The sequence below is a fragment of the Polaromonas sp. P1_F9 genome, from assembly GCF_056405615.1.
This window is the reverse complement of the sequence record NZ_JBFUBT010000005.1, coordinates 113,553-169,372: the sequence shown is the minus strand read 5'-3', so window position 1 is coordinate 169,372 and position 55,820 is coordinate 113,553. Positions and strand designations below refer to the sequence as shown.

The window sequence follows — 55,820 nt, the reverse complement described above, 5'->3', positions numbered from 1 at the left end:
CCGCGTGGCCGTGGCCACATCCGCCGCGTTGGCGATGCCCACCGTGCACATCACTTTCCCGGTCGCCGGCTCGACCACGTCGCGCTTCCCGCCGCCCAGCGGCGCTTGCGCCAGCGCGGAAAAATCCAGAAATGCCATCGCGTCGGATACACCCATTTGCTTTTGTCCTTACGGTTGTTTGATCAGCTCGCCACATCGGCGCGTCGTGCTCCTGTATCGCAATGCATGTACCAGCGCCGCGTGCCGGGGCCCGCTTGCTGCGCTGCACCCAAAGCTTTTTCACTGGAAAAACGGGGACATACCCTAGGTATGTTTGCTGCGGTGCAGCACATGGAAACCACCCATGCTTTCTTGATCAAATAGTTATAAAGTTGAATCAAATTTCACCAATTGATCAAATCGAGGAGCAAGGCCATGCGCGTTTCCGATCGCATTTCCCTGGCCGAGGTGGCCCGGGCCACCGGGGTCGCGCTGGGCAGCTTCGACAGCGCGTCGGTGGCCAAGGCCATGGGCGGGTTTGCCAGCACGTACATAGGCGGCGACACGCACCCGACAATTGCGGACATCAGCGAATGCTTGTTCTTTTCGCCGGGCGACGGGCGCATCTGGCTGCAGGATCAGCGCATGGTGTTGCTGCACACTGAGGCGCTGGGTTCCATGCGCCGCGAAATGATCGACAGCCTGGGCATCGAAAAAGCCCGCGGCCTGTTTACCCGCGCCGGTTACGTCAGCGGCGCCCGCGACGCCCAGCTGGTGCGCAAGCACTGGCCCGACGCCGACCCGCCAGCTGCCGCCATGGCCGGCACGCGCCTGCACGCGCTCGAGGGCGTGGTGAAGGTCGAGCTGGTCAGCGTGACCTACGACCCGGACACCAGCGGCTACGAGGGTGAGTTCATCTGGCACAACTCCAGCGAGGACGATGAACACATCGCCGCCTACGGCATCGGCGGCTCCCCGGCCTGCTGGATGCAGGTGGGTTACGCCACGGGCTACGTCAGCACGCTGTTCGGCCGCCTCATCGTTTTCCGGGAAACCATGTGCCGGTCCATGGGCCAGGCGCAATGCCGGGTGGTCGGCAAGTCCGCCGACAAGTGGGACAACATCGAAGAGGACATGCGCTACCTGAACGCCCGGGAGTTTGTCGACACCGCGGCATACGCGCGCGCCGAAGCGGGCCCGGCCGACCTTGCGCCCAGCGACGTGCCGGCCGGCGACGCGATGGTGGGAGCCTCATCCGCCTTCAACGCGGCCTGCCATCAATTGAGCCGGGTGGCACGCACGACCGCTACCGTGTTGTTCACCGGCGAGTCGGGCGTGGGCAAGGAGAAGTTCGCCAGCATGCTGCACAGGATCAGCCCGCGCAAGGACCAGCCTTTCATTGCCGTGAACTGCGCGGCCATCCCGGAAACCCTGATCGAGTCCGAGCTGTTCGGCGTGGAGCGCGGTGCCTACACCGGGGCCAGCCATTCGCGGCCGGGCCGCTTTGAGCGGGCCAGCGGCGGCACCCTGTTCCTGGACGAAATCGGCATGCTGAGTTTTGTGGCACAAGGCAAGCTGCTGCGTGCCCTGCAGGAGGGCGAGGTCGAGCGCGTGGGCGGCACGCGCGGCATTGCGGTCGACGTGCGCGTGGTGGCTGCCACCAATGAGGACTTGCGCCAGGCCGTGCGCGAAGGCCGCTTTCGCGAAGACCTGTTTTTCCGGCTCAATGTGTTCCCCATCCACCTGCCGCCGCTGCGTGAACGGCGCGACGACATTCCCCTGCTGATGAACCATTTCCTGAACCACTACCGGCGCAAGCACGGCTGCAACACCGGCGGCTTCACGCAGGCCTCGGTGCGCACGCTGCTGAACTACGACTTTCCCGGCAACATCCGCGAACTGCAAAACCTGATCGAGCGCGCGGTGATCATGGCCGATGCCGACGGCTTGATCGACGTGCATCACTTATTCACCGGCGGCGAGACCTTGAGCACCGAGGTCATGACCTTGCGGATGCAGGGCAGTTCAGGCACCTTGAATTTCGACGAGGCGCCGGCCGGCGCGCATCCCGTGCCGGCGGGCACCACCGCTTCGCCGCAGACCCTGGAGCAAACCGAGCGCGACATGCTGGAACGCGCCATCTCCGCCTCCCAGGGGAATCTCTCGGCAGCGGCGCGGCGGCTCAACACCACGCGGGCGAAGCTGGCTTACCGCGCCAGAAAACACAGCCTGATTTGAACCGCGTGCGGCGCCGTGGGTCAAGCTGCCGGCGCCAGCGCCCCCAGGTAAGCCCTGACCTTCTCGTCGCGCGCCAGCGTGTCGAAGTCCGGCGCCTCACTGATCGCGCCTTTCTGCACAAAGATGAAACGCTCGCAACATTGCCGCAGGATGTCGACGTGATAAGGCTCGTTGGGATGCAGGCATAAAAACACCAGCCGGCCGTTGGTTTTGAGCTTGGCGAAGAAATCCAGCATGAAGCCGATGTAGCCGTCCTGTGTGTTGAACTGCGGCTCGTCGAACAAATGCACCAGCGGCGAATCGCTTTGCGCGTGCGCCAGCATGAAGTCGGGCTTGGTCTTCTGGAATGACCGCACCTGGTAGGACTGGTGGTAGTGGATCGCCAGCCGGTCACGCTCGCGCGTTCGCACCTGGTGGATGTCCTGGCCGTTGACGAGCACACGGCCCGCGCTGGGCAGGTTGCTGCCGGTGATCAACTCGAACAGCGTGGTCTTGCCGGATCCGTTGGGACCCATGACGCCGACCACGCAAGGCTTGTGCACCTCGAAATCGGCGTTCAATGAAAAGGTCGTGGTCTTGCGGAAGACGCCGCGCTGGTATTGCTTGGCGACATTTTCAACGCGTAAAAGTGGATGGCTCATGCTGGCTCAGACTCCCAAAAGCTGCCGGCACAAGGCGGCGTCGTTGCGCAGGTCGGCCGCGGGGCCCTCGTGGACGATGACGCCCTGGTTCATCACATAGGCGCGGTCGGCCACCTGCAGCGCACTTTGCACGTTCTGCTCGACCACCAGCACCGCGATGCCTTCGGCCTTGAGCCGGCTGATGGTTTTCATCACGTCCTGCACCACCTTGGGTGCCAGGCCCTGGCTGGGTTCGTCGAACAGCACCAGGCCGGGCGAGCCCAGCAAGGCGCGTGAGATCGCCACCATCTGCATCTCGCCGCCCGAGAGGTTCTCGCATTCGCGGTGCATCAGGTATTCGAGTGCGCTGAAAATCTCAAAGCACTCTTTCTCGTGCCAGGACCTGAAGCGTGTGGCCTTGCGCGCGATGGCGAGGTTGCGCGCCACCGTCAGCGTCGGGAAGATGCGCCTGTCGTCAGGCACCCAGCCCATGCCTGCCTTGGCGATCTCGTGCGTGGGCATGCGCGTGATGTCGCGCGCATCAAACGCGATGCTTCCCTTGCGCGGCGGCGTCAGGCCCAGGATGGAGCGCAGCAGCGTGGTTTTGCCCGCGCCGTTGGGGCCCAGCAGCGCCACCACTTCGCCGGCGCCGACTTTGAGCGACACGTCGAACAGCACCTGCGTCTCGCCGTAAAAAGTGTCTATGCGCTCCACGGCCAGCATGTTCGCCGGCTGTGAAACGGTCTGGACGGCGGATTCCAGCACCGCGCTCATGCCAGCGCTCCCAGGTTGGAGCGGCGCACCCATTCGCTTTGCCGCAGCTGGTCGGGCGTACCCTGGCTGATGACCTGGCCCCAGTGGATGACCGAGATCTGGTCGGCGAGCTTGAAGAGAAAGTTCATGTCGTGTTCAATGATCACAATCGTGAGCTGGCGCTTGAGTTCTTTCACCAGCTCCATCAGGCGTGCAGTGCCTTCGGCGCCCAGGCCGGCGGTGGGTTCATCGAGAAACAGCATGCGCGGCTGGGCCGCGAGTGCCACACCGATCTCCAGCGCACGGCGCTCACCGTATGAAAGGCTGCTGGCCAGCACGTGCTCCTTGCCCTTGAGGCCCACGCGCTCCAGCACGGCTGCGGCCAGCTGCTGTGCCGTACTGTCGGCGCCCAGATCACGCCAGGGGTTGAAGCCTTGCCGGCGTACATGCGGCGTGGCCACCAGCACGTTGTCCAGCGCGGTGTAGCTGTCAAAGAGATTCATGATCTGGAAGGAGCGTGACACACCCTTGCGCGCGATCTCGCGTGGCGACAGGCCGGTAATGTCTTCGCCTGCAAAGGTCACGCGGCCGCGGTCGGGTTTGTAACGGCCCGTCAACACATTGAAGCAGGTGGTTTTGCCCGCGCCATTGGGGCCCATGATGCCGTTGAGCTCGCCTTCGTTGAAGCTGAGGGTGATGTCTTGCAGCACGACCTGGGCGCCGAATCGTTTGGACAGGCCGTTGGCCTCGAAGAGCTTCACAGCGCACCTCCTGCGGGGGCGGGCTTGGCTGCCACCGGCCGCTTTGGCCTGGCCTTCCAGGCTTGCCATGCGCCGGCAATGCCTTCGGGCTTGAACAGCACCATGACCATGAAGACGAGGCCATACCAAAGCAGCCAGGTCTCGGTGTAGGCACCCAGCAGGTCGCGCGCCAGGATAAAGAAGGTGGCGCCAATGACCGGTCCCCAGAAGCTCACGAGACCGCCACCGATCAGCACCATCATCACGACGAAGCCCGAGTTGTGCAGGCTCATGACATTCGGATACGCCGATTGCTGCGCCATCGCAAACAGCGCGCCGGCCAGGCCCGCGACCGCGGTGGACAGTGTGAACGCCAGCCATTTGTAGAGCCAGACGTTGTAGCCCACAAAGGCGGCGCGCGTTTCGTTCTGCTTGATGGCGCTGAAGATGCGGCCCAGCGGCGAATGGATCAACCGCCACAGCGCCAGCAGCACCAGCCCGAACAGCACCAGTGAAAAGAAAAAGAGCGCGTTGTTGCCAGAGAGGTTGAACGACACGAAACCGAAATCGGCCGGCAGGCGCTTGATGTTGAGCAGCCCGTCTTCTCCGCCCGTAACGGTGTGCCATTTGTTGGCGATGAACCAGAACACCTGGCCGAAGGCGATGGTGAGCAGCGCGTAGTAAATGCCGCGCCGGTGTGAGATGAACAGCGCCACCAGCGCGCCCAGCACCGCCGTCACGAGGACTGCGCCCACCAGGTCAAACCACAGATTGGGCCAGACCTTGAGCTGCAGCAAGCCGAAAGCGTAGGCGCCCGTGCCAAAGAAGGCGCCGTGCCCGAAGGAGGGCAGGCCGGTAAAACCCAGCAACAGGTTGTAGCCCATCGCAAAGAGCACCCAGATCATGATCTCCAGCGCAAGGTATTGGTAGAGCCCGACGCGGCCCACCCATAGCGGGGTGGACAGTAGCACCAACAGGGTGATGAGCATGGGTAAAGGAATGAGCGGCGCGCGACCGGAAGCGAGTTGCATGGGTACCTTGTCTCTTCGATTGTTCTGGATGAAGGAATAAAGCGCTGGAAATCAATGCTGAAAGAAAAGTTGAAGAAGGGCTGGACAGAACAGAATGTACGTTCTATTATTTAAATACGCAAGAACATTTATTCTAAATTGACGCGATGCAGCCAACCGGCTCATCGCCTTCCCCGAGGCGGCAAACGACATATGGACTCTGCAACGACTTACGAAGAACTCAAGGCGCTGATTGGCCGGGCTTATCCGGACATGTCCAAGCAGCTGCAGCGCATCGCGCGCTTCGCCCTTGAGCAACCCAACGACTTGGCACTGGGCACCGTGGCGACGGTGGCCGAAGCGACCGAGGTGCAGCCTTCGGCCATGATCCGCTTTGCCAATGCGTTGGGCTTTGGCGGTTTTTCCGAAATGCAGCAGGTGTTTCGCGGCCACCTGCTGGAGCGATCCGACAGCTACCGTGAGCGCATCGACCAGATGCGCCGCAAGCAGCTCAACGGCGAGCGCGCGCCGGCCGGTGTGTTGCACCAGCTGGTGAGCGAGTCCGTGGCCGAGCTTGGCCATCTGGAAGAAAGCATCGCCCAGGCTGACCTGAAGGCCGCTGTCAAACTCATGGCGTCGGCACCGCGCATCCATGTGCTGGCCCAGCGCCGCGCCTTTCCGGTGGCGGGCTACCTGGCTTATGCGCTGAGCCAGTTAGAACTGCGTACCCATTTGCTCGATGGCACGGGCGGCATGCTGCGCGAAAGCCTGCGCTCCATCGCGCCCGGCGACGTGCTGATCGCCGCGAGCTTTCGCAACTATTCGCCTGAAGTCATCGCGGCCGCTTCTGAGGCCGCCGAGCTGGGCGCGGTGGTGATCGCCATCACCGACGGCCCGCTCTCGCCGCTCAAGGCGCATGCCAGGGTTTGCCTGGAACTGGCTGACGATTCGTCGAAACCCTTCCGCTCGCTGGTCGCGCCACTGTGCCTGGCGCAGGCGCTGGTGGTCAGCACGGGTCATCAGCTGGCCGAGCAGGGCGCAGCGAAGGCTAAAACCAAAGGCGGCGGCAAAGCTGCGGCTAAACACGCGCGCAAGGGGGCCGTATGAGCCGCCCGCTGGACCTGATCTGCGTGGGCCGCGCCGCCGTGGATTTGTACGGTGAGCAAATCGGCGGTCGTCTTGAAGACATGCAGAGCTTCACCAAGTATCTGGGCGGCTCGCCGGCCAACACCGCGGTGGGCGTGGCGCGCCTGGGTCTGAAGCCCGCGATGCTGACCCGTGTGGGCGATGAACACAACGGCCGCTTTGTCCGCGAAACCCTGGCGGCCGAGGGCGTGGACGTGAGCCATGTCGCCACCGACGCCAGGCGACTGACAGCGCTGGTATTCCTGGGAATTCAGGACCGCGACACCTTTCCGCTGGTGTTCTACCGCGACAACTGCGCCGACATGGCGATCAGCCCGGACGACTTTGACGCGGCCTTCATCGCTTCGGCGAAGGCGCTGCTGATTTCGGGCACGCACCTGTCACAGCCGCAAACGTATGAAAGCTGCCTCCGGGCGATGACGATGGCAAAAGCTGCAAGCACTCGCGTAGTGCTCGACATCGATTACCGCCCCGTGCTGTGGGGCCTGACCAGCCCGGGTATGGGCGAGCAACGCTTTGTACCTTCCGGTGAAGTCAGCGCGCATTTGCAAACCGTCGTCGGCCACTGCGACCTCATAGTGGGTACCGAAGAAGAAGTTCATATCGCCGGCGGCAGCACCGACACGCTCGCTGCGTTACGCCGCTTGCGCGACCTGACGGCCGCAACGCTGGTCGTCAAGCGCGGGCCCATGGGTTGTGTCGTGTTCGACGGCGCGATTCCCGACTCGCTGCAAAAGGGATTGCAAGGCCCCGGTTTTCCGGTGGACGTATACAACGTACTCGGCGCCGGCGACGCTTTCATGTCGGGCTTCCTGCGCGGCTGGATTCCGGGCGAGCCGCTCGCGCGTTGCTGTGCTTATGCAAATGCCTGTGGCGCACTCGTGGTGTCACGTCACGGGTGTGCCCCTGCCATGGCCAGCTGGGAAGAACTGCAGTTCTTTCTGGTACATGGTTCGCCTACTCGGCGCCTGCGCGAAGACGCGCAACTTGAACGCCTGCACCGCGTCAGCACGCGTACGCGCCGCTGGGAGGAGCTGGTCATCCTCGCGTTCGACCACCGCATGCAGCTGGAAGATATCGCAGCGCGCCATGGAGCGGGCAACGAACGCATTCCCCTCTTCAAATCCCTGATCGCTGAAGGTGCGCGGCTCGGAGCGGGTGCGCGCGGTGGCGTGGGCGTGATCGTGGACGGCCGCTTTGGCGAAGAGGTGCTTCCCACGGTGACCGGCAAGGGCTGGTGGGTCGCAAGGCCGGTTGAACTGCCGGGCTCGCGCCCGCTGCAGTTCGAGGCCGGTGCAGGCCTGGGCGCCGCCATGCGGACCTGGCCCGGCGAGCACGTCGCCAAATGCCTGGTGTATTACCACCCGCAGGACACGCCGGCCCTGCGCGAAAGCCAGCTTGCCAGACTGGCCGACCTGCAGCGCGCCAGCGTGGACAGCTTTCACGAATTTCTCATCGAAGTCATTCCGCCCAAAGACATGCCGACGGATGACGACACCGTGCCGCTGGCGCTGGAGCAGATTTACCAGGCCGGCATTTTCCCCGACTGGTGGAAGCTGCCGCCCGCCGCCAACACGGCTGCCTGGCAAAAGATCGCTGCGGTCATTCACCAGCATGACCCGCATTGCCGTGGCGTGCTGATGCTGGGCCTGGAAGCCAGCGAGGAAAAACTCGACCAGAGCTTTCGCATCGCGGCACCGCACGCCGTCTGCCGCGGCTTCGCGGTGGGGCGTTCGATCTTTGCCGATGCTGCGAACGGTTGGTTCTCCGGCGCCATGGACGATGCGGCAGTGGTCAAGGACATTGCCGAGCGTTATGCGCGGCTGATCACGCTGTGGGACCAGGCTAGAACAGGCCAAGGGACCGCTGTTTCAGCAGGCGCCGCTGAAGTCGTGAACTGAGCCGCCAAACACAACACACAAAACACAACGAGAAAGAAGACGGAGACAAACATGACACCAAAAATCGGATTTATCGGCATCGGCATGATGGGCCACGGCATGGCCAAGAACCTGCTGGCCAAAGGCTTCGGCCTGACTTTCAAGATCAACCGCAACCGCGACAATCTGGCCGACCTGATCGCCGCCGGAGCCAGGGAGGCCAAGACCAACGCCGAGTGCGCGCAGGCCAGCGACATCGTCTTCATCTGCGTCACGGGCTCGCCTCAGGTCGAAGACATCGTTTACGGCAAGGATGGCCTGCTGGACAGCGGCCGTAAAGGCCTCATCGTGGTTGACACCTCCACGGCCGAGCCTGCCTCCAGCACCCGTATCCGCAACGACCTTGCGGCCAAAGGCATCAAGCTGGTCGATGCGCCACTGGCTCGCACGCCCAAGGAAGCCGAGGAAGGTCGGCTCAACACCATGGTGGGCGCGGAGCCCGAAGACTTCGCAACGCTGGAACCCGTGCTCAAGGCTTTTTGCGAAAACATCTTTCATGTCGGCCCGCCTGGCCATGGCCACGTGCTCAAGCTGGTCAACAACATGATGGCCATGAGCTTTGCGGCCTCGATTGCCGAGGCCTTTGCGGTGGCGGCCAAAAGCGGGCTGGACCTCAACCGCCTCTATGACGTGATCTCGGCCGGCGGCGTGAACTGCGGCATCTTCCAGATGATGGCAACGAAAACGCTCAAGGAAGGCGACGTCACCGGCTTCAAGTTCGGCATCGCCAATGCGCAAAAAGATTTGCGCTACTACACCCACCTGGCCGAGATGCTGCCCGTCACCAGCTTCATGGGTGAAGCCACGCACCAAAGCCTGATCCAGGCCAGCAACGCCGGTTACGGCGACAAGCTGATCGCCTCCCTTTTCGAAGCACAGGAAAAACTCAACGACGTCAAGATCGTTCCCCGTTAAGCCAACCCGTTTGACCCTTTTACACGCAGGAGACAAAACCATGAGCGACATCAAGAACAACCACGCAACACCTGAATCCCAATCCGACAGCAAGGCCACCTCGCGCCGCGCGCTGCTCAAGCACTCCAGCCTGGCGCTGGTGGGCGCGGGTCTGTACGGCGCGGCGCCCTTCATGGGGCCGTGGAAGCACAACCACGCCTGGGCGCAGACCGGCCAGAAGAAACCGCTGACCATTGGCCTGACCATGGACGCTTCGGGCCTGTACGCAGCCTCGGGCGCCGAAGAGCGCCTTGGCGCCATGATGGCCATCAAGGAATTTAACGACAAGGGCGGCGTGCTGGGCCGACGCATTGAGGCCATCCATATCGACACGGAAACGACGCCGGCCACCGGCTCGCGCGTGGCCGAACGCATGATCACGCGCAATGAGGCTTCCTTCCTGATCGGTGCAGTGCACTCAGGCGTCTCCAATGCCATCTCGCAGGTTGCGCAGAAATACGGCACGGTATTTTTTAACACCAATTCCAGCAGCCCGACCGAAGCCGGCAAGGACTGCCACCGCACCAAGTTCGTCTGGGACGGCAACGGCACCAACTTTTCCAACGCCATCGTCAAGAACGCCATCAAGGCCAGCGGCAAGAACTGGGTGCTGCTGACCAACGACTATGTGTGGGGCCACACTACCTCCAAGGCGACACGCGCGATCGTAGAGGCCAACGGCGGGCGCATCGTTGAGGAACTGCTGGTGCCGCAAAACACCCGCGACTTCTCGTCCTACCTGCTCAAGCTGCAGCAGCTCAAGCCCAATGTGGTGGCCACGGCTGTGGGCGGCGACGACATCAAGGCGCTGCGCCAGCAGGTGGTGCAGCTCAAGATGAACCAGTCCATGGCGTGGATCAACAACCAGCAGGACTGGCCCGACGTCTACGGTCTGGGCCCTGAGGCCATCTTCGGCGTCTTCGGCACCACCTGGTACTGGCGCCTGGGCCTGCCCGGCGTGAAAGAATTCGTTGCGGCCTACCAGAAGCAGTTCCCGGGCATGGCGATTCGCGTGCCGGGCAATGTGTATCACAACGGTTATATGGCCACGCGCGAACTTCTGCGATGCGTGGAAGAGGCCGGCACCACCAACAACATTGCCGTGATCAAAAAACTCGAAGGCCGCAAGATGAGCGCGGCCGACCGCCTGCAGCACTACGACGCGTGGATGGATCCCGTCACTCACCAGTGCCAGCAGACGATTTACATGGCGACCTACAACGACCAGCCCGCCGAGAAAGACGACATTTTCAAGATCCTCACACAGGCCGATCCCAAGGATGTGGCGGACAAGGATGCCAGCGGCGCCTGCAAGCTTGAGAGCTACGACTCGACACCTAGCTACGAAGTCTGATTTACTTCAAGCTCCAAAGACCGCAATGGACTTCTTGCTTCAGCTTATTCCGCACCTCGTCAACGGCATCTCGCTGGGCTTGTTGTTCGCGCTCATCGCGCTGGGATTCATGCTCATCGTGGGAGTGATGGAAACCATCAACCTGGCGCACGGCTCGCTGTTTGCGCTGGGCATGTACTTCGCGCTTTTCCTGATCGCACCGCAGCTGGGCATGTTTCCGAATCTGCAGGCCTGGTACATGAGTTTGCCGCTGGGAACGCGTTACCTGGCGGCACTCATTCTTGCGCCCATCCTGGTGGGTATTTTCGGCATGTTGCTGGAGCTGTGCATGCGGCGCACCTATGGCCGCGACCCGCTCTACGGCCTGCTGCTGACCTTCGGCGCGGCGCTGGTGATTGAAGAGGTTATCCGCCTGGTGTGGGGCTCGTCGGAAAAGCAGTTGATGCTGCCCGAGGTCATCTCCGGCGCCTTCCTGATCGGTGACTTGGTTTATTCCAAGTACCGCTTCTTCGCCAGCGGATTCGCCATCCTCATGATCGTGCTGCTCTGGACGTTCTTGCAGAAGACGCCCTACGGCGCCATCATCAAGGCCGGCGCGCACGACAGCGAAATGGTGCGTGCCTTGGGCATCAACCTCTCGCGCCTCCGCCTCTTCGTGTTTGGCCTGGGCGTGGCGCTGGCGGCGATCGCCGGGGTGGTCATGGCGCCCATCTGGGGCATACGCCCGCATGTGGGGGTGGACGCCGTGGTGCCGGCGTTTCTGATCATCGTGCTGGGCGGTGTGGGCTCGCTGTGGGGCGCGGTGATTGCGGGCCTCATGGTCGGCATGGTGGTGGGACTCACGGGCTCCTACGCGTCCGAGTGGTCGCTGATGTCCATGTACCTGTTGTTCATTGCCGTGGTGACGTTTCGTTCGCGCGGCCTCTTCGGCAAGAAAAGCGTCCTCGATCAGTGAGACCCCCTGCCTCGTCTCACTTCGTGTAGCCGGAACCCCCCAAGGGGCAACAGCTGCGGCCCGGAGAAATTGGCCTTCCCCGTGGCTGCGCTTCGCTTAGCCTCCCCCTCCGGGGCAACACTAGCGGCCCGGCGAAGCCGGTTCCGCGGTGTTCTGGTACAGAAAGTTCTTTAATGTATGAAGGTTAATTGATGAAACCGCTTCAAGAAAAAGTCGCGCTGGTCACGGGCGCGGCCGGCACCATGGGCCTGGCCGTTGTCAAGGCCTTGCTCGAAGACGGCTGCAAGGTCGCGATGGTCGATGTGAGCCAGGAGCGCAACCGCGCGCTGGCCAATGAGCTGGGTTCGCGCGCCTTGTCGTTCTCGTTTGACATCAGCGATACGGCCGCCGTGAGCGACGGCCATGCGCTCATCGTCAAGGCCTTCGGGCCTGTCGACATTCTGGTCAACAACGCGGGCATCCTGTCCAACAACAAGATTGAGGCCACCGAAGCGGGTGAATGGCGGCGCGTGATGGGCGCCAACCTCGACGGCGCTTTTTACCTTGCGCAGCAGGTGGTGCCGGCAATGAAGGCGCGGCGCTTCGGCCGCATCATCAACACCAGCTCCCTGGCGGCCAAGACAGGCGGATTGACAGCAGGCACGGCCTATTCGGTGTCCAAGGGCGCGATGAGTTCGCTGACCTTTTCACTGGCGCGCGAACTCGCGCCCTTTGGCGTCACGGCCAATGCCGTCGCGCCCGCTTACGTCAAAACGCCCATGATCACCGAACAGCTCAATGAAGAGCAGCGCCAGAAGCTGCTCAAGGACATCCCGGTCGGCCGCTTCTGCGAACCTGAGGAGTTCGCTCACGTGGTGCGCTTCCTCGCGTCGCCGTTATCGGGATTCATCACGGGCGAGATCATCGACCTTAACGGTGGCTTGCTGATGGACTGAGGGAAAGCCCTTTCGCCGCTGTTCCCGCTTTACGCCCACAATTTCGCCATCCATGAGCAGCATCACACCCTCTGTTGATTTCAACACCGCGCTGACGGGCCTGTTCGACCTGCGCGGTAAAACCGCTTATGTGCCCGGCGGCTACGGCGGCATAGGCGAGGCGATTGCTTGGGGCTTGGCCATGGCCGGCGCGCGCGTCGCGGTGTCGGGCCGCGATGAGGCCAAGGCGCGGGCCGTGGCCTCGGCCTTGCAGGGGGCAGGACACGAGGCCATGGGTCTGGCCATGGACGCGCATTCGGTGCCGCAGATGCAGGCTTCCGTCGACGCGGTGGCCGCGCGGTGGGGCGGCCTCGACATCCTGGTGAACTGCGTGGGCATGCAACGCGAGCAGCCCTTGCTCGAGGTCACCGAAGAAGCCTTTGACGAGGTGCTGCAGGTCAACCTCAAGGCCGCGATGTTCCTGGCACAGGCGACGGCCAAACACCAGGTTGCAGGCGGCAAGGGCGGCGCGCACGTGCATTTGCTTTCGGTGCGCGCGCAGCTCGGTTTGCGCGGGCGCGGTTATTCAGCCTACAGCAGCAGCAAGGGCGGCCTGGTCATGCTGATACGCCAGCATGCGAGTGAACTGGCGCCGTACGGCATCACTGTCAACGGCATCGCGCCCACGGTGGTGCAGACCGAGATGGCGCGCCACTGGCTTGAAAATCCCGAGACGCGGGAACAGGTGCTGGCGCGCATTCCGCTGGGCCGTGTGGCCGACCCGCAGGACGTGGCCGGTGCGGCGGTGTTTTTTGCGGCGCCCGCCTCCCGGTTTGTCACCGGGCAAGTTCTTTATCTTGACGGCGGCATCACCGCCTCGCAGTAAGGCATTCTGGCCTTATCGTTTTCCGGCCAGCGCCTCGACGGCGTGTTGTACACCGCCGCTGCCGATGGGAATTCCTTGTACCTGCATGGCCGCTTCCACACCGGCCAGGCAACCCAGGATCATGGCCGGGTTCATGTCACCCAGGTGGCCGATGCGAAAGGTGCGTCCTGCCAGTGGCCCCAGGCCGCCTGCAATCGCCACCTGAAACCGTTCGCGTGCAACCGTGCGCAAGGCTTCGGGATCCATGCCGGCACTGACTGACACCGTCGTGACCGAGACCGAGCGCGCTGTGGGCTCGCGCACAAAAAGCGATAGTGCGCCGCCCTCACTCCAGGCCTCGACAGCAGCATGCACCGCACTGGCGATCAGCTGGTGGCGGGCGATGACTTCTTCGACGCCTTCATGAAAGATCAGCCCCAGTGCGGCCTCCAGGCCAAAGAGCAGGCTTTGCGGCGGGGTGCCGCAGAATTTCCTGTAGCAAAGCGGGCTTTGCCGCCGTGCCCAATCCCAGTAGAACCGGGGTGAAGGATTGGCTGCGGCCACTTTAATCGCGGCGGCGTCCGCGGCGACAAAGGCCAGGCCAGGCGGCACCATTAGGCCTTTTTGCGAGGCGCCCAGCACGACATTGGCGCCCAGCGCATCCATGGCAAAGGGCGCGGCGCCCAGCGAGGCGACCACGTCCACCACCAGCAGCGCGGGGTGGGCCACGGCGTCCAGCGCCTGCCGGATCCGGTCGAGCTCGCTGGTCATGCCGCTGGCGGTGTCGGTGTGGACCACAAACACCGCCACGATGGCATGCGCAGTGTCGGCGCGCAGCGCGGCTTCTATGGCCGGCACGTCAATCGGGTAACCCTCGCGCCAAGGCGTGCGGATGACTCCTGCGCCCATGGCCTCGGCCTGTATGGCCCAGGATTCGGAGAAGTGCCCCGTTCCGGCGATTAGTACCTGCTGCCCGGGCGCCAGCAGGTTGGCGATCACGGCCTCCCAGGCGCCGTGGCCGTTGCAGGCATACAGGAAGACGTCGGCCGAGGTTTGCAGCAGCGCCTTGAGCCCGGTCTCGCAAGCCTGGATCACACGATCAAGCCGCGGGTCGGCCAGATCCATGGGCTGGCGCCGCATCGCGTCCATGACCTCGTCGGGTACCCGCGTGGGCCCGGGTGAGTGGAGGAATCGATGGCCGGGGATGCGTGGGTGGGGCGTCATGTCGAAAAATTATGCGCCTGACGGCTTGCGGTTGACCAGCACGATGCCGGCCGCCACGGTGGCCAACGCTACCAGCAGCCCGGTGGTGACGCTTTCTTTGAGCCACAGCGCGCCGAACAGCAGCGCGAACAGGGGGGTGAAAAACACAAATACCGAAATTTTGGTGGCTGGGTAACGCCCCAGCATCCACATCCAGGCCAGGTAGCTGGCGAATGCGCCTATGACGGTCTGCAGCAGCAGGGAAGTAATGGCAAACGGGCTGAAATGCCACGACCATTGCTCGCCCAGGTAGAGCGACAGGAAGGGGAACACGGCGGCGCTCACGGCCAGCTGGTAGAACAGCAGTTTTTCGGCGGAGATGCCGACGAGTTTGGTGGCGCGTATCACCACCGTGGTCAGGCCCCACAGCATGCCGGCGGCCAGCGCCAGCAGATCGCCGCGCGCCGTAGAGGCATGGCCGCCGGTAAAGCCTTCGCGCAGCGCGAACACCACGGCGGCAAACGCGCACAGCAGGCCCACCCACTGCAGGCCGCGCAGCCGTTCGGACTTGACCCACAGGGGCACCAGCGCCGCGACCCAGAAGGGCGAGGTATACAAGAACACCGTGAGGCGCGAGGCAGTGGTGTACTGCAGGCCCACATAGATGCAGGTGAACTCCGCGCTGAACAGGGCACCCGCCAGCAGGCCGGCTTTCAGCGAGCCGTCGCGACTGAACAGCGGGATCTTGCGCCAGAGGCACCACAGCCAGAGCAATGCCGTGGCGCCCACCAGGCGCAGCGATGCCTGGAACATGGGCGGAATTTCGCTGATCGTGGCCTTGATCAGGACCTGCTGCAGGCCCCAGAACAGGCAGCATCCCAGCAAGAGGGACATGGCGAGGAGATCGAGATCGGCTTTGCGGGCTGTCGTCATGCGTTGATGGTAGCCCGACCCTTGGCAGCTCGCTGGCCGGGGTAACAAGGAATACCATTGCATTAAATCCCTGGACAAGGTGCTGCTGTGGACCATAAATGGCTGGAAGATTTCATTGCACTTGCGCGAGAACGCAGTTTTTCTAGAGCGGCAGAGCTTCGCCATGTGACGCAGCCGCAGTTTTCGCGCCGCATACGCGCGCTGGAGCTGTGGGTGGGCGCCGACCTGATCAATCGCGCGGTGATGCCTCTGGCCCTGACGGCCGCCGGTGAAGAGCTGCTGCCGGTGGCGCGCCGCGCAGCGGCGAGCCTTAACGATGCGCGCTCCCGCATCCGCCATGCGCGAGGCGGGCTGGACTGGGTCACGTTGGCAACAGGCCGCACGCTTTCACGCAGCGCCGTGCCTGACTGGCTCGCGCGCGCCAAGCGCGGGGCCGGGGAGTTTCGCTTGCGCATTCTCACAGGCTCCATCCATGAAGGCGCCACGGCCCTGGAGCAGGGGGCTGCTGATTTCCTGCTGTCGTTCACGCATCCGCGGCTGCCGCTGTTGCTGGACGAACAGACGTTCGAAGGCCTCGCGCTGGGCACCGACGAACTTGTGGCCGTCAGCGCACCGCGCGCCGATGGCCAGCCGCAGCACGCCTTGCCCGGTACGGCCCGCAAGCCGGTACCGGTGCTGGGCTATGCGCCTACGCTCGCGCTCGGCCAGATCCTTCAGGACGGGCTTAGCCGCAATGCGCGCGAGCTGCATTTGCACACCGTGACCGAGTCTGACTTCGCCGAGTCGCTGCATGAGCAGGCCTTGCAGGGCGTGGGCCTGGCCTGGCTGCCGCGCGGACTGGTTGAGGGCGACCTGCGCAATGGAAGGCTGGTAGAGGCGGACGGCAAGGGCGTGACGGTCCGGTTTGAGATCCGCCTGTACCGGCCGCGCAGCCCGCGCAATGAATTGGTGCAGCGCATCTGGTCTGCCAGCACGCCGGCTGATTCCTGAGGTCGCATGCGCCCATGCGTGATGCGCATGCGCCGCGCGGGGGCGGCTCCTAGACTGGCGCCATCAACAAGGAGCCCGCCATGCCAGGAATGTTTACCCTCAACCGCCGCGGTGTGAGCCGCACACTTTGCCTTGCCGCCGCAGGGCTGCTGGGTTTGCCGGCTGCCTGGGGCCAGGCCTGGCCTGCCGGCAAGCCCATTTCGCTGGTGGTGGGCTACCCCGCCGGCGGAAGCGTGGACCTGGTGGCGCGCATCATCGCCGAGCCGCTGGCCAAGCGCCTGGGCACGCCGGTCGTTATTGAAAACGTGGGCGGCGCTGGCGGCACCATAGGCGCGCAGAAGGTCGTCAACGCGAATCCGGACGGCTATACCCTGCTGCTGGGCTCGGGCAGCGAGGTTTCGATTGCCAAGCTCTATAACGGCGCCATCAAATACAACGGCGAAACGGATCTGAGCCCGGTGGCGCTGATAGGGGTTACGCCCATGGTCTTTGTGACCAATACCAAGACCGGCGTCAAGACCATCGAAGAAGCGATCGCCAAGTCCAAACGCGAACGCAACCAGCTGAGCTTCGCGTCTTCAGGCATAGGCACGCCGCTGCATGTGTCGGGCGAGCTGATCAACCTGATGGCTGGCACCACCTTCCGCCATGTGCCCTATCGCGGCGCAGGTCAGCAACTGCAGGACTTGCTGGGCGGCAATATCGAGTTCAGTGTTTCGGTGCTTTCCTCCGCACTACCCCACATCGAGTCCGGCAAGATGATCCCCTTGGGCGTCACCACGCCGACGCGTTCGCGCGCCGCACCGCAAATCCCGGCGCTCGGTGAGAACCCCAAGCTCAAGGGTTACGACATGAACGTCTGGTTCGGCCTCTTCGGGCCCGCCAAGCTGCCGGCGCCCATGGTGGCGCGCCTGAACAAGGAGCTCAACGAAATCCTGCGCGAAGAAGCCGTCTGGCAAAAGCTCCAGAAGGCCGGCATTTCGAATGAGGGTGGCACACCCCAAGCGCTGACGGCGTTCATCCGCGCCGAGACACAGCGCGTACGCGCTGTTGTCAACAAGGCAGTGGCGACCGGCGCTACCTCGTAAGCGGGAATTCACCAAAGCCCAGGCGGTGCCGCTGGAGCAGCACCCGCCGGGGCCGGGGCGGTGGCAACGGCGGCAGGCCCAAAGAAGACCGTAGCTCGCCCTGGTCTGCATTCATTCGTCGCGAAGCCTGCCGGCCAGGCTCCACCGGAGCACTGGCGGGGCTCCGCACGCCGAGCAATATTTTTAGCCCGACACAGAGGGAATTGTCATGCACGTATCTGTCATATCAATGTTGCGCGGGCTCGCCTGCGGTCTGCTATTGCCGCTTGCTGTTTCGGCTTCGGCGCTGGTCCAGGAAGTGAAGAAACCTAACGTGGTGCTCATCGCTACCGGCGGCACGATTCCCGGCGCCGGCGCATCGAGCACCAACATCGGCGCCTATCAGGCCGCTGTGGTTGCTGTCGACAAGATCATGGCCGCCGTGCCGGAAATCCAGACGATTGCCAACGTCAAGGGCGAGCAGATCTTGAAAGAGCTGCAAAAAATCTTCTGGCGGTACTGAAACATGAAGCGATCAGGAGGCGATCAGGCCAGGTCTGGCGAGCTCACCCCAAAACCCCACGCGGTGCAGCTTCAGCCGCCCGGTTTGTCGTTTTGGGCGGCGTCCTCCACAGGGGTGGCGCATGTGCAGGAACGCACCTCAACCGAGGCAGGCCCGGAAGTGCTTGTGACGGCGCTGGTGCACGGCAACGAATATTCGGGCGCCTGGGCGCTGGACGCGTTTCTTCTCAGCGGGCTGCAGCCGCGGCGCGGGCGAATCACCGCTATGTTCTGCAACACCGAGGCCTTCATGCGGTTTGACACCCGCAAGCCCGACGCCTCCCGCTTTGTGGACGAGGATTTCAACCGCGTGTGGTCCGCTGACCTGCTGGACGGCCCCAGGCGCAGCGCCGAGCTGCTGCGCGCCCGCGAAATCCGGCCGTTTGTGGAGCGCGCCACCCACCTGCTGGACCTGCATTCCATGCATGAACCTGGTGGCGCTTTGCTGGTAACGGGCATGCTGCCGCGCAATATTGCTTTTGCGCAAAGCCTGGGTACCTCGGGCCAGGTGGTCGTTGATGCCGGCCACGCCGATGGTGTCCGCATGCGGGACTACGGCCCGTTTGGCGACGAAAACGGCGACCGCATTGCCCTGCTGCTGGAGGCCGGCCAGCACTGGGAACTGGCGTCGCTGCAGGCGGCGCGCAACGTGCTCATGCGGTTTCTGGTGTGTACGGGTGTGATTGACCGCGGCGACGTGCCGCCCGGCTGGTTGCTACCCGATGCGCCGCCGCCGCCGCCCGTGACGGTGACACATCGCGTGGTTGCGCGATCAATGGACTTTGCGTTTGTGCAGGACTTTTGTGGCGGCGAAACCATACGCCATGCCGGCACGCCGATTGCGCATGATGCGGGCGAACCGGTGGTGACACCCTACGACGACTGTGTGCTGGTCATGCCGTCGGTGCGGCAGTTGCGGCCCGGTGTGACGACCGTGCGGCTGGGCCGGGTGGGCTGAACACGGCCCGCGCAGGTGCGGTTTACAGCGGATGCTCGGTATAAAACTTGCCGCCGTGAAACAACAACGGCGCTGCGCCCGCGCGGTGGGCGCAGCGCTCCACTTCGCCCACGAAGATCACGTGGTCGCCTTCTTCATACCGGCTGCGGTTGAAGCACTCGAAAGTGGCGGCTGCGCCTGTCAGCAGCGGCGCGCCGCCGACGCCCTCCGTAAACAGCACGCCTTTCCAGCGGTCTTCGCGCCGGCTGGCAAAGCGCTCGGCCAGCTCTTTCTGGTCAGCCGCGAGGATGTTGATGGCGTAGTGTGATCCGGTGCTGAGCGCGGCCATCGATCCGGCCGCCTGCGCCAGGCTCCAGAGCACCAGCGGCGGCTGCAGCGATACCGAATTAAAGGAGTTGGCGGTCAGCCCGACCAGTGCGCCTTCCGGTGTGCGTGCGGTGACGATGGTGACCCCGGTGGCAAACATGGCCAGCGAAGCCCGAAACTCCCGCTGGGAGAAGCTGGGGCTGCTCGCTTTGCGGGGAATGGCGGGGGTCAGCATAGAAGGGTAATTTAACTGAACTGCCACAGGCGCATCTGCGGCGGGGTTTAGCCGCCTCATGCGGGCAGCCGGCTGCCTGCCAGTTAAACTGGCTGCCATGTCATTTTCTCGTTTCGCCGCCATTTTTGTTGCTATTTATTTGATAGCTGCTAGCGCACGTGCAGACTCGCCTTGCGCCGATTATTCATCCAAACTCCCCAATGTGAAGCAGGAGCTGTGCGCGGCAGCTAAATTGCAGCCTTCGGGGACGCACTCGGTTAACGGGCGGGTACTCTGGGTGCGCGACATCAAGCCAGAGTCCCCCAGTTTGCGTGTGCTGGTCGTCGGTGCGATTCACGGCGACGAGCTGTCCTCCGGGGCGGTGGCGCTGCACTGGATCAGGCTGGCTTCCCAGCCGCCGCTGGACTCTCCGCAGGCGATTCACTGGCGGTTCGTTCCTGTGCTCAATCCGGACGGCATACTTTCCAGGCCGCCGCGCCGCGCCAACGCGCACGGTGTGGATTTGAACCGCAATTTCCCCACCCCGAACTGGGAGCGGGACGCCAAGGTTTATTGGGAAAAGCGCACAGGGAAAGACCCGCGCCGCTGGCCCGGCCCCAAGCCGCTGTCCGAGCCCGAGTCCCGGTTTTTGCACGAGCAAATGCAGAGCTTCAAACCCAACCTGATTGTCAGCATTCATGCGCCTTATGGCGTGCTCGACTTTGACGGCCCCTCCGTGCCGCCCTCCAGGCTGGGGCGTCTGTACCTTGATCAGGTAGGCATCTTCCCGGGCTCACTGGGCAACTATGGCGGTGTGCACAAGGGGGTGCCCGTGGTCACCATCGAATTGCCCAATTCGACACGCACGCCGCTGGACGCAGAGATGCGCCAGATGTGGCTGGATTTATTGCGCTGGATGAGCGAGAAAGTGGTCGTTCAGACACATCTGCCGGCCGGCGGAGCGGTGCCCGCTGCGCACCCGGTGCCGTGAGGGGCTTCCACCCTCACGGTACTTAAAGCTTTTTGTAGGCCCGATCAAGCTCCACACCCTTGGTGGTGTCGGTGAGTCCTCTTTTGACATCCTTGCCGGCTTGTTCAATTGCGGCATCGGGCTTGGCATGGGTCATGTCCACCGCCTGGTCACGTTCGTGCGGCAATTCCAGGCTGGCCTCAACGGCGCCATCCTTCAGGGTGTCCTGCTTGCCGGGACGTGAGCGTTGTGCGCGAGGGTCTTTGGCCGGCATGCCTTTGCCGGCAGGGAGGTCGGCGGGCGTCCCCGGGTCGGGATTACCGTGTTGGGATGAGTTCATGTATTGACTGTGCAGCAGCACCCCTTGCGGGGCTGTCAGCCCGGCAAACCATGCCCTGTAGGAAAAGGCCACCTGTCCCGCCGGGGCAGCGATCCTCAGGGTGTGAGAAAACCAGCCGCCTGCGCCAATGCCGCCGTGTCGGCCTTGATAGCGTCGGGCGGCCCGCCTTTGCCCCACAGTTCGCCGCCGTAATTCATGGCCATGAACTGCGCGCAGAGCCTGATCGAGTCCACCATGGGCTGCGCCTTGCTGCGGTCGCCGCTGGTGGTGATCAGCCACAAGGTTTTTTTCGCCATCTCGTCCTTGAAGGGCAGGCCGGGCACGCGCATCCAGGCGCTCCAGTGGTCGAGGTAAATCTTCAGCGGCGCCGGAATGCTGTACCAATACACCGGGGCTACAAACACAATGTCGGTGGCGTCCATTGTCGCGTCCAGCAGCGTCTTCATGTCGCCTTCCGGCATAACGTACTGGCCCGTGGTGTGGCGCTGGTCCACAAACAGCGGCATCCGCATGCGGGACAGGTGATGCCAGGCCTGGGGCGTGCCGGCCGGCAGCGCGGCGGCGGCTTGCTGTGCCAACCATTCGGTGTTGCCCAATGCGCCGGGCTCGCGTGTGGAGGTGGCGAGGAAAAGAAATCGGGGGTTCGAATTCATGGCGGCCATGGTACTGGCTGCTGCAGGCCTTTGCTTGTACGGGGTCTGGGTACGCGTGCCAGAATGAAGCGCAGACTCACTGGAGCCGTCCTCGCCATGATCCATATTCGCGACATCGACCATATCGTTCTTCGTGTCATTGACCTGCAGGGCATGCTGCGCTTTTACCAGCAGGTGCTGGGCTGCAGCCTGGAACGCCGGCAGGACGAAATCGGCCTGGTGCAACTGCGCGCCGGGCGTTCGCTGGTGGACCTGGTGCCGGTGGATGGCACGCTTGGCCGGGCCGGCGGCGCGGCGCCGGGCAAGGAGGGCCGCAACGTCGACCATGTCTGCTTTCGTGTCGAGCCTTTCGACGCAGAGGCCATTCACCGCCACCTGGCGGCCCACGGCGTTGAGGCAGGCAAAGTGGAGTCGCGCTATGGCGCCGAGGGCGAAGGGCCTTCGATTTACCTCAACGACCCCGAAGGCAACACCGTGGAACTCAAGGGCCCGGCATGGCCCGAGGGCGCCAACCCTAAAACTGCCGCCAGCCCTGCCATGCCGTGAAGCATGCGCCGGCGATCAGCACGGCACCCACGGCGCGCGCCATGGCGACACTGGCGCCCGGCCGCACCGCCAGCCATCGCCGGGTACCCGCAGCAGCCAGCGCCAGCGAACCGTATACGCCGCTCTGGGTAATGGCGATGATCAATCCAAGCGCCACAGCCTGAACCCAGAGCGAGCCGTATTCCAGCCGCAAAAACTGCGGAAAGATGGCCAGCATGAAAAGGTAGGCCTTCGGGTTGAGCAGGCAGGTGAGCGCGGCTTGCCGGAAGGTGCGCCACGGGGACGGCGGCTCGATGTCGGGCAAAGCGCCGAAAACAGACGTGCTGCGCATGAGTGACCACCCGATCCAGGCGATATACAGGCTGCCCGCCACCAGCATGACATTGACCATGCCCGGAACCAGCTGCAGCAGGATGCCCAGCCCCAGCGCGCCTGCCACGACGTGGCAAATACCGCCCGCCACAATGCCCGCGACGGCAAAGAGGCCGGCCCTGCGTCCGCCGGTCAATGAGCTGGCCATGACAAACGCCATGTCCATGCCGGGCAGGATGATGATGCCCAGCACCATGAGAAAGAACAGCCAGAGGTGTGCGAAGTGGTCCATCAATGAGCCTGTTTTTTTCTAGCGGTGCACCGCGTGGTAAGCGGGGCGTGACAGGCTCATCACCCAGTTGGTTTCCCAATGGCGGCCGTCGTCTTCCGAAAAGGCCTGTTCCCAGCGGGCGTGGGTAGGTGTGATGCCGGACCAGGTGAAGCGAACCCGCACGGGCCGGCCTTCATGGCTGTCGTTTCCCTCAAACCGGCCTATGCCGCCGGCAAACGAGCCGACCACCGGCGGCTGCAGCAAGCCGTTGTTGTGGCTGACCCAGTAAATGCTCCACAACCGCGTTTGCGGATTGAAAAACCGCAGCGCCATGCCGATGGTTTCCTTGTTTTCGGTGACGAGGTCGTTCATGTTGCCGAGCCCGCCCAGCAGCAGCGCGCCGTCCTGCACGGCTTCGAAACTTTCCCAGTCGGTGCAGCCCTCGAGTCGCCGGCGCAGACGCTTGTTGCTGACCAGCCAGCGCCCGGTGATGAAATTGAAGTCATGGCGCCCGTCGGCGAGCTCGGCAAGGTCCGGTGTGTGAGTCAGGGTGGTGGTCATGGCTTGAAGTGCTTGTGGCACCGCAGTGGATATGTGAAAACCAGTCTATAAAGGTAATAGGGCTGTTTCGGCCCTAATTAAGCGTTAGACTTTTTCACCATGTATTCCCCCACCACACGCGTGCTCACCGTCCTGGAACTGCTGCAGTCTCACGGCCGGCTGAGCGGTGCCGAGCTGGCGCGGCGGCTGCAGGTGGATGGCCGCACGCTGCGCCGCTATATCGCCAAGCTGGAAGACCTGGGCATTCCGGTGGTGGCCGAGCGTGGCCGCTACGGCTGTTACAGCCTGATCGCCGGCTTCAAGCTGCCGCCGATGATGTTCACCGACGACGAAGCGCTGGCCCTGTCGCTGGGCCTGCTTGCCGCACGCGGCCTGGGGCTGGCCGAGGCGGCGCCTGCCGCGGAAAGCGCGCAGGCCAAGCTGGAGCGCGTGATGCCGTACCAGCTGAAAAACCGCGTCCGTGCACTCGGTGAAACGGTGACACTGGACATGCGCCATGCGGTGGCCCCCGGCGACAACACGGCGTTGCTGGCCTTGAGCACCGCAGCGCATGGCTGGCAGCGTGTGCACATGGCGTACCGTTCAGCCGACGACGATGTCACCGAGCGAGACTTTGACGCCTACGGCCTGGCATTTCGCCGCGGCCGTTGGTATGTGGTGGGCTGGTGCCATCTGCGCGGGGCGCTGCGTTCGTTCCGCCTGGACCGTGTGCAGGAAGTCCGGCCGCTCAATGTGGTGTTCACGCCGCCGGCAGATTTCAATGCCGCGCAGCATCTCGTCCTGGGGCTGGCCACCATGCCGCGCACAAACACCGTGCGCCTGTTGCTGCACACCGATTTGCAGACGGCGCAAATGGAACTGCCCGACAGCATCGGCGTGTTCCAGCCCAGTGACGAAGGTGTGTTGCTGCACAGCCAGACCGACCACATCCCGTGGTTCGCCCGGCAGCTTTCGCGGCTGCCATTCGCTTTCGAAATCCAGGAGCCACCTGCGCTGCGCGCCGCGCTGCGCGAACACGCACAACGCACGCTGGCCCAGCATGCGGCCTGAACAGGCAGGCGTGGATCAGGCGGTTTCAGGCTCCAGGCGGCCGCGCGCGCGGGCCAGCCCATAAAAACCGAAATCCATGGCGGGGACCTCCCCGCAGATCAGCTCGGCCATGGCCTTGCCCGACCCGGCGCCATGCGTCCAGCCCAGTGTGCCGTGTCCGGCATTCACCCACAGGCGGCCGACTTTGGTCTTGCCGATGTAGGGAATGTTGGTGGGAGTGGCGGGACGCAGGCCGGTCCAGAAATTGGGCGTGCCGCCCTGTTCTTCAAGGCGGGTGTCGCACACGCCCGGCAGCACCTCTTCGATGCGGTCGGCCAGCATTTTGCAGCGCGCCCTGGCCAGCGGGGTGTCCAGCGAAAGGTCGTAGCCGCCGACTTCGATCGTGCCGGCCACGCGCAAGTGATCGCCGAGGCGGCTCATGGCGCATTTGACTTCGTCGTCAATGGTGCTGACGAAGGGCGCAAGTTCCGGCTTGAGCAGCTTGAAGGTGGCGCTGTAGCCCTTGCCCGGGTATATCGGCAGGTCAACGCCCACCGAGCGCAACAGCGGCGCCGTGTACGAACCGCAAGCCACCACGATCTCGTCGGCCTTGAGGTTCATGACGGCACTTCCGCTACTGCCCGGCACGGTGCGTGCCCGGACGGCGACTGACTGAACCGCCCCCCCGGACTTTTCCAGTCCCTCGATGTCGTGCCCGTAGAGAAAGCGCACGCCCCCGTCCGCGCAGCGCTGCGCCAGCGCCTGGGTGAAGATGCGCGCGTCGCCGCTTTCGTCGCTGGCGGTATAGGTGCCTCCCACGATGCGGTGCGCAAATGACTTGAAGGCCGGCTCTATGCCCAGCAACTCGGCCGTGCTCACCACGCGGCGTGCCACGCCATATTTCTGCATCAACGCGGCTGCTTCACCGGCGGTGTCAAACGACTTCTGGTCGGTGTAGTAGTGCGCGATACCGCGTTCCAGCCGGTTGTATTCAATGCCCGTGGCCCTGACCACCTCCTTGAGCGCGATGTGGCTGTAAGCGCCGAGCGCCACCAGCTGCTGCACATTGCGCTCAAATGCGGCGTCGTTGCATTGCGACAGAAACTGCAGGCCCCAGCGCCATTGCTGCCAGCCATCGCCGAAGGGCAATTGCGGCCGGAACAGCAGGGGCGCATCGTCGCGAAACATCCATTTCAGGGCCTTCAGGGGTGCGTCCTTGTTGGCCCAGGGCTCGCAATAGCTGACCGAAATCTGTGCGGCATTGCCAAAACTGGTTTCCAGGGCGGCTCCGGGCTGCCGGTCCACCACGGTCACCTCGTGGCCGCGCTCCAGCAGATGCCAGGCGGTGCTGACGCCGATGATTCCCGCTCCCAAAACCACTACTTTCATACAAGCCCCTTTACAGCTTTCAAGTGTGAAGGATGTTGCTTTCAATTAATAGAAAAATTAAACTATCAGTGAAAACATCAGAACAACTAATACAAAGGAGGCTCTGCATGAGCACTTTTGATCCGGATGCGCTCGAATGCCTGGCAGCCATCGTGGAAGAGGGCGGCTTTGAGCGGGCGGCCCAGCGCCTGTCGATCACGCAGTCGGCGGTGTCGCAGCGCCTGCGTGCACTGGAGGCCCAGGTCGGCACCGTGCTGATCGTGCGCAGCAGGCCGCTCAAACCCACATCCGCCGGGCAGCTGCTGCTGAAACACACCAAGATGCTGCGCCTGCTGCGCGCCGACCTTGAGCGGGACATGAAAGAGCTGGCGCCCAGCTCCCTCGGCGGCGCGCGCGAAGAAGAACGAATCTCGATTGCCATCAATGCCGACAGCATTGCCACCTGGGCCCTGCCGGCGCTGACCGATCTGGCGCAGCAGGGCCTGCCCATGGAGATCATCCACGACGACCAGAACTTCACCCACGAGTGGTTGCGTGAAGGCCAGGTGCTGGGCTGCGTCACCACGCTCAAGCAGGCACTGCGCGGCTGCAAGGTGGAACCGCTGGGCGCGATGCAGTACATCGCGGTGGCTACACCAGGCTTTGCGCAAAAAAGGCTTGGCCTGGGCGAGGGCCCTGGCGGCAAGCAGAACGCGCCCGCCCTGACGCAATACAACTTTCGCGATGTGCCTTTTATCGCGTTCAACCGCAAAGACGAATTGCCGGTCGATTTCGTCGGCAAAGCTTTCGGGCTCAAGCGCGTCACCCTCAACCAGCTCTTTGTGCCGTCATCGGAAGGCATGGTCAGGGCTGTGCTGGCGGGCTGGGGCGTCAGCGTGGTGCCGCGCCTGCTGGCGCAAGGACTGATTGACACAGGCCAGCTCGTCAATGTGGCCCCCAGCTACACCCTGCCCATCCAGCTCTACTGGCATTGCTGGAACCTGGAATCCGAAGTGCTGGATGCGCTCACCGCCGCACTCAAGCAGTCTGCAGCGCAGTCGCTGGTACCCTGACACACGAAAGCAGCAAGCAGCCGGCAGCAGCCGTACGGTGTCGCTGTTTCACTCGCTGACAAAGACGGGTAAGGGAGTAATCCCATTTACAAAAGGCACCGGCTTCCGCACACTGTGACTTGATGCGCCCTTGGCGCTGCATTGCAGTGAAAGGCACGAGGTAACGAATGCTGGGATGGCTGGGGCTGCGTACCCGTCTGGTTTTGCTGGTGCTGCTCGCGCTGCTCCCGCTGTTTGGCTTGCTCGCGTATTACGCCGAACAAGGCCGCCGCACTGCGCTGGAACATGCACAGGTTGACCTGCAGGCCCAGGTCGCGCTGCTCGCCACACACCAGCAGCGCACGGTGGACATGGTGTATGAGCTTCTCAACGGCATGGCCAGTGCGCCCCATATCAAAAGCCGCGAGCCTGGACTGTGCGGGCAACAGTTGAAAAACATCCATCGGGAGCATCCCGAGTTCACCCATGTGGGCGTTGCTGCGCCGGACGGCCGGCTGGTTTGCAGCTCACTGGGCCTTCCCGCCGGCAGTATCCAGGAAGATGACCGGCTTTTTTTCCTGAAAATCATGGCCGGCCAGCGTTTTGCCATTGGGACCTACGGCATTGGCCGCAGCAGCGGCCTGCCGGGCCTGATTTTCGCCATACCGGTCCACACTGAGTCCGGCGCCATGGGGGGCGTGGCCTTTGCCTCCCTGGGCCTGAAGGCCCTCGCAGAGCCTTTGGCTGCCGCTTCCATGATGCCGGGTGCAAGGCTGACCGTGCTTGACCGGGATGGCGTGGTTCTGGCTGTCTCCCCGCAGGCACCTTCCTGGCTGGGCCGGCAGCACCCGGATTCCGCCGTACGCCAGGGAGTGCAAACGCGCCACATGGGCGTACTGCATGCGCCTGACGCGCAGGGAAGCCAGCGGGTCTACGCTTTTGCGCCGGTCCCCGTCGAAGGCCGCGATGGGCTATTTGTGGCGGTCAGTGTCCCGCAGGAAATCGTCGGTGCGGAAAGCCGCGAGAACCTGCTTTCGGAGCTGGCGGCCCTGCTCGCCATGGCCGTGGCAAGCGCAGCCTGTGCGTGGTGGATGGGCAACCGCCTGATCGTCAATCCGGCCAAGGCGATCCTGAAAGAAGCCAATGAGGTTGCAGAGGGCAATCTCGGGGCGCGTGTCAGGCTGGGTCCGTTGTACCAGGGGGAGCTTGGGGCCATCGGGCAGACTTTCAATCGCATGGCCAGCTCGCTTCAGGCGCGGCAGGAAGAACTCGACGCCGTGCTCAGCCGCGTGGACAAGGAGCGCTCACTGCTCGACCTTATTCTCAACAGCATGAGTGAAGGTGTGATCGCGGCGGACACCGAAGGCCGTTTCCTGGTTTTTAACGCGACGGCTCGCAAGCTCTTTAATACGGCTGCGCCGGGCCCCGGCGTGCGGGTCGAGGAATGGCGGCGCAGCCATGATCTGCTGATGCTTGACGGTAAAACCCCCTTGCCGGAAGCCGAACGGCCGCTGACACGCGCTGCCCGCGGCGACAGCACCGACAACTGGGATCTGATATTTCGCAGGCCCGGCGCCGAAGACCGGGTGCTCCGCATGAGCACCCGGCCCTTGCGCGATGACGACGGCACGCTGGTGGGTGGCGTCGCGGTGTTCAACGACATCACCAAAGCCAAGGCCGCCGAAGAATTCGCGAAGGCACAGGAACAGGTGCTGGCGCTGATTGCCGGGAGCGCACCCCTGCAGCGCTCGCTCGAAGCCGTGGTGCAATTAATTGAGACGAGTTCGCCGGACAGTCTGTGCTCGATCCTGCTGCTGGATGGCCAGCGCCTGCGCCTGGGTGCCGCGCCCAGCCTGCCGGACAGCTACAACCAGGCCATTGAAGGCCTGCCGGTGGGTGAAGGGGTGGGTGCCTGCGGTACCGCGGCGTTTCGCAACGAGATGGTCGTGGTGGAAGACACCCAGCTGGATCCGTTGATGAAAGACTATCGCGAACTTCTGGCCACGCACAACCTGCGCGCCTGTTGGTCGCATCCCGTGGTGTCCACCACGGGCGAGCCGCTGGCGACGTTTGCCATCTACCATCGCTATCCGTGTACCCCCCAGGCGCACGACCTGGAGCTGATCGCCACTGCGGCGCGGCTGGCCGGCATTGCGCTGGTACGTGCCCGCGCCGAGGCGGCGCTGGTCAGCAGCGAAGCGCGCTTTCGCGAGCTTGCAGAAAACATCAACGATGTTTTTTACAACGTGGATCCGCGCTCGGGCCAACTCCTCTATATCAGCCCCGGCTATGAGAAGGTGTGGGGGCGCAGCCGCGAGAGCCTGTATGCCAACCCCCTGTCGTATGCCGACGCGGCGCTGCCGGAGGACCGGCCTTTGCTGAAGCTCGCCAGGAAGCGCAACCGAACTGGCGAACCCTCCGACATCGAATACCGCATCCTGTCTGCGGACGGCAAGCTTCGGTGGATTCGCGACCACTCCTATCCGGTGCTCGATGCCTCAGGCGTGCTCGAGCGCGTGGTGGGCACCGCCCGTGACATCACCGACCGCAAGCTGGCCGACCTGGCGCTCGCAAACACCAACCGGGCCCTGCAGATGCTGAGCCAGTCCAGCATCGCCATTAACCGGATTGAAGACGAAGAGGCCCTGCTGGCTGAAGTCTGCCGTGTCGCTGTCGACGTGGGCAACTACCGCATGGCCTGGGTGGGATATGCACAGAACGACGAAGCGCGCACCATACAGCCCATGGTGCACGCCGGTAATGAGGGCGGGTACCTGACGGTGATCCGCCTGACCTGGCGTGATGACCAGGTCACGGGCCAGGGCCCCGCGGGCCAGGCCATTCGCACGGGGCTGCCCCAGCAAAGCAACATCAGCCGGGCCGACAATCATTTTTACTGGCAGGCCGATGCCATGAAGCGGGGCTACCAGAGCGCGGTTTGCCTGCCCTTGCGCGAAGGGCCCGGCAGCTTCGGCGTGCTGTGCCTTTATTCGGCTGAGCCGCAGCAGTTCACCGCTGAAGAGGTCAAACTTCTGCAGGAGCTTGCCGACAACCTGGCATTCGGCATCCTCAGTCTGCGTGAACGCCTGGAGCGCCAGCGCAGCCAGGAGGCCGCACGCCAGGCTGCAGTCAAGCTGCACGAACAGGCTTCGCTGCTGGACAGGGCCCAGGACGCCATCATGGTCCGCAACCTGGACCGGACCATACGGTTCTGGAACAAGGGTGCCGAACGCCTTTACGGATGGACAGCCGAAGAAGTGCTGGGCAAATCGATGGAAGAGTTCATGTACGAGGATCCCCAGGCGCTTGTGGACGCCATGGCCCGCACGCTGGCCAATGAAGGGGACTGGACCGGGGAGCTGGAGCAGCACGCCAGGGATGGTTCAACGGTGGCCATCGAAGCACGCTGGACGGTGGTGCGCGACGAAGAAGGCAAGGTTAACGGGGTGCTCGGCATCAACACCGATATCCGCGAGCGCCGGCGTGCGCGTGAAGAAATTTTGCAGCTCAACGCCAGCCTGGAAGAGCGTGTGCAGCAACGCACCGCGCAGCTCGAATTTGCCAACAAACAACTGGAGGCGTTCTCTTATTCCGTGTCCCATGACCTGCGCAGCCCGCTGAGTGCCATCGACGGATTCAGCGACCTGCTGCAGCGTGCCATGAACAAGTCTGACAGCACACCGCTGTCGGAGCGCAGCCGGCATTACCTGGCGCGCATACGGGCCGGGGTGGGGCAGATGGGGGAATTGATCGATGCGATGTTGTCGCTGGCACAGGTGTCGCGCTCTAGCCTGCGTTGGGAACTGGTCGACCTCAGCGCGCTGGTCCAGGGCATCCTTGACGGCTACCGTGAACGCGAGCCTGAAAGGCCGGTGGTGCTCCATGTTGAAGCGGGCCTGACGGGGCAGGGTGACCCGCGCCTGCTCAAGCAGTTGCTGGACAACCTGCTGGGAAACGCCTGGAAATTCAGCGCCAACGCGGAGCGCACCGAAATCACCTTCGGCCATGAGACCGGGGAAGACGGGGAGACGGTTTATTTTGTCCAGGACAAGGGCGCCGGCTTTGACATGGCCTATGCGGAGAAGCTGTTTGGCGCGTTCCAGCGCCTGCATTCGCTGTCGGAATTTGCCGGCACCGGCATTGGGCTGGCCACGGTGCACCGCATCGTGGCACGGCATGGCGGCAAGGTCTGGGCCCAATCATCTCTCGGGCAAGGCGCAACGTTCTATTTCACGCTGGGTGAAAAGACTTTGTAGCACCCCCGTCCAGGCTCACTGCGTGTAGCCTGTTCCCCCCTCAGGGGGCGGCGCCTGGGGCCGGCGAAGCCGGACCCGCGGCCCCCATTGGTGAAATACCTTCATCACTGGTCGTACCCACCGAATTCTTCAAGCCAGCGGGTGCCGCGGAACCGGCTTTGCCGGGCCGCAGGCACCGTCCCCTGCAAGGGGAAAAGGGCTACACGAAGTGAGCGACCGCGGGGGCTAGTCTAGAAGCTCTGCGGGCGCAGAGTTTCGCGCAGCGTCTGCGCTTTATCTGCGTCAAACTGGCCTTCAACGCGGGCCAGTACGTCACCCTGGCGGTTGACCACCACTGCGTAGACCTGGTCTGTGCCGTTGAGGCCGGCCGCGCGCACAAAACTGGCGCGGTCAGTGAACACCGGCACCAGCCTGGCGCGCTCGGTATCGGCTGTGTAGTGGTTGAGCAACCTGTTTTCGACGGCGCTGCGCCCCGTCGGTGTGCCGGGGTCATTGACGATCGGCATGCGCATCCACGCGATGGACGAGTCGTTACGCAAGTTCATCCCCTGAACCCAGCTCTCGGCCTGGACATGCTGGCCGCGCTGGAAGGTGATCAGTGCAAGGGTGCGGTCAGAGGGCAGGCCATCCGGTACGTTGACTGGCTGGCGCAGCAGTGTTTGCGCCATGAAAGCCGGCATGTGCCCCATAACGCTGGCCTCATTGGGTGATGCGAACGCAAACGCAAACGCAAGGCCGACGGCAAGCAGCCAGGCGCCAAGATAGGTCACGTTGCTTTTCATGGTGCTCTCCCCAATGCGGGTTACGGTGCGGGAAGTCCTGCACGAACCCTTCATGCAAGATACATGCAAGCCGAACAGCGCGCAAACCAACAATTGGAACAAAGTGTTATCACTTTTGTGCTGACCCTTTGGTTCCGCGTATCCGGTCGTGGTTGGGTTACACGCAGCGCAGGAAGTTCAAAAAAATGCCGCCGCCGTGTGCGCCGCGGCGCTACGACTTTAGTCACCAGTGGCACGTGGGCACCACGCCAATAAGAGGACGACTGAGTGCTTGAGCGCTATTGGCCGACGCGGATCAGCAAGTCGGGTAAAAACCCGTCCTGTTCATGCTTGCGCGCATAACCCAGCGGGTTCGCCACTACGCGGCAGCCGCGGCTGATGTAATTAATTACGCAATGCAGATGCCCATGCAGCCACAGGTCGGCCAGCGGCAGCAGGTCATCCAGCGCATTACAAAAGCCCGCCGTACCCGGCACAAGGCCATAGCGCGGGTCGGCGCTCAGCAAGCTGGGGGCGAAATGCGTCACGGCTACGGTAGGCCCTTCAAAGGGTACTGCCAGTGCTTGCCGCAACCAGGCCTGGCTTTTGAGGCCCTCCTCGCGCACGTCGGCCGCCAGCAGTGGCTGGCCATCGCGAAAGGAATGGTTTTTTCCGAGGTAAAAGTTGGCGGCGCGGAATGCTTTTTCGCGCGCTTTCAATTGCTCGCCCGGCGTGATGTCCGATGCCTGGGCCTGGCCTGCGCTCAGGGCGTCAAAGTCGGTCCATAGCGTGCTGCCCACAAAACGCACACCTTGCAGCACCACGGTTTCACGCTCGAGCCAGACCATGCCCAGGCGCTCGCAGGTTTCGCGCAGCCGCGCATGGGTTTCATCAAAGTCCAGGCCGTCGTATTCGTGGTTGCCGGGCACAAACAGCACCGGCGTCGGCCAGCCGGCGCCGCCGCGCGCCACCGGCAATGGTGAAAACCGCGCCAGGCCAAAGTCGCTGATATTCAGTTCGTCCAGCAACGAGCCCTTCTGGTAAGAGCCGATGTCGCCCGCCAGCACCAGCAGGTCGGCACCGGCGACGGGCTGCGCTGTGAAGTGGGGATTGGATTCAAGGTGCAGGTCGGAAAGGAGCTGGATGTTCACCCGCCCATTGTGCGGGAAGATATTTGCGGGAAGATGTTCCGCCCCTTCCTTGCTGGAGTTTTAGCTTGCGCGGCCTCGCACCGATGCGCTAGATTCCGCGTGGCATCAGCAGATGAACAGGAGCCGCTTGTGAAGCAGATTGAAAACGCAGCCGTCGCACAGGCCTTCGCGGCCTACCCGCCATTGCTGCGGCGCAAGCTGCTGGCCCTGCGCCAGCTGATACTGGACACGGCATCTGCCACACCCGGGGTCGGCGAGATCGAGGAAACCCTCAAGTGGGGCGAGCCGGCCTACCTCACGTCAGCCAGCAAAAGCGGCAGCACCCTCCGCCTGGGGCCGGTCAAATCCAGCCCGTCGCAGTACGCCCTGTACTTCAACTGCAACACCACGCTGGTGGACACCTTCCGCACCTTGTTTTCGGGCGAGCTGCGCTACGAGGGCAACCGGGCCATCGTGCTCAATGCGGCTGATCCACTGCCGCGGGATCCCTTGTCGTTGTGCATTCAGGCGGCGCTGACCTACCACCGGAAAAAAGGCCCCTGAAACGGCAAAACCGCGGGCGCCGGGCGGGGTGCGTCAGGCCAGCGGCGCCAGCAGGCGCACGGTGAAGGTTGTGCCTTGCCCGGGCCGGCTGGTGACTTCAATCTGCCCCTGGTGCAGGTCCACGCATTCCTTCACGATGTGCAGGCCGATGCCGGTGCCGGAAATATTGCCGACATTGGTGCCGCGGTGAAAGCTGCCGAACAGGCGCGGCAGGTCGGCTTCCGGGATGCCGATGCCGTGGTCGCTGATGCGCAGGTGAATCTGGTCGCCCACGCCGCGAACGGCAAACTGCACCGGCGTATCCGGGTCCGAATATTTCAGTGCATTGCCCAGCAGGTTGACCACGATGTGCCGCAGCAACTGCTGGTCCGCCGTGCGCGGCGCGTCCAGGCCGTCGCAGGTCAGCGACACGCGCGCGGCCTGCGGGTTGCCGCGCTCAAGCTCACCCATCACCTGCACCAGCCAGTCGGGCACTGCCAGCGGCGCGGCTTCGAACTGGAACTTGCCCAGCTCCAGGCGGCTGGTCAGCAGCACCTGCTCGACCATGCTGTTCATGCGGGCCACCGCCGTCTTGATCTGCCCCAGCAGCTCCCGGCGTTCGCTGGCCGGAAAGCTGGCCCCGTAGGCGTCCAGCAGCTCCACGGACGACAGGATGGCGGCCAGCGGCGTGCGGAACTCGTGCGATGTCACGGCGACAAACCGTGACTTCAGCTCCGACAGCTCGCGCTCGTGCGCCAGCGCCTTGCGCATGTCTTCCTCCGCCTGGCGCTTGCGCGTGACATCGGTCAGGAAGTTGAGCGTGGCGGGCGCGCCCTGCCATTCAAACATCACCGCGCTGATCTCAAGCCAGCGCACGGCGCTGCGGCTGTGCTGCACGCGAAACTGGTAGTAGTTCTCCACCGCCTCGCCGCGCAGGCGCTTCATGTGGTTGCTCAGCACCTTCTCGCGGTCGTCGGGGTGGATGAATTCGATAAAGGGCCGGGACTTGGCGGTTTCCTCGTCCAGCGAGGTCAGCTCCAGTGCCTTGGGATTGGCATACAGGATGCGTCCGGCCGCCGTGACAAGAATGCCCTCGCTGACGTTTTCCACCACCGCGCGGTACTTGGCCTCGGAGTCGGTGCGCCGGCCGATCTCCACACGCAGCTGCTTGGAAGTGTCGAGCTGCCAGGTGATGTTGTTGGCCAGGTGGATGACGCGCAGCAACTGCCCCGAAGGGCTGTGCATGGGCAGTGCGCGCTGGCTCAGCCGGGCGTTGCCGCCCTGAGGCCGTATGACTCTGTACTCTTCGCTGCGCTTCAGCGGGCTGGTCTGCAGGCTCAGCACCCGCTCGCGGTCTATTGGGTCCACATGCTCCAGCCATTGCCACGGCCGGTCTGCCAGGGTGTCGGCCGACAGGCCCCAGAACGCCTCGAACGCCGGGTTGGTATAAGTGATGCGGCCGGTTTGCGGGTCCCAGGACCAGAGCATGGCGTCAATATTCGAGGCGATCTGCCGCAGCAGCGCCAGCGCCCCGTCCGGCGATGAGGTTGGCGTCTCGGCCGTGGGCAGGGAAGAGGGATTTGGGGGATGGGCCACAGCCCAAGCATAGCCGCCGGCTCCGTGAAGTTTTCCCCGGAAATCACGTAGAAATGACCTGCATGTGCCGTCGCGGAGCACGGCATGCATTTTTTGCATGGGTTTGGACCTCGGTTAGGCTTGAAACCCTAGGGAAAACCCTTATTCTTCATTCACCGCAACTTTTTCACCCCATGAAGGTGACCCTGACATGTACAGCCTGATTTCCCAGATCGCCCGTTTCCTGCCCGCCGCGACCCGCGTGGCCCCTGTAAACGGTGTGGCCCACAACCTGATGGAACGCGCCGAAGCGCGCGTCGGCCGCAACCCGTTGCAGGCCCAGGAACTGCGCAGCGCCGCCTACGCTTACCTCAGCGTGGTTCGCTGAGCCCCCACGCTTCCCCACTTCGAGCCTGCGGCGCGCTGCCCCTTTTCTCACGTACGGGGCCGCCCGCCTTGCGGCTGGCAAAGCCAGACCGCGGCTTTAGCTGGTAAAGACGGGGTCTCGCTTGGGGCGGATGCGGTCAGAGTTTGACCCCTGCTCCTTTGACGGCTGGCGCCAGCACCGCCACTTGTTCCCGCACAAAGCCGGTGAACGCCGCCGGGCTCATGGGCTGGGTCGTGATGCCCAGCTCCAGCATTTTCTTTTTGATCTCTGCCGTTGCCAGTATTTCGTTGCAGGCGCTGCTCAGCCGTGCCACGACGTCGGCCGGCATGTGCGCCGGACCGCTCAAACCAAAGAAGTTGTCCAGCACCAGCTTGCGGTAGCCAAACTCCAGCACGCTGGGCACATCCGGCACCAACGGTGAGCGGCTGGCCGACGTCACGGCCAGCGGCACCAGCTGCCCGCTCTTGAAGTAGGGCACAAACGCCGTCAGCACGTCGATGCCCACGGGGATCACGCCCGCGATCAGGTCGGTCGTCATGGGCGCACCGCCGCGGTACGGGATGTGCACCAGGTTCACGCCCATGGACTTTTTCATCAGCTCGCCGTAAATGTGGCCGATCGAGGCCGGGCCGCCCGAGCCGAAGTCGAGCCGGCCCGCTTTGCGGGCCTGCGCTTCCACGTCGGTGATCGTCTTGATGGGCGCATGCGGGTTGGCCATCACCACGCAGGGCGCGTTGCCGATCAGCGCGATGTGGGTGAAGCCTTCCACCGGGTCATAGGGCTGCTTTTCCAGCGCGAACGGGCCGATGGAGACCGGTGTCGAGTTGCTCAGCATCAGCGTGTAGCCGTCTGCCGGCGCCTGCGCCACCACCAGGCCTCCCACGCTGCCGCCCGCGCCCGGCCGGTTGTCGACCACCACCGCCTGCCCCAGCTTTTTGCCCAGCTGCTCGGCCATCACCCGCGCGACGATGTCGCTGGCGCCGCCGGCTGGAAAGGTCACCACGATCTTGATCGGCTTGTCCGGCCAGGCAGCCAGGGCCGGCAGCGCCATGGACGCGGCGCCGCTGGCGAGGATCTTCAGCGCGGTGCGGCGCGCAAGTGGGTGGGTGGGCGTTGGGGTGTGTGGGTGGTCTGGCATGCGCGGCTCCTGCGTACAGTTTGTGTGCAAAACTGTATGCAAAAACCATGCCCTTCGGCCGCGAGCCGCTTGAATGGGATTTGCCCGCGCGCGTATGGCGCCAGTTTGATGCTATTGAATTAGTAGCTGCTTGCACCCGTCTTCATTGGCTTGCGGTCTGGCTGAGTGGTTAAGAAAGGCGATTCAGGGGCCCTTTGATCCTCCAGCCTTACCTTGGATGGTCGCAAAAGCCCTGTTAGAGCCGGAAACCTCGCAAAATCACTGATTTCAAGTGCCAAAGATGGCCTAAGCCCAATTGGAGCCTGTACGAGCAGCTATCTATTTAATAGCACGATGGCGAAAAACTGGAAGATCCGCCACCTGCCCGCCCTTGCCGGGATCGGGCCCGTGAGCCTGCTGCAGGTTCAGAACTACCGCCACAGCTCTCCATTAAAGGAAACGCTTTTGACCATGTGTTCCTCCAGGTAGGCTTCCTTGTAGGCGGAACGCACGGTTTTCCAGGTTTCGCTGGTCGCCGCCAGTTCCGTGCGTGCCGAGATGACGGCGCGAAACGGGATGTGGCCGACGCCGGTGAAGGTGGGCTCTGAACGCAACACCACATTGCAGTTAATGGTCTCTCCCGGCCCGATCAAGCCGCCAGGGCAGATGTCAGCCTGCACATCGCTGGATTTCACGGTCAGCTTCGTATTGGGCAGAGGGTTGAGGGTCAGGGCGATGCGCGGCGGGGTCACGCGGACGGCGCGGCGGCTTGCGTTGGTCAGGCTGAAGCCGAAGGAGACACTGCGGTCCAGCCACGTGACCTTTTGCTGGAACTTGACCTGCAGGTTCGGCGTCAGGGAGTCCACCAGTTCATCGACCACCTTGACCCGCTCCAGCCGCTTGCGTTCCGCGGCCTGGGCGTCGGGCACCGGTTTCTGCACCGGCTCCGGAACCGGTTCCGCTGCGGCCTTGGGCAGCTGGATTTCGGCCTTCATCTGCTCCACGTTGGCGCGCAAGGCCTCGGTCTGGGCCTTGGCTTCGGCGAGCTTTTGTTCAAGCTGCTGCTGGTTCTTCTGGTTCGTGGCCATCAGCTGCTGCATCAGCAGCTGGGCTTCCTTCTGTGCCTTGGCCGCAGGCCGGTCTACCAGGGTGTAACGCGCCGCGCTGCCGGCCACCACAATCGCCAGGCCGATGATCAGCAAAAAAACGATGGTGTCGTATCGGTGGGCGCCGGCGTCCTTGCCGGGTTTCGGTTTGGGTTGGCGCGGCGGCAGAGGCGGCAGGGATGGCGGGATGGGGGGCATGCTTTTGTAAGCCATGAGGTAGGACGCGGGTGTGGCTGGATTAAATGTGTTGTGAATCAGGTCGGTCAGGGGCCAACATGCTTTGAGATGCCCGGCTCACCATTTGCCGCGCACCCCCATCAACAGGGCCAGGTTGCGCTGGCGTGCGTTCTGTTCGGTCTGGAGGTCGGCGAAGAGGTTGAAGTTGTCATGGATGCGGCCCGAAACGCCCACGCCAAGGACCACCGTGTTGGCATTGAGGGCCACGCCTGCAATCTGGAACTGGTAGGGCGTGCCGGCCCCCTGCAGCTGCGCCGTCATTGGAGTGTTGTACTTGCCAAACTCATGCGCCCACAGCAGCCGCGGCTCCACCCGCAGCCGGCCCACGTCAAAGCCGGCTTTCAGCCCCAGCAACGATTTGGTCGAGTACACGGTTTGTGCCGCGACCTGCAGGTTGAGCGCACCGGCGCCCTGCTCGGCAAAACCGTTGGTCTGGTTGCGGCTGAAGGCCAGCGCGGCCATCGGCTGCAGTATCCAGCCGGTCATGTCCAGGTCGTAGGTCAGCTCGCCGTAGGCCGAGGCGGTGCTGCTGTCGAAGTTCGAGGAGGCCACGCGGCTGAGCGGCCCGACCACGATGCCGCGGTCCATGTGGTTGCCGTGAAACGCCACGCTGGTCACGCCATTCAGGCGCCATGCGCCGTCGGTGTAGCCGGCGTACATCGCCAGCGCTGCGCTGCGGGCCCTGCCCTGGTCACCTGAATCAAAGCTGACCCTTGATGTGCCGATGGTCACGGCGCCGCCCAGCATCAAGCCCGGCGACACTTCGGCGTCGTAACCCGCGCTCAGGCCGGTGCTGTTCAGGCGGCTGGCCATGGCATTGCCGTCGCTGTCGGTGGTTTGGTGGCTGCCGTAACCGCGCAGCCAGAAACCGCAACCGTCTTCGAAGGCCGGGAAAAGTGCCCTCAGGGCTTCGCGGCCCGCAACGTCGTCGCTCCCGCAGACTGAGCCCAGGCTGCTCCGGCCCACGCGCGCCTGCAGCTGTTCGCCGAATGCGGCGGCAAAGCTGGGGCCGGCACGGCGCAAGGCGACCAGGTTGGCGCCGCCTATGGCGTCGAAGGCCGCGAGGGCCTGCGGCGCCGACAGGCTGTTGAGGGCGCTGAGCACCGTGCTCATGTCGCCACTCGCGCTGCCGGAGGCATTTTGAAGTGCGTTGGAGGCTGACTGCTGATTGGGCGTCATGCCGGGCAGGGTGTTGTAGCCGGTGCTGTTGCGGGCCAGGGTCAGGTACACATTGTTGGGGTCGTAGGTGAGCGACGGTGTCAGAAACGCCAGGTTGGTCGTGAGCCCGCTAAAGACGCCGGTGCGCCCGCCTGTCGCATTGAGGATGGTGTACTGCGTGATCAGCGAGTAGTTGCCGGCGCTGGCCAGCACGTTGACGGTGCCGCCGTTGATGGTCAGCGTGCCGGTGGCGTTGGTGCGGTCGTTGCTGCCGGCTGCGTCGACCTCCACGCTGTAATTGGAACCAGCGTTGAACGTCAGGTTGCCGACGACGGTGAGGGTGCCGATGGAATTGCCGGGCGCCAGCGTGCCGCCCGACTGGATGGTGGTGTTGCGCACGGAACCGGTACCGCCCAGCGTGCCGCCGTTTTGCACCTGCACGGCGGAATTGGTCAGGCTGCCGTTGACCGACAGCGTGCCGCCGCTGACGTCGGTGGTCCCGCTGTAGGTGTGGGTGCCGGCAAATGTGACATTGCCGGTGCCGCTTTTGACCACATTGCCGGTGCCGCTGATGACACCGGCAAATGTGCCGTTGCCCGCCTGCGAGAACTCCAGGTTGGCGTTGGTGGTAATCAAGCCCTGCAGGTTGGCGGTAGTGCCGCGCAAGGTGCCGCCATTGATGGTGGTGCCGCCTGTGTAGGTGTTGGTGCCGGAGAGAATCACCGTGCCGCTGCTTTCCTTGACCAGCGCGCCGCCGCCGCTGATGGACCCGGCAAAGGTGCCGATGGTGGTCTGGTCGAAGGTCAGCACGCCGTCGTTGCTGATGGCTCCCTGCAGGCTGGTGGTGGTGCCGGTCAGGCGGGCATTGGTTCTGACGAAAGTGCCGCCGGTGTAGCTGTTGGCGCCCGTCAGTACGGTGGTGGAGCCGCCGATACCGAATACCTCGACCCACCCGCTGCCGCTGATTGCGGGGGAGAAGATGTAGGGTGCGGCGTCGTTCTGGTTGAACTTGATGCTGGAGCTGGCATTGCCGAAAACCACGGCGCCAGCATCCAGGGTACCGCTGGGCCCAATGTTGCCGATGATCAGCGTCCCGGTGCCCACATTGCCCAGGTGCAGGGTGCGGGTGCCGCCCACCGTCACGGTGGCGCCGGTGCGGATGCCCAGCGTCCCGTCGCCATTGTTGCCAACGATGAACTGGTCGCCCGGAGCCAGGCTGGGAGGGGACACGTTCAGGCTGGCGCCGGCGCCATCCATGAGGATCTGCCCTCCGGTCACCGTGTCGCCCACGCTCAGCCGCGTGGCCGTGACGCTCCCATTAATCAACAGGGATCCTGCGTTACCCAGCGCTGGCGTGGTGCCCACCAGGAGCGTGCCGGCGGCCAGGGTGCCGCCCGCATGGACGACCACCTGGCCGTCTCCCTCCACTTGCAGCGTGCCCACCTGGCCAGCCCCGGTAACGTCCACCTGCTGGTTCGTCGGGACCCTTGCCACGCTGGCGGCGGTCGGCGTGCCGCCGCTCCAGTTGGCTGGGTCGTTCCAGTCCTGGGTGGCTGCGGCCGAGAAATCGTTGGTGGCCTGGGCATGGCCGGCATGCGGTGCCATGGCCAGGCCGGCGAATGCCAGCGCCAGGCCAAGTGGCTTGAGGGGAAAGTGCAGGCAGGAATTCATGCGGGCCGGTTTGGGGGTGAGGATTCAAGCCGTGCCGGTCAACGCAACCCAAAGACGATTGCCTTGCCAGAGGACATCGCGATTTCGGCTGCAGGTGCAATTAATAATTTAGCTAACATTTTTTAACGTATGCCTCGCAGTAACTACGGCCTTCGGAAAGAGCTCCGCACGGGGTGTGATGTCCATGTTTTGACTTTGCTTCACGTTACATTTTTTTGCAAGTAGGTCGTTTGACGACTTATGACACCCAGAGTGCCAAATAAGAGAACTAAAGAATTAATTTGATCCCGCAGCGTTCATCGGGAGTGGCCGGAGGCTAGCCTGTAGCTAAAAAAAGCGGCGCAACACGCTAAAAAAACGCCGCAGGGCACTGAATCCGGGTCATTCAGTGCTCTGTTTTTGGTGTCTGCGTTGCGTGTTGGCCACATTACAGCCGGGAACTGCAGCGGTTTGATCCGTTCGCTACAGTTGCTATCAAATAGCTAGCTCCTTGCGCCCGTCCTTATTGGCCAAAACACCCATTTGATGGGTAAAAAATGCGTGCTGGAGAAGCGCGCTGCAGTAGCGATGGCCCCCGGCGGCGATTTCCGCGTCCAAAACTGCCTGTTTTGGCATCAAAAATGGCCCTCGCCCAATACTGAATTGCGCGGGCAGCTATGATTTTTATAGCGCTGTGTAGGCGTCTCCTCGGATAGCCAGGCTGGCCAGTCCTTTGGATGGGTCAGGGGCCTCAGGCCAAAAACGCCTTGTCGGCCGCACGCACCAGCACCTGGCGCAACCATGCATGCGCGCTGCGTTGCTGCGAACGCCGGTGCCACACAGCGTCCACGTGCACCGGTGACACGTCAAACGGCAGGGGGCGCAGCACCAGCTGGTCGGCAATGCCCGTCACCCCGACGAAATGCCGTGGCAGCACGGTGAGCAGGTTCGAGTTCGCCACGACGCGCCCGGCAGTGAAGAACTGGTTGACCGTCAGCACCACATGCCGCTCCCGGCCCAGCGAGGCGAGGGCTTCATCGACGAAACCATAGGGGCGGCCCGAGAAGCTCACCAGCATGTGGCGCGCCGCGCAGAACTTGCTCAGTGTGAAGGGGCCGGTGGCCAACGGGTGGTCTTTGCGCATGACGCAGACGTATTCGCCGTCATACAGCCGCTGGTGCAAAAAGGGCAAGGGCTCGCCGCTTTGCGCGCCGGCCGTCAGGTCGGCCAGCACCGAGGGAAAGTAGCCGACCGCCAGGTCGCACAGCTCCTCGTCCAGCAGGCGCCGCGGGTCGCGTGTGGTGAGCGGAATCACGCGGATTGAGACACCGGGCGCTTCCTGGTCCAGCGTTTCCACCAGGCCGGGAATCAATTCGGCTGCGGTGGCATCGGCCATGGCCAGCACAAAGATGGTGGTGGCTTCGCCGGGCACGAATTCATTGGGCACCAGCGACTCCTGCAGCTGCTGCAGGGCTTCGCGCACAGCCGGCCAGATCGCCACGGCGCGCGGGGTGGGCGCCATGCCTTGGCCGCTGCGCTGCACCAGCTCGTCGCCCAGCGTCTCGCGCAGACGGCGCAGGGCATTGCTGACAGCCGGCTGTGTCAGCGACAGGTTGCGCGCCGCCCGGGTCAGGCTGCGCTCGGCCATCACTTCGTCAAACACGCGAAGCAGGTTGAGGTCCAGGGTCCGGAAATTGAGGGGGGTCAAGGGCTTGGGGCGGGTGTTGAAGGATGAAAAAAGGGGAAAAGAGGGCGGAAGGTCTCAAATTATCACCAGTGTGAATGAATCACATCATAAAGATAAAGTTGAATAACATCAGTGATAACCCTAATATCCTCCTACCCGCTGCAATTTTGGTTCAGCGGAGTTAACCCAAAGGGAGTTCACCATGACCAGCTTCGTCAATATCAAATATTCCACACAGCACCCCGGCGTTGTCCGCGCTGAGTCGGCCTTTGGTGCCGTACGCCAGCTGGGCGGTGCTTTCTCCGGCGCCCGCGGCCTGGCCACGCTGCTCTTGTCCGCCGTCGCGGCCGCCGTGATGGTGGTGGCGTATCAGGTGATGGACAGCGTCGCCGAAGGCCACCTGCTGGTCATGTGGATCGGCCTCTGGGCTGTCGCTTTTGCCGTCCTGGCGGTTTTCGCCGGCGCTGCGCGCAATGCGGCCGTCAGCCTCAAGGTTGGCTTGGACGCCTGGTCACGCAGCCTGGCTGAAGCCCGCGCCGACCAGCGCCTGTGGCAAGCCGCCAAGAACGATCCCCGCGTGATGGCCGACCTGCAAGTTGCAATGGCCCGCCAGCAAGTCGCCGTTGAAGAGGCTGTTGCTGCCCCCGCAGCCGTGGTGTCCGCTCCAGCCGGTCTGTCACAGCGCGCCCTGCGCCTTGGCGGCGCGGAACTGCGCGCTTACCACCGCTATTACGTCTGACCGTGAGTTTCGCTGCTCATTTGTAGCGACTCATAAAAAAGCCACCGGTCAGGTGGCTTTTTTTGTCCCCGGCGCAGTCAAATGCACCAGGATGTAAGGCGCTACGCTAGCTTGTGCGAAGCGCCCCTCGAGTGGCGTGCAGGTCAGGCGGCCAGACGGCGCTCGATCGCGGCTTTGGTCTCCTCCAGCTCTTTCGGCAGGTGGTATTCGAGTTGCTTGAACAGTTCGGCGTGCAGCTCCAGCTCCTTGAGCCAGGCGGCCTTGTCGATGCTGGTCACGGTCTTGAACTGCTCGGCGCTGAAGTCCAGGCCGGTCCAGTTCATGTCTTCGTAGCGGGGGCTGACGCCGGTGATGTGCTCGACGCCCTGGCCCTTGCCTTCGATGCGGTCGATCATCCACTTCAGCACGCGCATGTTTTCGCCGTAGCCGGGCCAGACAAACTTGCCGTCTTCGCCCTTGCGGAACCAGTTGGCGGTGAAGATTTTGGGCAGCTTGGCGCCGGAGGCTTCCAGCTTCTGGCCCACGTTGAGCCAGTGCTGGAAGTAGTCAGCCATGTTGTAGCCGGCAAAAGCGATCATCGCGAACGGGTCGCGGCGCACCACGCCGACCTGACCGGTGATGGCGGCCGTGGTCTCGGAGCCCATGGTGGCGGCCATGTACACGCCTTCCACCCAGTTGCGGCCTTCGGTGATCAGCGGCACGGTGGTGGAACGGCGGCCGCCAAAGATGAAGGCGTCAATCGGCACGCCGGCAGGGTCGTTCCAGGCCGGGTCCAGCGCCGGGTTGTTGGTGGCGGCCACGGTAAAGCGTGAATTGGGGTGGGCGGCCTTGGCGCCGGTTTCCTTGGCGATTTGTGGCGTCCAGTCCTTGCCTTGCCAGTCGATCAGGTGCGCCGGCAATGCCTTGCCCGGCGCGTCCTGCTCCATGCCTTCCCACCAGACGTCGCCGTCGTCGGTCAGGCCGACGTTGGTGAAGATCACGTCGCGATCCAGGCTGCGCAGGCAGTTGGGGTTGGTCAGCATGTTGGTGCCCGGTGCCACGCCGAAGTAGCCGGCTTCCGGGTTGATGGCGTAAAGGCGGCCGTCCTTGCCGGGTTTGATCCAGGCGATGTCGTCGCCGATGGTGGTGACCTTCCAGCCTTCAAAGCCTGCCGGCGGCACCAGCATCGAAAAATTGGTCTTGCCGCAGGCCGAAGGGAAGGCCGCCGCGACGTGGTACTTCTTGCCTTCGGGCGAGGTCACGCCCAGGATCAGCATGTGTTCGGCCAGCCAGCCCGGGTTGCCGGAGCCGTCTTGCGACGCCGAACGGCCCATGTTGGAAGCGATGCGCAGCGCAAAGCATTTCTTGCCCAGCAGCGCATTGCCGCCGTAGCCGGAGCCATAGGACCAGATCTCGCGCGTCTCGGGGTAGTGCACGATGTACTTGGTCTTGTTGCAAGGCCACTTCACGTCCTTTTGGCCTTCGGCCAGCGGTGCGCCCACGGTGTGCACGCAGGGAACGAACTCGCCGTCGACGCCCATTACGTCAAACACGGCCTTGCCCATGCGCGTCATGATCTTCATGTTGACGGCCACGTAAGGGCTGTCGGACAGTTCAATGCCGATGTGCGCGATGGGCGAGCCGAGTGGGCCCATGCTGAAAGGCACCACATACATGGTGCGGCCCTTCATGCAACCGTCAAACAGGGGCTCGAGGGTGGTGCGCATTTCAGCGGGCGCCATCCAGTTGTTGGTCGGGCCGGCGTCTTCCTTTTTGGCCGAGCAGATGAAGGTGCGGTCTTCCACGCGCGCCACGTCGGTCGGGTCGGAGCAGGCCAGGAAGCTGTTCGGGCGCTTGGCTTCGCTCAGCTTTTTGAAGGTGCCGGCGTCGACCAACTGCTGGCACAGGCGCTGGTATTCGGCGTCGCTGCCGTCACACCAGTAAATGTTGTCGGGCTTGCACAAGGCCACCATGTCGGCAACCCAGGCAATCAGTCTGGCATTCTTGACGTAGGGGGGCGTGTTGAGGTTAAGCCCTTGCATCGCGGGATGGTTCATCGAAAAAACTCCAAAGTTAAAAAGCGTTATTTCGGGAAACGTCGCGCGGCAACCTGGGCGGTTGCGCTGCTCAGACGTTTGCCGGAATAAGGCTTGGAAGCTTCCCTTTGCACAACAAGCAGGTCCCGGTCGGCGGGCGGTGCGCAAGCTTCAAAAGTGCTGCGGCGCAATGACAAAAAAGCAGCAGCGTGAGGTTGCTATTCATCTTCCACGGGTCGGCCAGTCAATTCATTTTAAGAAGATCGGCGCGAGTTACCTGTAAGTTACAGGCAAAAGTTATGCATAACCGGCATGAGGTTATGCATAGGTAACACCGGGGTTCCGGCAGTCATGACATCGGGGTGAAGAATGCCGGGACGGTCGTTTCGGCCCGCAATTTCAGGCCGGTTTTTCGGCGAACAGGCTGAAGATGGCCGGGAAAGAGATGGGAAGAGGGTACGGAGCCCGGAAACAAAAAAGTCCGCGAGATGCGGACTTTTGGGGTGAAAGCAGGGGCTTTCAGGCCATGTAGATGGCGATAAACGCCAGCAGGAACATCAGCACACCGCCCACCACGGGCAAAACAATGGGGATCAACGGAACGATCGCGTCGACGGCATCCTGCTCCTGGGCGGGAGTGGCGCTGTCGTGGGCTGCATTGGTGGTGTGGCTGGCTGGACTGGACATGGGCTTGATTCCTGAAATGCTTGAGAGTCTTGGCAGATTTTACCTGCATGAAGATGGTTACATGAAGATGCGGTGACAAAGATGCCCGGCGCCTGGCTTGCGGTAACCTTTGCCATGCCTATTTGTGGAAGGAATACATGAAATCCCCAGCCCATTTCGCGCCTCAGCGGCGGTTCCGTTTTTTCACGGCCGGCGCTGCCTTGTCCGCCTTGGCCTTGTTGTCGGCATGCGCTTCCGGCGGTCCCAACAGCGCCTCGGCAAAGCCCGTGCTGTATCCCAACGCCACCCTTAACCGGGTAGGTGACGCGCAAGGCCAGGCGGAGGCCAGCGCCTGCATGTCGCGGGCCTCGGCCGCCGGGCTCAGCCCGTCGCAAAGCACCAACGAAGTCGGCCGGCGTGCCGGTGAAGGCGCAGCCGTCGGGGGTGTGGCTTCGGCGGTGGGCGCGTTGATCACCGGGCGCGGCGGCGAAGGCGTGCTGCGTTCCGGCGCCGCGGGCGCCGCCGTGGGCGGCTCTGCGGGTGCGGTGTCAGGCGCGTTTCACAACGACAAACCCAACAGCACCTACCGCAGCTTTGTGCAGCGCTGCCTGAGCGAAAAGGGCTTTGAGGTGATTGGCTGGAATTAGGGCCTTAGCTTAGTGCTGCTCTGAAGCCTCGAAGCCGGCCGCATTCAGCGCCGCCAGTACCTGCTGGATGTGGTCGCGCCCGCGTGTCTGGATCACCAGCTCGATCTCCACGTTCTGGGCCGAGAGCATGGTGAAGGCGCGCTGGTGATGCACCTCATCGATATTGGCCCCGGCGTCGGCCACGGTGGCGGTGATCTTGGCCAATGAGCCCGGAATGTCGCGCACGCTGACCTTGATGCGGGCCAGGCGCCCGGCGCGCACCATGCCGCGCTCGATGATGGCTGCCAGCAGCAGCGGGTCGATGTTGCCGCCGCACAGCACCAGGCCGATTTTTTTACCCGCAAAACGCTCCGGGTACTTCAGCAGCGCCGCCAGCCCGGCCGCGCCGGCACCTTCGACCAGGGTTTTCTCAATCTCGAGCAGCATGACCATGGCCTGCTCGATATCGCCCTCGTCGACCAGAACCAGGTCGTCGACCAGCTTCGCGATGATGGCCTGAGGGATGACGCCCGGCGTTCCCACCGCAATGCCTTCGGCGATGGTGCTGGTGCCCTGCGGGTGCTGGGTGCCCTTGATGGCGTTGACCATGCCGGGGAAGCGCGAGGTCTGCACGCCGATGATTTCAATGCCCGGTTTGATCGCCTTCGCCGCCGTGGCCATGCCGGCAATCAGGCCGCCACCGCCTACAGCGATCACGAGCGTTTCGAGGTCGGGTTGCGTTTTCAGCATCTCCAGCCCCACCGTGCCCTGGCCTGCGACGATGGCTTCGTCGTCGTAAGGGTGCACGAAGACCAGGCCCTCCCGACCGGCCAGCGTCAGCGCGTGGGTTCGTGATTCGTCCAGCGTATCGCCGTGCAGCACTACTTCAGCGCCAAAACCCCGGGTGCGTTCGATTTTGACGCCCGGCGTGAAGCGCGGCATCACGATCACTGCCCGTATGCCCAGCCGCTGTGCATGGTACGCGACGCCCTGGGCATGATTGCCGGCGCTCATCGCGATCACGCCGCGGCGCCGTTCGTCGGCTGAGAGCTGGGCCAACTTGTTACAGGCGCCGCGCTCCTTGAAGGACGCGGTGTACTGCAGGTTCTCGAACTTCAGGTAGATCTGCGCGCCCGTCAGCTGGGAAAGCGTCTTGGACTCCACGCAAGGCGTATCGAGCAGGTGGCCCTGCAGGCGCTGGGCGGCTGTTTCTATATCTTTGAGACTGAGCATGGGAATTCCTCTGCGGGGCTATGGTGGGATTGTGCGGGATCATCTTTGCGCATCTTCGCAGGAGTTTCTGTGGTGCTTTTCACACGTGGGGGTACAAGTAGCGTCTTCCATGATGCTTCAAGCTGCGTTATGGTGGAGTCTCATTGAACCAGGTCGCATCTGCGGTGCTCATAGCCAGTGAGGCGACGGTCTCGAAGCAGGGTATCTCACAGGCATGTCTACCAACCGTGTAGTTGCAAAGGGAGGTTTGTCCATGAGCAAGCGTTCCGTTAGCGAGCAGCAGTGGCTGCTGTCCCCCGGGCTGAAAGAGGCGCCGGTGCTGGACCTGATGTGCTCGCATTTCGTGCTGACGCTGGCGGCAAGGCAAGGCGCCAAGTTCAATGTGCGCCGCGACCTCAACAGCCTGCTCTCGCTCTCGGGCCGGCATCTTGTGTGGCCCCTGCCGGCGGTGCAGCGGTTGCGCGAGTTTCTCGGCCGCCGCTGCAAGGACAACGAATTCTGGCGCGGCCATGAAAGCCTGACCGACGCCGAGTTCATGGCGCGCCACGGCGCCTGGCGCGGCCCCTACGAAGAAGGCACGCTGTTCTTCTACCTCGATGAGCACGCGAAGGACCAGCCCAAGGACTTGCTCTCGGTGTTGGCCGCCACCGGCGAATGGCTGACCCAGGCGCTCAAGAAACAATCCACGCTGGTCGAGAAAAATATCGATGCACTGGCCAACCTGCTGCAGCTCAACCGGGCCGAGCGTGCGCTGCTGCTCTACGGAACCCTGGCACGCTACCAGCGCGACCTGCGCTCCCTGCTGGTGGAGTTCAAGGTCAACAATGCGCCAGAGGCCTATGCCGCCATTGCCGATGTGGCCGGCGTGAAGGCCCCCGAGGTTGCCGAAGCGCTGCGCGCCGGCTCGCGCCTGGAGCGCATCGGCATGGTCGAGAACCTGATTTCCGAGCACAACATCACCGACCTTGCCGACCTGATGAAGGTGAGTGAAAAACTGCCGCCCGTGCTGATGCGCGAGTACCGCGACCAGAATGAGCTGATGGCAGTCTTCACACGGCCGGCCGCGCACAGCAGCCTGGGCCTTGCAGACTTTGCCTTCGTGCACGACGATGCGCAGGTGCTGGTGTCGCTGCTGCGCAATGCGGTGGCCGGCAAGGAGCATGGCGTGAATGTGCTGCTGTACGGCCCCCCGGGCACCGGCAAGACCGAGCTGGCCAAGGTGGTGGCGCAAGCCGCCGGCCTGGACCTGTTCGAAGTTGAATATGCCGACCGCGACGGCAACTCGCTCAGTGGCCGGGACCGCTACCGTTCGCTGCAAATCGCGCAGGTGTTCCTCAAGGGCAGCACGCACTCCGCCTTGTTGTTTGACGAAGTCGAAGATGTGTTTCCGCCGATTTCCAGCGAGGCTGCGCAACTCATGGCGCGCTCTGAGCAATTGCCGGTACCCGCCAGCGGGTCGGTGAGCGGCAAGGCCTGGGTCAACCAGATTCTTGAATCCAACACCGTGCCCACCCTGTGGGTCACCAACCGCATCGAGCAGATCGACCCTGCTTTTCGCCGGCGCTTTGCCTACCACCTGGAACTCAGGTCGCCGCCACCGGGTGCCCGTGAAGGCCTGGTGCGCAAGACACTGGAAGGTGTTCAGGTGAGCGATGCGTTTGTAGCCAAGCTGACAGCCCGCAAGGGCCTGACGCCCGCGCAGATACGCACGGCTGTCCGGTTTGCGCGGCTGGCCAGTGCGCCTGAAGACGCGGTGGATGTGCAGGTGGACGCGGAAGGCATGCAATCCATTCTGTCTGGCGGGCGGCCGCTGTTGATGGAGTCGCTTATCGAGCGCCAGCTCAAAAACGCAGACGTAGCGCTGGGCAACAGGGCGGAAACTTCCGGCCGGCGCAACACGACGACCTATGACCTTTCCATGCTCAATGTCGAATCCCGCTTCGAGGTACCGCGCATCGTCGAGGCACTGAAAAGCCGAAGCCACGGCAGCCTGTGCTTTTACGGCCCGCCGGGCACGGGAAAGACGGCATTGGCCGAACACATCGCCAAAGCACTGGATTTGCCGCTCATCATCAAGCAGGCCAGCGACCTGATGAGCAAGTATGTCGGTGAAACCGAACAGAACATGGCGGCGATGTTCCGCGAAGCCGAAGCGGAAAAAGCCGTATTGCTGCTGGATGAAGCGGACAGCTTCCTGCAGGACAGGCGCGGTGCCCAGCGCACCTACGAAGTGACCGAGGTCAACGAAATGCTGCAGGGGATGGAGCGCCATGCGGGCATCTTCATCTGCACCACCAACCTGCTCGAAAGCCTGGACCAGGCAGCGCTGCGGCGTTTCACCTTCAAGATCAAATTCATGCCGCTGACTCACGCGCAGCGTGAGCAGATGTTTGTCACCGAAGCACTGGGAGGCGATGCCGGCCGGCTCGAGGCCCCGCTTCGGGAGCGGCTCGGCAAGCTCACGCAGCTGTGTCCTGGCGACTTTGCGGCCGTGAAGCGGCAGGTGGATATTCTCGCGGCAGAGTTTTCCAGTGAGGAGTTTCTGGCCCAGCTGGAGGCTGAGCACCGTATCAAGCCCGAGGTACGCGAAGGGCGGGCCATGGGGTTCATGCAATAGGAACAGGCGCTACTGCAGACGTTTCGTCGGACCGGATTCGCTATCAAAAGAATAGCTGCTTGCGCCCGTCGTTATTGGCCAGAGGCCCAATTTCTATACGCAAGCCAGGTTGGCTTCGTTTTTGCGCCGCACATCCTCGCTGACCTTCAGCTGTGCCTGCCGCACGATGCGGCCGCCTTCAATCCACAGCAATTGCCCGGGCTGCAGCTGCTGCCAGTTTTCATTGAGCGTCAGCGGCTGGGTGGCGACGACACACAACCGGTCTTCCTGGACATTGGTTTGGGCAAAGTCGATGCTCAGGTCGGCGTCCACGAGCTTGGCGTGTGAAAACGGCCATTCCCGCACCAGGTAATACAGCCGTGTCGAGCAGTGCGCGAACAGGGCCTGGCCGTTGGAGAGCAGGTAGTTGAATACGCCATACTCGCCCGTGCCTTCGCTCATGCTGCACAGCGTGTCAAACACCGTGTCCAGCGAGCAGGGTTCGCGCGGGCTGATGGCCTTGAGTTTTTCCATCAGGGCGCAAAAGGCGCGTTCGCTGTCAGTGGTGCCGACGGACTGATAGTTGCCGCCCAGGGTCGGAAAGTAGTTGATCAGGTCGCCGTTGTGGGCAAACAGCCAGTGGCGGCCCCAGAGCTCGCGGGTGAACGGATGGCAGTTTTCCAGGCGCTGCGGATCGCCTTGCGTCGCCTTGCGGATATGGGACACGACATTGCAGGACTTGATGGCATAGCTCTTGAGCAGCTCGGCCACCGGTGAGGTGGCGGCAGGCTGGCTGTCCATAAAAATGCGGCAGGCCTTGTCTTCAAAAAAACCGATACCGAAGCCGTCGCCATGATGGTCCGTCAGACCGCCGCGTGCGGCAAAACCCGTGAATGAAAAGCGAAGGTCTGCGGGTTTGGCAGCATTCATTCCGAGGAGTTGGCACATTCCTCTAGTGTCCCAGAATCTTGGAGAGGAAATCCTTCGCCCGATCGGTCTGCGGGTGGTTGAAGAAGTCCGTGGGCGTGTTCTGTTCAACAATCTGGCCCTGGTCCATGAAGATCACGCGGTCGGCTGCTGCTTTGGCAAAGCCCATTTCATGCGTCACGCAAAGCATGGTCATCCCCTGCTCGGCCAGCGAGATCATCACGTCCAGCACCTCCTTGATCATTTCAGGATCCAGCGCGGATGTCGGCTCGTCAAACAGCATGATTTTCGGCGTGAGGCACAACGCGCGCGCTATCGCAACGCGCTGCTGCTGGCCGCCCGACAGCTGCAGGGGGTACTTTTGCGCCTGCTCCGCGATGCGCACTCGCTCGAGCTGATGCATGGCCCGCTCGGTCGCCTCCTTTTTGGACAGGCCCGCCACCCAGGTTGGCGACAGCGTCAGGTTTTCAAGCACGGTCAGGTGCGGAAACAGGTTGAACTGCTGGAACACCATTCCGACCTGCCGGCGCACGGCATCAATGGCCTTGATGTCGTCGCCGAGGACTGAGCCGGCCACAGTGAGCTTGCCTTCCTGGTAGTCCTCCAGCGCATTGATGCAGCGGATCATCGTGGATTTGCCCGAACCGGACGGCCCGCAAATCACCAGGCGCTCGCCCTGCTGCACATCCAGCTGCAGGTCGCGCAGCACATGGAAATTGTTGCCATACCATTTGTTGACTTTGTCAAAGCGGATGATGGGATCACTCATGTTGGTCCTTGTTTTTGTCAGCGGGCCTTGCCCACAGCCAGCCGCCGCTCTATCCAGAGGCTGTAGCGGGACATGGCGAAGCAGCAGGTAAAGTAAATCGCGGCGATAAAGAGGTAAGCCTCAATCTTGAACGGCCGCCAGTTCGGATCGGACCCGACCGCCAGCGACAGGGCCCCGGTGAGTTCATACAGGGACACGATGGTCACGAGGGAGGTGTCCTTGAACAGCGAAATGAAGTTGTTCATGATGCTGGGCACCACCGTACCCAGGGCCTGCGGCAACACGATCTTGATCTGCGTCTGCCAGTAGCCCAGGCCCAGGCTGGCGGCTGCTTCTGTCTGGCCTTTCGAGAGGGACTGCAAACCACCCCGGACAATCTCCGCCATATAGGCCGCGGCAAACAGCGTGATGCCGACGATCACCCGGATCAGCACGTCGGGCGATTTGCCGATGGGCATGAACAGCGGAAACATGAAGCTGGCCATGAACAGCACGGAGATCAGCGGCACGCCACGAATCAGCTCGACGTAAATGACGCACAGGGTCTTGATGGCGGGCATGTTGGAGCGCCGCCCCAGCGCCACCGCCACCGCTATCGGGAAGGCGATCGTCATGGAGATCACCGTCAGCATCACGGTCAGCGGCAGGCCGCCCCACTGGTCGGTCGACACTTTGGATAGCCCGAACATGCCGCCGCTCATGAGCGTGAAGAACGCCGTCAGGACCGCGATCCAGATCAGTCCCAGCCAGGGTTTCCAGAACCACCGGCTGCAACTGGCGACCACCAGGCCCAGCAGCAAAAAGGTTGCCAGCTCCGGCCGCCAGTGCTCTGTCAGGGGGTAGCGGCCCAGCAGGATGATGCGGGCTTTTTCGTTGATCACGCCCCAGCATGCGCCTATGCCGCGTGCGGCCTGGCAGGCATCCGCGTCAGCGGCGGTCACGGCATTGAACACCGCCCAGCGAAGGGCCGACGAGGCGGCCCACAGCAACAGGGCGATGACCCCGACCGACACCAGCGCATTGCCGACGCTGGAAAACAGGTTGTTGCGCAGCCAGGGGCCCGGGCCCTCCATCTTGATGGGGGCAGGGCGCGGCGCGACGGGAACAAAGGTCTGGTTCATGTCAGCGTTCCTTGATGGCGGCACGGCTGTTGAACCAGTTCATCAGCGCAGAGGTGGCCAGCGATGTGGTGAGGTAGATCAGCATGATGATGGCAATGCATTCGACGGCGCGGCCGGTCTGGTTGAGCGAGGTGTTGGCAATCGACACAAGGTCGGGGTAGCCCACGGCAACGGCCAATGACGAATTTTTGGTGAGGTTCAGGTATTGGTTGGTCAGCGGCGGGATGATGACCCTCAGCGCCTGGGGCAGCACCACCAGGCGCATGGAGTGGCCGCGTGAGAGCCCCAGCGATGCGCTGGCCTCGTGCTGGCCCAGCGAGACAGAGGCAATGCCGGCGCGGACCACCTCCGCCACAAAGGCCGAGGTGTAAAGCACCAGCCCGAGCAGCACCGCCAGGTATTCAGGCGACAGCGCGCCACCACCCTCCACCTGGGTTTCCGTCAGTTTCGGCAGGTTCCATTCGGAAGGCGCACCACCGGCCAGCCAGCCCAGGAGCGCACCGGCCGCGACCAGTCCCAGCACCACCCACAACACGGGACGCGCATGGCCGGTCTGGTCAAAGTGGCGGCGTGCCCGGCGCGCATAAACACACCCCGCCACACCACCGGCCGCCATGCCGACGATGGCCAGTGTCTGCCCGAGGTGCCACACCGGAAAGGGGTAAGACAGGCCGTTCTTGCTGATATACACCAGGCTGCCGATATGCAGGGCCTGGTCAATGGCCGGCAGGTATTCCGTGAACAGCAGATACCACATCAGCAGCTGCAGCAGCACCGGGATGTTGCGGAACGTCTCGATATAGCCGTAGCACAGGCCGCGGATCAGGGCATTTCGCGAAAAGCGTCCCACGCCCAGCAGGGTTCCCAGCACGGACGTGAGCACAATGCCCACCACGGCCACGCGCAGCGTGTTCACCAGCCCCACGAGAAAGGCTTTCCAGTAGGGATCGATCGAGTCGTAATTCAGCCAGCCTTCCCCGATGTCGAAGCCGGCGGGTTGAAACAGAAAATCAAAGCCGCTCTGGATGCCGCGCGTCTTCATGTTGCTCATGGTGTTGCTCACGAGCAGCCACACGAGGAAGACGATCAGGCTGACGGCCAGGATCTGGTAAACAACGGCGCGCGCCTGCTTGCTGCGCCAGGAAAAAACTCTGCGCCGCAGCGCCGGCGCCGGCCGCGCGGGAATCAGGGAATGCTCGGACATAAGGCGGTTACCCAAGTAAAACGGGCCGCTCGTCAACGGATGGTTGCGAGCGGCCCGTTGCGTTCAGCGCATCGGAAGGAGTCGTTCAGCGCACCGGCATGGCGTACATCTGGCCGCCTTTATTCCATTGATTGTTTTGGCCGCGCGGCAGTGCCAGGGGCGTCTTGGGGCCGACGTTGCGCTCGAAGATTTCGCCGTAGTTGCCGACGGCCTTGACGGCGCGAACCAGCCATTCCTTGTCCAGACCCAGCAGCTTGCCGGTGTCTTCGCCGCTACCGGTCAGGCGCATGACCACCGGGTCCTTGCTTTCCTTGGTCATGGCATCGACATTGGCCTGGGTCACGCCGTATTCTTCCGCTTCGATCAGGCCGTAGATCACCCATTTGACAATGGCGAACCATTCGTCGTCACCGCGGCGCACCATGGGCCCCAGCGGCTCCTTGGAGATCAGTTCCGGCAGGATCAGGTGGTCGGCGGGAACCTTGGCTTCCTTGTTGCGCACCGAGGCCAGGCCGGATGCATCCGTGGTGTAGGCCTGGCAACGGCCGGAGAAGTACGCGGCGTTGACGGCTTCCTGCTTTTCAAACACGACGGGTTTCATGTTGAGGTTGTTGGCCTTGGAGAAGTCCGTCAGGTTTTTTTCCGTGGTGGTTCCGGACTGCACGCAGACGGTGGCGTTTTTCAGTTGCTTGGCGCTTTTGATCTTGCTTTTCACCGGGACCATGAAGCCCTGGCCGTCGTAGTAGGTGACGGCGGTCATGTGCAGGCCGAGCGACGCGTCGCGCGTCAGCGAGAACGTGGTGTTGCGCGACAGGACGTCAACTTCACCGGACTGCAGGGCGGTAAAGCGCTGCTGGGCGTTCAAGGGAACCCACTTGATCTTGCTGGCGTCGCCCAGCACGCTGGCGGCGACGGCTTTGCAGACGTCCACGTCGAGCCCGGTCCAGGCGCCGTTGCTGTCGGCAGAGGAAAACCCCGCCAGCCCGACGTTCACGCCGCAGATGACCTGACCCCGTGCCTTGATGGCGTCCAGTGTCTTGCCGGCATGGGCAGGTGCCATGGCCGCAACAGTGAGGCCGGCCGCTGCAAGGGCGACAAGTCCATGTTTCTTTACGAGTTTGATCACGGGGATTCTCCAGTCAATAAGTGGGCGAACATCAGCACGAACCATGCCAATGGCGGATGCTAGCCCAACTATGGCGGGTACCTCTAAGGGCAAGCCCTTACTAGGCAACGGCTAACCACGGCGAAAGATGCATAACCTTATGCGGGAATCCGGCTGACAGGGAACCCCAATCATCCCCGGCACAATGGCCTTCTAACAGCTTGCTTGCACCGGTGATACCGCAGCCAGGCAAGTTCCGGGTGATTCCATTGGTACGAATCTTGCGCCGCATTTCCGCAAGGGCTGAATTTTCTGCTCCGGCTTTTGTCGGGTTCTGATGGACTTGCCGCGGACCTCATCCCCCACACCCGAGCGGCCCCGCTGGAGCATGCGGCCGGGTGAGGGGTTT

Annotated in this window: 50 protein-coding genes (1 of these 50 only partly in view); 22 read left to right on the top strand and 28 right to left on the bottom strand. The window is 63.3% G+C overall.

Annotated features, from left to right (window positions below):
* Positions 1–156, bottom strand: partial view of a benzaldehyde dehydrogenase gene (locus tag AC1DYR_RS16530; protein WP_477706060.1) — the 5' end (the start) only. The gene continues 1,299 nt to the left of window position 1, outside the view; only the first 156 of its 1,455 coding nucleotides appear in the window; its start codon is at positions 154–156; its stop codon lies off the left edge, out of view.
* 258 nt (positions 157–414) lie between these two features.
* On the opposite strand from AC1DYR_RS16530, the gene AC1DYR_RS16525 reads away from it, so the two are divergent.
* Positions 415–2,217 carry a sigma 54-interacting transcriptional regulator gene (locus AC1DYR_RS16525; protein ID WP_477706059.1) on the top strand — a complete coding sequence of 601 codons (1,803 nt, stop codon included), beginning with the start codon at positions 415–417 and terminating at the stop codon, positions 2,215–2,217.
* A gap of 20 nt (positions 2,218–2,237) precedes the next feature.
* On the opposite strand, the gene AC1DYR_RS16520 is transcribed toward AC1DYR_RS16525, so the two are convergent.
* The 4 genes from AC1DYR_RS16520 to AC1DYR_RS16505 are packed head-to-tail and all read right to left on the bottom strand — an operon-like array spanning position 2,238 to position 5,361.
* A complete protein-coding gene (locus AC1DYR_RS16520) occupies positions 2,238–2,858 on the bottom strand; it encodes an ATP-binding cassette domain-containing protein (RefSeq protein ID WP_477706058.1) in 621 nt (206 codons plus the stop codon).
* A 6-nt stretch (positions 2,859–2,864) separates the two neighbouring features.
* Positions 2,865–3,611, bottom strand: coding sequence for an ABC transporter ATP-binding protein (locus tag AC1DYR_RS16515; RefSeq protein ID WP_477706057.1), 747 nt, complete (start codon positions 3,609–3,611; stop codon positions 2,865–2,867).
* A complete protein-coding gene (locus AC1DYR_RS16510) occupies positions 3,608–4,351 on the bottom strand; it encodes an ABC transporter ATP-binding protein (protein WP_477706056.1) in 744 nt (247 codons plus the stop codon). Before AC1DYR_RS16510 ends, AC1DYR_RS16515 begins: the two co-directional genes overlap by 4 nt.
* Positions 4,348–5,361 carry a branched-chain amino acid ABC transporter permease gene (locus AC1DYR_RS16505; protein WP_477706055.1) on the bottom strand — a complete coding sequence of 338 codons (1,014 nt, stop codon included), beginning with the start codon at positions 5,359–5,361 and terminating at the stop codon, positions 4,348–4,350. Before AC1DYR_RS16505 ends, AC1DYR_RS16510 begins: the two co-directional genes overlap by 4 nt.
* A gap of 192 nt (positions 5,362–5,553) precedes the next feature.
* On the opposite strand from AC1DYR_RS16505, the gene AC1DYR_RS16500 reads away from it, so the two are divergent.
* The 7 genes from AC1DYR_RS16500 to AC1DYR_RS16470 all read left to right on the top strand — a co-directional run bounded on the left by AC1DYR_RS16500 (position 5,554) and on the right by AC1DYR_RS16470 (position 13,489).
* Positions 5,554–6,447, top strand: coding sequence for a MurR/RpiR family transcriptional regulator (locus AC1DYR_RS16500; protein WP_477706054.1), 894 nt, complete (start codon positions 5,554–5,556; stop codon positions 6,445–6,447).
* Entirely contained in the window at positions 6,444–8,387 is a 1,944-nt protein-coding gene (locus AC1DYR_RS16495) for a bifunctional 5-dehydro-2-deoxygluconokinase/5-dehydro-2-deoxyphosphogluconate aldolase (RefSeq protein ID WP_477706053.1), read from the top strand. Before AC1DYR_RS16500 ends, AC1DYR_RS16495 begins: the two co-directional genes overlap by 4 nt.
* A 51-nt stretch (positions 8,388–8,438) precedes the next feature.
* Positions 8,439–9,341 carry an NAD(P)-dependent oxidoreductase gene (locus AC1DYR_RS16490; RefSeq protein ID WP_477706052.1) on the top strand — a complete coding sequence of 301 codons (903 nt, stop codon included), beginning with the start codon at positions 8,439–8,441 and terminating at the stop codon, positions 9,339–9,341.
* Positions 9,342–9,381: 40 nt separating this feature from the next.
* Positions 9,382–10,734, top strand: coding sequence for an ABC transporter substrate-binding protein (locus tag AC1DYR_RS16485; protein WP_477706051.1), 1,353 nt, complete (start codon positions 9,382–9,384; stop codon positions 10,732–10,734).
* A 25-nt stretch (positions 10,735–10,759) separates the two neighbouring features.
* A complete protein-coding gene (locus tag AC1DYR_RS16480; RefSeq protein WP_477706050.1) occupies positions 10,760–11,689 on the top strand; it encodes a branched-chain amino acid ABC transporter permease in 930 nt (309 codons plus the stop codon).
* A 191-nt stretch (positions 11,690–11,880) separates the two neighbouring features.
* A complete protein-coding gene (locus tag AC1DYR_RS16475; RefSeq protein WP_477706049.1) occupies positions 11,881–12,624 on the top strand; it encodes an SDR family NAD(P)-dependent oxidoreductase in 744 nt (247 codons plus the stop codon).
* 52 nt (positions 12,625–12,676) lie between these two features.
* Positions 12,677–13,489 (top strand): SDR family NAD(P)-dependent oxidoreductase, encoded by an 813-nt coding sequence (locus AC1DYR_RS16470; protein WP_477706048.1) that lies wholly within the window; start codon positions 12,677–12,679, stop codon positions 13,487–13,489.
* A 12-nt stretch (positions 13,490–13,501) separates the two neighbouring features.
* Here AC1DYR_RS16470 and AC1DYR_RS16465 read toward each other — a convergent pair whose 3' ends face one another.
* Positions 13,502–14,692 carry a pyridoxal-phosphate-dependent aminotransferase family protein gene (locus AC1DYR_RS16465; RefSeq protein ID WP_477706047.1) on the bottom strand — a complete coding sequence of 397 codons (1,191 nt, stop codon included), beginning with the start codon at positions 14,690–14,692 and terminating at the stop codon, positions 13,502–13,504.
* 9 nt (positions 14,693–14,701) lie between these two features.
* Positions 14,702–15,604: a DMT family transporter gene (locus tag AC1DYR_RS16460; RefSeq protein WP_477706046.1), complete on the bottom strand. Its 903-nt coding sequence runs from the start codon at positions 15,602–15,604 to the stop codon at positions 14,702–14,704.
* Between the two features lie 87 nt (positions 15,605–15,691).
* On the opposite strand from AC1DYR_RS16460, the gene AC1DYR_RS16455 reads away from it, so the two are divergent.
* The 4 genes from AC1DYR_RS16455 to AC1DYR_RS16440 all read left to right on the top strand — a co-directional run bounded on the left by AC1DYR_RS16455 (position 15,692) and on the right by AC1DYR_RS16440 (position 19,180).
* Entirely contained in the window at positions 15,692–16,594 is a 903-nt protein-coding gene (locus tag AC1DYR_RS16455) for a LysR substrate-binding domain-containing protein (RefSeq protein WP_477646958.1), read from the top strand.
* A gap of 80 nt (positions 16,595–16,674) precedes the next feature.
* A complete protein-coding gene (locus tag AC1DYR_RS16450) occupies positions 16,675–17,682 on the top strand; it encodes a Bug family tripartite tricarboxylate transporter substrate binding protein (RefSeq protein WP_477706045.1) in 1,008 nt (335 codons plus the stop codon).
* Positions 17,683–17,890: 208 nt separating this feature from the next.
* Positions 17,891–18,184, top strand: a complete 294-nt coding sequence (locus tag AC1DYR_RS16445; RefSeq protein WP_477706044.1) for an asparaginase domain-containing protein — start codon at positions 17,891–17,893, stop codon at positions 18,182–18,184.
* Positions 18,185–18,187: 3 nt separating this feature from the next.
* On the top strand, positions 18,188–19,180 hold the full coding sequence (locus AC1DYR_RS16440) for a M14 family metallopeptidase (RefSeq protein WP_477706043.1): 993 nt from the start codon (positions 18,188–18,190) through the stop codon (positions 19,178–19,180).
* Positions 19,181–19,202: 22 nt separating this feature from the next.
* Here AC1DYR_RS16440 and AC1DYR_RS16435 read toward each other — a convergent pair whose 3' ends face one another.
* On the bottom strand, positions 19,203–19,721 hold the full coding sequence (locus tag AC1DYR_RS16435) for a flavin reductase family protein (RefSeq protein ID WP_477706042.1): 519 nt from the start codon (positions 19,719–19,721) through the stop codon (positions 19,203–19,205).
* Between the two features lie 97 nt (positions 19,722–19,818).
* On the opposite strand from AC1DYR_RS16435, the gene AC1DYR_RS16430 reads away from it, so the two are divergent.
* Entirely contained in the window at positions 19,819–20,691 is an 873-nt protein-coding gene (locus AC1DYR_RS16430) for a M14 family zinc carboxypeptidase (RefSeq protein WP_477706041.1), read from the top strand.
* Positions 20,692–20,713: 22 nt separating this feature from the next.
* Here the strand turns inward: AC1DYR_RS16430 and AC1DYR_RS16425 are convergent, their stop codons facing one another.
* Both AC1DYR_RS16425 and AC1DYR_RS16420 read right to left on the bottom strand, forming a co-directional pair.
* A complete protein-coding gene (locus AC1DYR_RS16425; RefSeq protein ID WP_477706040.1) occupies positions 20,714–21,010 on the bottom strand; it encodes a hypothetical protein in 297 nt (98 codons plus the stop codon).
* A gap of 95 nt (positions 21,011–21,105) precedes the next feature.
* Positions 21,106–21,672, bottom strand: a complete 567-nt coding sequence (locus tag AC1DYR_RS16420) for a flavodoxin family protein (RefSeq protein WP_477706039.1) — start codon at positions 21,670–21,672, stop codon at positions 21,106–21,108.
* 87 nt (positions 21,673–21,759) lie between these two features.
* On the opposite strand from AC1DYR_RS16420, the gene AC1DYR_RS16415 reads away from it, so the two are divergent.
* Positions 21,760–22,209: a VOC family protein gene (locus AC1DYR_RS16415; RefSeq protein WP_477670331.1), complete on the top strand. Its 450-nt coding sequence runs from the start codon at positions 21,760–21,762 to the stop codon at positions 22,207–22,209.
* Here the strand turns inward: AC1DYR_RS16415 and AC1DYR_RS16410 are convergent.
* Positions 22,178–22,813: a LysE family translocator gene (locus tag AC1DYR_RS16410; protein ID WP_477670330.1), complete on the bottom strand. Its 636-nt coding sequence runs from the start codon at positions 22,811–22,813 to the stop codon at positions 22,178–22,180. The two genes, AC1DYR_RS16415 and AC1DYR_RS16410, sit on opposite strands and share 32 nt — an antisense overlap.
* A gap of 18 nt (positions 22,814–22,831) precedes the next feature.
* A complete protein-coding gene (locus AC1DYR_RS16405; protein ID WP_477706038.1) occupies positions 22,832–23,353 on the bottom strand; it encodes a hypothetical protein in 522 nt (173 codons plus the stop codon).
* A gap of 99 nt (positions 23,354–23,452) precedes the next feature.
* Between AC1DYR_RS16405 and AC1DYR_RS16400 the strand changes: the two genes are divergently transcribed.
* Positions 23,453–24,403, top strand: coding sequence for a helix-turn-helix transcriptional regulator (locus AC1DYR_RS16400; protein WP_477695256.1), 951 nt, complete (start codon positions 23,453–23,455; stop codon positions 24,401–24,403).
* Positions 24,404–24,418: 15 nt separating this feature from the next.
* On the opposite strand, the gene AC1DYR_RS16395 is transcribed toward AC1DYR_RS16400, so the two are convergent.
* On the bottom strand, positions 24,419–25,771 hold the full coding sequence (locus AC1DYR_RS16395) for a D-amino acid dehydrogenase (protein ID WP_477706037.1): 1,353 nt from the start codon (positions 25,769–25,771) through the stop codon (positions 24,419–24,421).
* Positions 25,772–25,878: 107 nt separating this feature from the next.
* Here AC1DYR_RS16395 and AC1DYR_RS16390 point away from each other — a divergent pair, with 107 nt between their 5' ends.
* Together AC1DYR_RS16390 and AC1DYR_RS16385 are read left to right on the top strand one after the other, a co-directional pair.
* Positions 25,879–26,823, top strand: a complete 945-nt coding sequence (locus AC1DYR_RS16390) for a LysR family transcriptional regulator ArgP (RefSeq protein WP_477706036.1) — start codon at positions 25,879–25,881, stop codon at positions 26,821–26,823.
* A 167-nt stretch (positions 26,824–26,990) separates the two neighbouring features.
* The gene (locus tag AC1DYR_RS16385; RefSeq protein ID WP_477706035.1) at positions 26,991–31,058 is read left to right on the top strand and encodes a PAS domain S-box protein; all 4,068 of its coding nucleotides are present in this window, start codon (positions 26,991–26,993) and stop codon (positions 31,056–31,058) included.
* Between the two features lie 230 nt (positions 31,059–31,288).
* Here AC1DYR_RS16385 and AC1DYR_RS16380 read toward each other — a convergent pair whose 3' ends face one another.
* Positions 31,289–31,840, bottom strand: coding sequence for a hypothetical protein (locus AC1DYR_RS16380; RefSeq protein WP_477706034.1), 552 nt, complete (start codon positions 31,838–31,840; stop codon positions 31,289–31,291).
* A 278-nt stretch (positions 31,841–32,118) separates the two neighbouring features.
* Entirely contained in the window at positions 32,119–32,970 is an 852-nt protein-coding gene (locus tag AC1DYR_RS16375; protein ID WP_477706033.1) for a metallophosphoesterase, read from the bottom strand.
* A gap of 129 nt (positions 32,971–33,099) precedes the next feature.
* Here AC1DYR_RS16375 and AC1DYR_RS16370 point away from each other — a divergent pair, with 129 nt between their 5' ends.
* The gene (locus AC1DYR_RS16370) at positions 33,100–33,513 is read left to right on the top strand and encodes a DUF1801 domain-containing protein (protein WP_477706032.1); all 414 of its coding nucleotides are present in this window, start codon (positions 33,100–33,102) and stop codon (positions 33,511–33,513) included.
* A gap of 33 nt (positions 33,514–33,546) precedes the next feature.
* Here the strand turns inward: AC1DYR_RS16370 and AC1DYR_RS16365 are convergent, their stop codons facing one another.
* Positions 33,547–35,088: a sensor histidine kinase gene (locus AC1DYR_RS16365; protein ID WP_477706031.1), complete on the bottom strand. Its 1,542-nt coding sequence runs from the start codon at positions 35,086–35,088 to the stop codon at positions 33,547–33,549.
* Between the two features lie 190 nt (positions 35,089–35,278).
* Between AC1DYR_RS16365 and AC1DYR_RS16360 the strand changes: the two genes are divergently transcribed.
* Complete coding sequence (locus tag AC1DYR_RS16360; RefSeq protein ID WP_477706030.1) at positions 35,279–35,455, top strand: hypothetical protein; 177 nt, start codon at positions 35,279–35,281, stop codon at positions 35,453–35,455.
* A gap of 136 nt (positions 35,456–35,591) precedes the next feature.
* Here the strand turns inward: AC1DYR_RS16360 and AC1DYR_RS16355 are convergent, their stop codons facing one another.
* From AC1DYR_RS16355 to AC1DYR_RS16340, 4 genes are all read right to left on the bottom strand, one after another.
* On the bottom strand, positions 35,592–36,593 hold the full coding sequence (locus AC1DYR_RS16355; RefSeq protein WP_477706029.1) for a Bug family tripartite tricarboxylate transporter substrate binding protein: 1,002 nt from the start codon (positions 36,591–36,593) through the stop codon (positions 35,592–35,594).
* 410 nt (positions 36,594–37,003) lie between these two features.
* Positions 37,004–37,891 (bottom strand): hypothetical protein, encoded by an 888-nt coding sequence (locus tag AC1DYR_RS16350; protein ID WP_477706028.1) that lies wholly within the window; start codon positions 37,889–37,891, stop codon positions 37,004–37,006.
* A gap of 81 nt (positions 37,892–37,972) precedes the next feature.
* Entirely contained in the window at positions 37,973–40,744 is a 2,772-nt protein-coding gene (locus tag AC1DYR_RS16345) for an autotransporter family protein (RefSeq protein WP_477706027.1), read from the bottom strand.
* 730 nt (positions 40,745–41,474) lie between these two features.
* Positions 41,475–42,431, bottom strand: coding sequence for a LysR family transcriptional regulator (locus AC1DYR_RS16340; RefSeq protein ID WP_477706026.1), 957 nt, complete (start codon positions 42,429–42,431; stop codon positions 41,475–41,477).
* A gap of 181 nt (positions 42,432–42,612) precedes the next feature.
* On the opposite strand from AC1DYR_RS16340, the gene AC1DYR_RS16335 reads away from it, so the two are divergent.
* Entirely contained in the window at positions 42,613–43,149 is a 537-nt protein-coding gene (locus AC1DYR_RS16335; RefSeq protein ID WP_477706025.1) for a hypothetical protein, read from the top strand.
* Positions 43,150–43,292: 143 nt separating this feature from the next.
* On the opposite strand, the gene AC1DYR_RS16330 is transcribed toward AC1DYR_RS16335, so the two are convergent.
* Positions 43,293–45,185 carry a phosphoenolpyruvate carboxykinase (GTP) gene (locus tag AC1DYR_RS16330; RefSeq protein WP_477706024.1) on the bottom strand — a complete coding sequence of 631 codons (1,893 nt, stop codon included), beginning with the start codon at positions 45,183–45,185 and terminating at the stop codon, positions 43,293–43,295.
* Positions 45,186–45,683: 498 nt separating this feature from the next.
* Positions 45,684–45,851, bottom strand: coding sequence for a hypothetical protein (locus AC1DYR_RS16325; protein ID WP_164483721.1), 168 nt, complete (start codon positions 45,849–45,851; stop codon positions 45,684–45,686).
* Positions 45,852–45,988: 137 nt separating this feature from the next.
* Here AC1DYR_RS16325 and AC1DYR_RS16320 point away from each other — a divergent pair, with 137 nt between their 5' ends.
* Complete coding sequence (locus tag AC1DYR_RS16320) at positions 45,989–46,477, top strand: glycine zipper family protein (RefSeq protein ID WP_477706023.1); 489 nt, start codon at positions 45,989–45,991, stop codon at positions 46,475–46,477.
* A 9-nt stretch (positions 46,478–46,486) separates the two neighbouring features.
* Here the strand turns inward: AC1DYR_RS16320 and AC1DYR_RS16315 are convergent, their stop codons facing one another.
* Positions 46,487–47,689: a threonine ammonia-lyase gene (locus AC1DYR_RS16315; RefSeq protein ID WP_477706022.1), complete on the bottom strand. Its 1,203-nt coding sequence runs from the start codon at positions 47,687–47,689 to the stop codon at positions 46,487–46,489.
* A gap of 253 nt (positions 47,690–47,942) precedes the next feature.
* Here AC1DYR_RS16315 and AC1DYR_RS16310 point away from each other — a divergent pair, with 253 nt between their 5' ends.
* The gene (locus AC1DYR_RS16310) at positions 47,943–50,306 is read left to right on the top strand and encodes an ATP-binding protein (protein WP_477706021.1); all 2,364 of its coding nucleotides are present in this window, start codon (positions 47,943–47,945) and stop codon (positions 50,304–50,306) included.
* Between the two features lie 93 nt (positions 50,307–50,399).
* On the opposite strand, the gene AC1DYR_RS16305 is transcribed toward AC1DYR_RS16310, so the two are convergent.
* The 5 genes from AC1DYR_RS16305 to AC1DYR_RS16285 form a co-directional block, all read right to left on the bottom strand.
* Positions 50,400–51,233, bottom strand: coding sequence for a class II glutamine amidotransferase (locus AC1DYR_RS16305; protein ID WP_477706020.1), 834 nt, complete (start codon positions 51,231–51,233; stop codon positions 50,400–50,402).
* Positions 51,234–51,237: 4 nt separating this feature from the next.
* Positions 51,238–51,981, bottom strand: a complete 744-nt coding sequence (locus AC1DYR_RS16300; protein WP_457281767.1) for an amino acid ABC transporter ATP-binding protein — start codon at positions 51,979–51,981, stop codon at positions 51,238–51,240.
* A 17-nt stretch (positions 51,982–51,998) separates the two neighbouring features.
* Positions 51,999–53,102: an amino acid ABC transporter permease gene (locus tag AC1DYR_RS16295; RefSeq protein ID WP_477646927.1), complete on the bottom strand. Its 1,104-nt coding sequence runs from the start codon at positions 53,100–53,102 to the stop codon at positions 51,999–52,001.
* Between the two features lies 1 nt (position 53,103).
* Entirely contained in the window at positions 53,104–54,306 is a 1,203-nt protein-coding gene (locus AC1DYR_RS16290; protein ID WP_477706019.1) for an amino acid ABC transporter permease, read from the bottom strand.
* Between the two features lie 85 nt (positions 54,307–54,391).
* Positions 54,392–55,366: an amino acid ABC transporter substrate-binding protein gene (locus tag AC1DYR_RS16285; RefSeq protein ID WP_477647031.1), complete on the bottom strand. Its 975-nt coding sequence runs from the start codon at positions 55,364–55,366 to the stop codon at positions 54,392–54,394.
* Positions 55,367–55,820 lie beyond the last annotated feature (454 nt).

What these genes read in the sequence shown, in the direction of transcription:
- AC1DYR_RS16525 (WP_477706059.1), top strand. Translation starts at nt 415, where the DNA reads ATGCGCGTTTCCGATCGCATTTCCCTGGCCGAGGTGGCCCGGGCCACC.
- AC1DYR_RS16520 (WP_477706058.1), bottom strand. Translation starts at nt 2,858, where the DNA reads ATGAGCCATCCACTTTTACGCGTTGAAAATGTCGCCAAGCAATACCAG.
- AC1DYR_RS16515 (WP_477706057.1), bottom strand. Translation starts at nt 3,611, where the DNA reads ATGAGCGCGGTGCTGGAATCCGCCGTCCAGACCGTTTCACAGCCGGCG.
- AC1DYR_RS16505 (WP_477706055.1), bottom strand. Translation starts at nt 5,361, where the DNA reads ATGCAACTCGCTTCCGGTCGCGCGCCGCTCATTCCTTTACCCATGCTC.
- AC1DYR_RS16500 (WP_477706054.1), top strand. Translation starts at nt 5,554, where the DNA reads ATGGACTCTGCAACGACTTACGAAGAACTCAAGGCGCTGATTGGCCGG.
- AC1DYR_RS16495 (WP_477706053.1), top strand. Translation starts at nt 6,444, where the DNA reads ATGAGCCGCCCGCTGGACCTGATCTGCGTGGGCCGCGCCGCCGTGGAT.
- AC1DYR_RS16490 (WP_477706052.1), top strand. Translation starts at nt 8,439, where the DNA reads ATGACACCAAAAATCGGATTTATCGGCATCGGCATGATGGGCCACGGC.
- AC1DYR_RS16485 (WP_477706051.1), top strand. Translation starts at nt 9,382, where the DNA reads ATGAGCGACATCAAGAACAACCACGCAACACCTGAATCCCAATCCGAC.
- AC1DYR_RS16480 (WP_477706050.1), top strand. Translation starts at nt 10,760, where the DNA reads ATGGACTTCTTGCTTCAGCTTATTCCGCACCTCGTCAACGGCATCTCG.
- AC1DYR_RS16475 (WP_477706049.1), top strand. Translation starts at nt 11,881, where the DNA reads ATGAAACCGCTTCAAGAAAAAGTCGCGCTGGTCACGGGCGCGGCCGGC.
- AC1DYR_RS16470 (WP_477706048.1), top strand. Translation starts at nt 12,677, where the DNA reads ATGAGCAGCATCACACCCTCTGTTGATTTCAACACCGCGCTGACGGGC.
- AC1DYR_RS16465 (WP_477706047.1), bottom strand. Translation starts at nt 14,692, where the DNA reads ATGACGCCCCACCCACGCATCCCCGGCCATCGATTCCTCCACTCACCC.
- AC1DYR_RS16460 (WP_477706046.1), bottom strand. Translation starts at nt 15,604, where the DNA reads ATGACGACAGCCCGCAAAGCCGATCTCGATCTCCTCGCCATGTCCCTC.
- AC1DYR_RS16450 (WP_477706045.1), top strand. Translation starts at nt 16,675, where the DNA reads ATGCCAGGAATGTTTACCCTCAACCGCCGCGGTGTGAGCCGCACACTT.
- AC1DYR_RS16445 (WP_477706044.1), top strand. Translation starts at nt 17,891, where the DNA reads ATGCACGTATCTGTCATATCAATGTTGCGCGGGCTCGCCTGCGGTCTG.
- AC1DYR_RS16440 (WP_477706043.1), top strand. Translation starts at nt 18,188, where the DNA reads ATGAAGCGATCAGGAGGCGATCAGGCCAGGTCTGGCGAGCTCACCCCA.
- AC1DYR_RS16435 (WP_477706042.1), bottom strand. Translation starts at nt 19,721, where the DNA reads ATGCTGACCCCCGCCATTCCCCGCAAAGCGAGCAGCCCCAGCTTCTCC.
- AC1DYR_RS16430 (WP_477706041.1), top strand. Translation starts at nt 19,819, where the DNA reads ATGTCATTTTCTCGTTTCGCCGCCATTTTTGTTGCTATTTATTTGATA.
- AC1DYR_RS16425 (WP_477706040.1), bottom strand. Translation starts at nt 21,010, where the DNA reads ATGAACTCATCCCAACACGGTAATCCCGACCCGGGGACGCCCGCCGAC.
- AC1DYR_RS16420 (WP_477706039.1), bottom strand. Translation starts at nt 21,672, where the DNA reads ATGGCCGCCATGAATTCGAACCCCCGATTTCTTTTCCTCGCCACCTCC.
- AC1DYR_RS16415 (WP_477670331.1), top strand. Translation starts at nt 21,760, where the DNA reads ATGATCCATATTCGCGACATCGACCATATCGTTCTTCGTGTCATTGAC.
- AC1DYR_RS16410 (WP_477670330.1), bottom strand. Translation starts at nt 22,813, where the DNA reads ATGGACCACTTCGCACACCTCTGGCTGTTCTTTCTCATGGTGCTGGGC.
- AC1DYR_RS16405 (WP_477706038.1), bottom strand. Translation starts at nt 23,353, where the DNA reads ATGACCACCACCCTGACTCACACACCGGACCTTGCCGAGCTCGCCGAC.
- AC1DYR_RS16400 (WP_477695256.1), top strand. Translation starts at nt 23,453, where the DNA reads ATGTATTCCCCCACCACACGCGTGCTCACCGTCCTGGAACTGCTGCAG.
- AC1DYR_RS16395 (WP_477706037.1), bottom strand. Translation starts at nt 25,771, where the DNA reads ATGAAAGTAGTGGTTTTGGGAGCGGGAATCATCGGCGTCAGCACCGCC.
- AC1DYR_RS16390 (WP_477706036.1), top strand. Translation starts at nt 25,879, where the DNA reads ATGAGCACTTTTGATCCGGATGCGCTCGAATGCCTGGCAGCCATCGTG.
- AC1DYR_RS16385 (WP_477706035.1), top strand. Translation starts at nt 26,991, where the DNA reads ATGCTGGGATGGCTGGGGCTGCGTACCCGTCTGGTTTTGCTGGTGCTG.
- AC1DYR_RS16380 (WP_477706034.1), bottom strand. Translation starts at nt 31,840, where the DNA reads ATGAAAAGCAACGTGACCTATCTTGGCGCCTGGCTGCTTGCCGTCGGC.
- AC1DYR_RS16360 (WP_477706030.1), top strand. Translation starts at nt 35,279, where the DNA reads ATGTACAGCCTGATTTCCCAGATCGCCCGTTTCCTGCCCGCCGCGACC.
- AC1DYR_RS16355 (WP_477706029.1), bottom strand. Translation starts at nt 36,593, where the DNA reads ATGCCAGACCACCCACACACCCCAACGCCCACCCACCCACTTGCGCGC.
- AC1DYR_RS16350 (WP_477706028.1), bottom strand. Translation starts at nt 37,891, where the DNA reads ATGGCTTACAAAAGCATGCCCCCCATCCCGCCATCCCTGCCGCCTCTG.
- AC1DYR_RS16345 (WP_477706027.1), bottom strand. Translation starts at nt 40,744, where the DNA reads ATGAATTCCTGCCTGCACTTTCCCCTCAAGCCACTTGGCCTGGCGCTG.
- AC1DYR_RS16335 (WP_477706025.1), top strand. Translation starts at nt 42,613, where the DNA reads ATGACCAGCTTCGTCAATATCAAATATTCCACACAGCACCCCGGCGTT.
- AC1DYR_RS16330 (WP_477706024.1), bottom strand. Translation starts at nt 45,185, where the DNA reads ATGAACCATCCCGCGATGCAAGGGCTTAACCTCAACACGCCCCCCTAC.
- AC1DYR_RS16325 (WP_164483721.1), bottom strand. Translation starts at nt 45,851, where the DNA reads ATGTCCAGTCCAGCCAGCCACACCACCAATGCAGCCCACGACAGCGCC.
- AC1DYR_RS16320 (WP_477706023.1), top strand. Translation starts at nt 45,989, where the DNA reads ATGAAATCCCCAGCCCATTTCGCGCCTCAGCGGCGGTTCCGTTTTTTC.
- AC1DYR_RS16315 (WP_477706022.1), bottom strand. Translation starts at nt 47,689, where the DNA reads ATGCTCAGTCTCAAAGATATAGAAACAGCCGCCCAGCGCCTGCAGGGC.
- AC1DYR_RS16310 (WP_477706021.1), top strand. Translation starts at nt 47,943, where the DNA reads ATGAGCAAGCGTTCCGTTAGCGAGCAGCAGTGGCTGCTGTCCCCCGGG.
- AC1DYR_RS16305 (WP_477706020.1), bottom strand. Translation starts at nt 51,233, where the DNA reads ATGTGCCAACTCCTCGGAATGAATGCTGCCAAACCCGCAGACCTTCGC.
- AC1DYR_RS16300 (WP_457281767.1), bottom strand. Translation starts at nt 51,981, where the DNA reads ATGAGTGATCCCATCATCCGCTTTGACAAAGTCAACAAATGGTATGGC.
- AC1DYR_RS16295 (WP_477646927.1), bottom strand. Translation starts at nt 53,102, where the DNA reads ATGAACCAGACCTTTGTTCCCGTCGCGCCGCGCCCTGCCCCCATCAAG.
- AC1DYR_RS16290 (WP_477706019.1), bottom strand. Translation starts at nt 54,306, where the DNA reads ATGTCCGAGCATTCCCTGATTCCCGCGCGGCCGGCGCCGGCGCTGCGG.
- AC1DYR_RS16285 (WP_477647031.1), bottom strand. Translation starts at nt 55,366, where the DNA reads ATGGCACCTGCCCATGCCGGCAAGACACTGGACGCCATCAAGGCACGG.